The sequence below is a fragment of the Fructilactobacillus sp. X7R9C1 genome (genome assembly GCF_059901005.1).
Genome location: NZ_JBWXVG010000005.1, coordinates 1 through 57671 on the forward strand (window position 1 = coordinate 1; position 57671 = coordinate 57671).

General features: G+C 40.8%; 60 protein-coding genes (1 of these 60 running past the window's edge). 34 read left to right on the forward strand and 26 right to left on the reverse strand.

The window, feature by feature from the left end:
* The first annotated feature begins 85 nt into the window (after positions 1 to 85).
* The gene (gene rny, locus AC6UD0_RS04440; protein WP_500707419.1) at positions 86 to 1678 is read left to right on the forward strand and encodes a ribonuclease Y; all 1593 of its coding nucleotides are present in this window, start codon (positions 86 to 88) and stop codon (positions 1676 to 1678) included.
* Between the two features lie 43 nt (positions 1679 to 1721).
* On the opposite strand, the gene AC6UD0_RS04445 is transcribed toward rny, so the two are convergent.
* On the reverse strand, positions 1722 to 3266 hold the full coding sequence (locus tag AC6UD0_RS04445) for a bifunctional metallophosphatase/5'-nucleotidase (protein ID WP_500707420.1): 1545 nt from the start codon (positions 3264 to 3266) through the stop codon (positions 1722 to 1724).
* Between the two features lie 202 nt (positions 3267 to 3468).
* Between AC6UD0_RS04445 and spx the strand changes: the two genes are divergently transcribed.
* Positions 3469 to 3867: a transcriptional regulator Spx gene (spx, locus tag AC6UD0_RS04450; RefSeq protein WP_010022968.1), complete on the forward strand. Its 399-nt coding sequence runs from the start codon at positions 3469 to 3471 to the stop codon at positions 3865 to 3867.
* Positions 3868 to 3928: 61 nt separating this feature from the next.
* Positions 3929 to 4738: a Cof-type HAD-IIB family hydrolase gene (locus tag AC6UD0_RS04455; protein WP_500708249.1), complete on the forward strand. Its 810-nt coding sequence runs from the start codon at positions 3929 to 3931 to the stop codon at positions 4736 to 4738.
* 64 nt (positions 4739 to 4802) lie between these two features.
* Here AC6UD0_RS04455 and AC6UD0_RS04460 read toward each other — a convergent pair whose 3' ends face one another.
* The gene (locus tag AC6UD0_RS04460; protein WP_500694076.1) at positions 4803 to 5762 is read right to left on the reverse strand and encodes a nucleoside hydrolase; all 960 of its coding nucleotides are present in this window, start codon (positions 5760 to 5762) and stop codon (positions 4803 to 4805) included.
* Positions 5763 to 5912: 150 nt separating this feature from the next.
* Here AC6UD0_RS04460 and AC6UD0_RS04465 point away from each other — a divergent pair, with 150 nt between their 5' ends.
* Positions 5913 to 6902, forward strand: a complete 990-nt coding sequence (locus AC6UD0_RS04465; RefSeq protein WP_500708250.1) for an NAD(P)/FAD-dependent oxidoreductase — start codon at positions 5913 to 5915, stop codon at positions 6900 to 6902.
* Positions 6903 to 6988: 86 nt separating this feature from the next.
* Entirely contained in the window at positions 6989 to 7957 is a 969-nt protein-coding gene (locus AC6UD0_RS04470) for a type I phosphomannose isomerase catalytic subunit (protein ID WP_500708252.1), read from the forward strand.
* 40 nt (positions 7958 to 7997) lie between these two features.
* On the opposite strand, the gene AC6UD0_RS04475 is transcribed toward AC6UD0_RS04470, so the two are convergent.
* Both AC6UD0_RS04475 and AC6UD0_RS04480 read right to left on the reverse strand, forming a co-directional pair.
* Entirely contained in the window at positions 7998 to 8810 is an 813-nt protein-coding gene (locus AC6UD0_RS04475; RefSeq protein WP_500696969.1) for a hypothetical protein, read from the reverse strand.
* Between the two features lie 105 nt (positions 8811 to 8915).
* A complete protein-coding gene (locus AC6UD0_RS04480; protein WP_500694072.1) occupies positions 8916 to 11054 on the reverse strand; it encodes an LTA synthase family protein in 2139 nt (712 codons plus the stop codon).
* Between the two features lie 134 nt (positions 11055 to 11188).
* Here AC6UD0_RS04480 and AC6UD0_RS04485 point away from each other — a divergent pair, with 134 nt between their 5' ends.
* From AC6UD0_RS04485 to AC6UD0_RS04500, 4 genes are all read left to right on the forward strand, one after another.
* Positions 11189 to 11845, forward strand: coding sequence for a histidine phosphatase family protein (locus tag AC6UD0_RS04485; protein ID WP_500695822.1), 657 nt, complete (start codon positions 11189 to 11191; stop codon positions 11843 to 11845).
* A 17-nt stretch (positions 11846 to 11862) separates the two neighbouring features.
* Entirely contained in the window at positions 11863 to 12300 is a 438-nt protein-coding gene (locus AC6UD0_RS04490; RefSeq protein ID WP_500694070.1) for a MerR family transcriptional regulator, read from the forward strand.
* A gap of 533 nt (positions 12301 to 12833) precedes the next feature.
* A complete protein-coding gene (locus AC6UD0_RS04495; RefSeq protein ID WP_500708253.1) occupies positions 12834 to 13604 on the forward strand; it encodes an MFS transporter in 771 nt (256 codons plus the stop codon).
* A 43-nt stretch (positions 13605 to 13647) separates the two neighbouring features.
* Positions 13648 to 13986, forward strand: a complete 339-nt coding sequence (locus AC6UD0_RS04500) for a hypothetical protein (protein ID WP_500708255.1) — start codon at positions 13648 to 13650, stop codon at positions 13984 to 13986.
* 40 nt (positions 13987 to 14026) lie between these two features.
* Here AC6UD0_RS04500 and AC6UD0_RS04505 read toward each other — a convergent pair whose 3' ends face one another.
* Positions 14027 to 16690 carry an MMPL family transporter gene (locus AC6UD0_RS04505; RefSeq protein WP_500707428.1) on the reverse strand — a complete coding sequence of 888 codons (2664 nt, stop codon included), beginning with the start codon at positions 16688 to 16690 and terminating at the stop codon, positions 14027 to 14029.
* 129 nt (positions 16691 to 16819) lie between these two features.
* Positions 16820 to 17743, reverse strand: coding sequence for a magnesium transporter CorA family protein (locus tag AC6UD0_RS04510; protein ID WP_500708257.1), 924 nt, complete (start codon positions 17741 to 17743; stop codon positions 16820 to 16822).
* 187 nt (positions 17744 to 17930) lie between these two features.
* On the opposite strand from AC6UD0_RS04510, the gene AC6UD0_RS04515 reads away from it, so the two are divergent.
* The 4 genes from AC6UD0_RS04515 to apf all read left to right on the forward strand — a co-directional run bounded on the left by AC6UD0_RS04515 (position 17931) and on the right by apf (position 20619).
* Complete coding sequence (locus AC6UD0_RS04515) at positions 17931 to 18578, forward strand: glycoside hydrolase family 73 protein (protein ID WP_500708260.1); 648 nt, start codon at positions 17931 to 17933, stop codon at positions 18576 to 18578.
* Positions 18579 to 18607: 29 nt separating this feature from the next.
* Positions 18608 to 19390, forward strand: coding sequence for a TerC family protein (locus tag AC6UD0_RS04520; RefSeq protein WP_500694064.1), 783 nt, complete (start codon positions 18608 to 18610; stop codon positions 19388 to 19390).
* Positions 19365 to 19685: a thioredoxin gene (gene trxA / locus AC6UD0_RS04525; protein ID WP_500708263.1), complete on the forward strand. Its 321-nt coding sequence runs from the start codon at positions 19365 to 19367 to the stop codon at positions 19683 to 19685. Before AC6UD0_RS04520 ends, trxA begins: the two co-directional genes overlap by 26 nt.
* Before the next feature lie 307 nt (positions 19686 to 19992).
* The gene (gene apf / locus AC6UD0_RS04530) at positions 19993 to 20619 is read left to right on the forward strand and encodes an aggregation-promoting factor (RefSeq protein ID WP_500694062.1); all 627 of its coding nucleotides are present in this window, start codon (positions 19993 to 19995) and stop codon (positions 20617 to 20619) included.
* 127 nt (positions 20620 to 20746) lie between these two features.
* Here apf and tyrS read toward each other — a convergent pair whose 3' ends face one another.
* A complete protein-coding gene (gene tyrS, locus AC6UD0_RS04535) occupies positions 20747 to 22000 on the reverse strand; it encodes a tyrosine--tRNA ligase (RefSeq protein ID WP_500695816.1) in 1254 nt (417 codons plus the stop codon).
* A gap of 250 nt (positions 22001 to 22250) precedes the next feature.
* Positions 22251 to 23054: a tyrosine-protein phosphatase gene (locus AC6UD0_RS04540; protein ID WP_500701256.1), complete on the reverse strand. Its 804-nt coding sequence runs from the start codon at positions 23052 to 23054 to the stop codon at positions 22251 to 22253.
* Between the two features lie 140 nt (positions 23055 to 23194).
* Between AC6UD0_RS04540 and AC6UD0_RS04545 the strand changes: the two genes are divergently transcribed.
* From AC6UD0_RS04545 to rbsU, 3 genes are all read left to right on the forward strand, one after another.
* Positions 23195 to 23446 (forward strand): hypothetical protein, encoded by a 252-nt coding sequence (locus AC6UD0_RS04545; protein WP_010022943.1) that lies wholly within the window; start codon positions 23195 to 23197, stop codon positions 23444 to 23446.
* Between the two features lie 114 nt (positions 23447 to 23560).
* Positions 23561 to 25078: a glycerol kinase GlpK gene (gene glpK / locus AC6UD0_RS04550; RefSeq protein WP_500694059.1), complete on the forward strand. Its 1518-nt coding sequence runs from the start codon at positions 23561 to 23563 to the stop codon at positions 25076 to 25078.
* 122 nt (positions 25079 to 25200) lie between these two features.
* On the forward strand, positions 25201 to 26121 hold the full coding sequence (rbsU, locus tag AC6UD0_RS04555) for a ribose/proton symporter RbsU (RefSeq protein ID WP_500694058.1): 921 nt from the start codon (positions 25201 to 25203) through the stop codon (positions 26119 to 26121).
* 61 nt (positions 26122 to 26182) lie between these two features.
* Here the strand turns inward: rbsU and AC6UD0_RS04560 are convergent, their stop codons facing one another.
* Both AC6UD0_RS04560 and rlmD read right to left on the reverse strand, forming a co-directional pair.
* Positions 26183 to 26596 (reverse strand): hypothetical protein, encoded by a 414-nt coding sequence (locus AC6UD0_RS04560; RefSeq protein WP_500694057.1) that lies wholly within the window; start codon positions 26594 to 26596, stop codon positions 26183 to 26185.
* Between the two features lie 10 nt (positions 26597 to 26606).
* Positions 26607 to 28019, reverse strand: a complete 1413-nt coding sequence (rlmD, locus tag AC6UD0_RS04565) for a 23S rRNA (uracil(1939)-C(5))-methyltransferase RlmD (RefSeq protein ID WP_500695813.1) — start codon at positions 28017 to 28019, stop codon at positions 26607 to 26609.
* 117 nt (positions 28020 to 28136) lie between these two features.
* Here rlmD and AC6UD0_RS04570 point away from each other — a divergent pair, with 117 nt between their 5' ends.
* The 3 genes from AC6UD0_RS04570 (at position 28137) to spxB (ending at position 31417) form a co-directional block, all read left to right on the forward strand.
* A complete protein-coding gene (locus AC6UD0_RS04570) occupies positions 28137 to 28793 on the forward strand; it encodes an ABC transporter ATP-binding protein (RefSeq protein ID WP_500694055.1) in 657 nt (218 codons plus the stop codon).
* Positions 28786 to 29553, forward strand: coding sequence for an ABC transporter permease (locus AC6UD0_RS04575; protein WP_500694054.1), 768 nt, complete (start codon positions 28786 to 28788; stop codon positions 29551 to 29553). The genes AC6UD0_RS04570 and AC6UD0_RS04575 overlap by 8 nt, the downstream gene beginning before the upstream one ends.
* A gap of 118 nt (positions 29554 to 29671) precedes the next feature.
* Positions 29672 to 31417, forward strand: a complete 1746-nt coding sequence (gene spxB / locus AC6UD0_RS04580) for a pyruvate oxidase (protein WP_500696958.1) — start codon at positions 29672 to 29674, stop codon at positions 31415 to 31417.
* A gap of 51 nt (positions 31418 to 31468) precedes the next feature.
* Here the strand turns inward: spxB and AC6UD0_RS04585 are convergent, their stop codons facing one another.
* Together AC6UD0_RS04585 and AC6UD0_RS04590 are read right to left on the reverse strand one after the other, a co-directional pair.
* The gene (locus AC6UD0_RS04585; RefSeq protein ID WP_500695811.1) at positions 31469 to 32281 is read right to left on the reverse strand and encodes a DUF6198 family protein; all 813 of its coding nucleotides are present in this window, start codon (positions 32279 to 32281) and stop codon (positions 31469 to 31471) included.
* A 31-nt stretch (positions 32282 to 32312) separates the two neighbouring features.
* On the reverse strand, positions 32313 to 33326 hold the full coding sequence (locus tag AC6UD0_RS04590; protein ID WP_500694138.1) for a zinc-dependent alcohol dehydrogenase family protein: 1014 nt from the start codon (positions 33324 to 33326) through the stop codon (positions 32313 to 32315).
* 404 nt (positions 33327 to 33730) lie between these two features.
* Between AC6UD0_RS04590 and AC6UD0_RS04595 the strand changes: the two genes are divergently transcribed.
* Together AC6UD0_RS04595 and AC6UD0_RS04600 are read left to right on the forward strand one after the other, a co-directional pair.
* Complete coding sequence (locus AC6UD0_RS04595; protein ID WP_500708265.1) at positions 33731 to 35677, forward strand: ABC transporter ATP-binding protein/permease; 1947 nt, start codon at positions 33731 to 33733, stop codon at positions 35675 to 35677.
* Between the two features lie 140 nt (positions 35678 to 35817).
* Entirely contained in the window at positions 35818 to 36534 is a 717-nt protein-coding gene (locus AC6UD0_RS04600) for a gamma-glutamyl-gamma-aminobutyrate hydrolase family protein (protein WP_500708267.1), read from the forward strand.
* 44 nt (positions 36535 to 36578) lie between these two features.
* Here AC6UD0_RS04600 and phoU read toward each other — a convergent pair whose 3' ends face one another.
* The 7 genes from phoU to AC6UD0_RS04635 form a co-directional block, all read right to left on the reverse strand.
* A complete protein-coding gene (gene phoU, locus AC6UD0_RS04605; RefSeq protein WP_500694048.1) occupies positions 36579 to 37274 on the reverse strand; it encodes a phosphate signaling complex protein PhoU in 696 nt (231 codons plus the stop codon).
* 11 nt (positions 37275 to 37285) lie between these two features.
* Complete coding sequence (gene pstB, locus AC6UD0_RS04610; protein WP_500695808.1) at positions 37286 to 38059, reverse strand: phosphate ABC transporter ATP-binding protein PstB; 774 nt, start codon at positions 38057 to 38059, stop codon at positions 37286 to 37288.
* Between the two features lie 10 nt (positions 38060 to 38069).
* Positions 38070 to 38870 carry a phosphate ABC transporter ATP-binding protein PstB gene (pstB, locus tag AC6UD0_RS04615; protein WP_500708269.1) on the reverse strand — a complete coding sequence of 267 codons (801 nt, stop codon included), beginning with the start codon at positions 38868 to 38870 and terminating at the stop codon, positions 38070 to 38072.
* A gap of 3 nt (positions 38871 to 38873) precedes the next feature.
* Positions 38874 to 39776 carry a phosphate ABC transporter permease PstA gene (pstA, locus tag AC6UD0_RS04620; RefSeq protein ID WP_500694137.1) on the reverse strand — a complete coding sequence of 301 codons (903 nt, stop codon included), beginning with the start codon at positions 39774 to 39776 and terminating at the stop codon, positions 38874 to 38876.
* 2 nt (positions 39777 to 39778) lie between these two features.
* The gene (gene pstC / locus AC6UD0_RS04625; RefSeq protein ID WP_500695807.1) at positions 39779 to 40702 is read right to left on the reverse strand and encodes a phosphate ABC transporter permease subunit PstC; all 924 of its coding nucleotides are present in this window, start codon (positions 40700 to 40702) and stop codon (positions 39779 to 39781) included.
* 19 nt (positions 40703 to 40721) lie between these two features.
* Positions 40722 to 41609 (reverse strand): phosphate ABC transporter substrate-binding protein PstS family protein, encoded by an 888-nt coding sequence (locus tag AC6UD0_RS04630; protein WP_500708270.1) that lies wholly within the window; start codon positions 41607 to 41609, stop codon positions 40722 to 40724.
* 179 nt (positions 41610 to 41788) lie between these two features.
* On the reverse strand, positions 41789 to 42418 hold the full coding sequence (locus tag AC6UD0_RS04635; protein ID WP_500699614.1) for a TetR/AcrR family transcriptional regulator: 630 nt from the start codon (positions 42416 to 42418) through the stop codon (positions 41789 to 41791).
* A 118-nt stretch (positions 42419 to 42536) separates the two neighbouring features.
* On the opposite strand from AC6UD0_RS04635, the gene AC6UD0_RS04640 reads away from it, so the two are divergent.
* Entirely contained in the window at positions 42537 to 43457 is a 921-nt protein-coding gene (locus AC6UD0_RS04640; RefSeq protein ID WP_500708272.1) for a metal ABC transporter solute-binding protein, Zn/Mn family, read from the forward strand.
* 39 nt (positions 43458 to 43496) lie between these two features.
* Here AC6UD0_RS04640 and AC6UD0_RS04645 read toward each other — a convergent pair whose 3' ends face one another.
* Positions 43497 to 44246 carry a winged helix-turn-helix domain-containing protein gene (locus AC6UD0_RS04645; RefSeq protein WP_500708275.1) on the reverse strand — a complete coding sequence of 250 codons (750 nt, stop codon included), beginning with the start codon at positions 44244 to 44246 and terminating at the stop codon, positions 43497 to 43499.
* 72 nt (positions 44247 to 44318) lie between these two features.
* Positions 44319 to 44459, reverse strand: coding sequence for a hypothetical protein (locus AC6UD0_RS04650; protein WP_500708278.1), 141 nt, complete (start codon positions 44457 to 44459; stop codon positions 44319 to 44321).
* Between the two features lie 121 nt (positions 44460 to 44580).
* Here AC6UD0_RS04650 and AC6UD0_RS04655 point away from each other — a divergent pair, with 121 nt between their 5' ends.
* The gene (locus AC6UD0_RS04655; RefSeq protein WP_500694039.1) at positions 44581 to 45120 is read left to right on the forward strand and encodes a GtrA family protein; all 540 of its coding nucleotides are present in this window, start codon (positions 44581 to 44583) and stop codon (positions 45118 to 45120) included.
* Positions 45121 to 45154: 34 nt separating this feature from the next.
* Here AC6UD0_RS04655 and AC6UD0_RS04660 read toward each other — a convergent pair whose 3' ends face one another.
* Together AC6UD0_RS04660 and AC6UD0_RS04665 are read right to left on the reverse strand one after the other, a co-directional pair.
* Positions 45155 to 45820 (reverse strand): type 1 glutamine amidotransferase, encoded by a 666-nt coding sequence (locus AC6UD0_RS04660; RefSeq protein ID WP_500708281.1) that lies wholly within the window; start codon positions 45818 to 45820, stop codon positions 45155 to 45157.
* Between the two features lie 68 nt (positions 45821 to 45888).
* The gene (locus tag AC6UD0_RS04665; RefSeq protein ID WP_500694037.1) at positions 45889 to 46134 is read right to left on the reverse strand and encodes a hypothetical protein; all 246 of its coding nucleotides are present in this window, start codon (positions 46132 to 46134) and stop codon (positions 45889 to 45891) included.
* Between the two features lie 204 nt (positions 46135 to 46338).
* Here AC6UD0_RS04665 and AC6UD0_RS04670 point away from each other — a divergent pair, with 204 nt between their 5' ends.
* Positions 46339 to 46968, forward strand: coding sequence for a YdhK family protein (locus tag AC6UD0_RS04670; RefSeq protein WP_500708282.1), 630 nt, complete (start codon positions 46339 to 46341; stop codon positions 46966 to 46968).
* Between the two features lie 49 nt (positions 46969 to 47017).
* Here the strand turns inward: AC6UD0_RS04670 and AC6UD0_RS04675 are convergent, their stop codons facing one another.
* Positions 47018 to 47245 (reverse strand): hypothetical protein, encoded by a 228-nt coding sequence (locus AC6UD0_RS04675; RefSeq protein ID WP_500694035.1) that lies wholly within the window; start codon positions 47243 to 47245, stop codon positions 47018 to 47020.
* A gap of 125 nt (positions 47246 to 47370) precedes the next feature.
* The gene (locus AC6UD0_RS04680) at positions 47371 to 47628 is read right to left on the reverse strand and encodes a hypothetical protein (RefSeq protein ID WP_500694034.1); all 258 of its coding nucleotides are present in this window, start codon (positions 47626 to 47628) and stop codon (positions 47371 to 47373) included.
* A gap of 253 nt (positions 47629 to 47881) precedes the next feature.
* On the opposite strand from AC6UD0_RS04680, the gene AC6UD0_RS04685 reads away from it, so the two are divergent.
* The 3 genes from AC6UD0_RS04685 to AC6UD0_RS04695 all read left to right on the forward strand — a co-directional run bounded on the left by AC6UD0_RS04685 (position 47882) and on the right by AC6UD0_RS04695 (position 51466).
* Positions 47882 to 48718: a DUF6574 domain-containing protein gene (locus AC6UD0_RS04685; RefSeq protein WP_500708283.1), complete on the forward strand. Its 837-nt coding sequence runs from the start codon at positions 47882 to 47884 to the stop codon at positions 48716 to 48718.
* 11 nt (positions 48719 to 48729) lie between these two features.
* Positions 48730 to 50169 (forward strand): zinc ribbon domain-containing protein, encoded by a 1440-nt coding sequence (locus tag AC6UD0_RS04690; RefSeq protein WP_500708284.1) that lies wholly within the window; start codon positions 48730 to 48732, stop codon positions 50167 to 50169.
* Positions 50170 to 50266: 97 nt separating this feature from the next.
* On the forward strand, positions 50267 to 51466 hold the full coding sequence (locus tag AC6UD0_RS04695; protein ID WP_500708285.1) for a zinc ribbon domain-containing protein: 1200 nt from the start codon (positions 50267 to 50269) through the stop codon (positions 51464 to 51466).
* Positions 51467 to 51491: 25 nt separating this feature from the next.
* On the opposite strand, the gene AC6UD0_RS04700 is transcribed toward AC6UD0_RS04695, so the two are convergent.
* Complete coding sequence (locus AC6UD0_RS04700) at positions 51492 to 52115, reverse strand: SGNH/GDSL hydrolase family protein (protein WP_500708286.1); 624 nt, start codon at positions 52113 to 52115, stop codon at positions 51492 to 51494.
* A 124-nt stretch (positions 52116 to 52239) separates the two neighbouring features.
* Between AC6UD0_RS04700 and AC6UD0_RS04705 the strand changes: the two genes are divergently transcribed.
* From AC6UD0_RS04705 to ychF, 7 genes are all read left to right on the forward strand, one after another.
* Positions 52240 to 53073 carry an alkaline phosphatase family protein gene (locus AC6UD0_RS04705; protein ID WP_500708288.1) on the forward strand — a complete coding sequence of 278 codons (834 nt, stop codon included), beginning with the start codon at positions 52240 to 52242 and terminating at the stop codon, positions 53071 to 53073.
* A 99-nt stretch (positions 53074 to 53172) separates the two neighbouring features.
* Complete coding sequence (gene rihC, locus AC6UD0_RS04710; RefSeq protein ID WP_500708289.1) at positions 53173 to 54090, forward strand: ribonucleoside hydrolase RihC; 918 nt, start codon at positions 53173 to 53175, stop codon at positions 54088 to 54090.
* Between the two features lie 146 nt (positions 54091 to 54236).
* Positions 54237 to 54959 (forward strand): 16S rRNA (guanine(527)-N(7))-methyltransferase RsmG, encoded by a 723-nt coding sequence (gene rsmG / locus AC6UD0_RS04715; protein WP_500694027.1) that lies wholly within the window; start codon positions 54237 to 54239, stop codon positions 54957 to 54959.
* Positions 54960 to 54974: 15 nt separating this feature from the next.
* Entirely contained in the window at positions 54975 to 55748 is a 774-nt protein-coding gene (locus tag AC6UD0_RS04720; RefSeq protein WP_500694026.1) for a ParA family protein, read from the forward strand.
* Entirely contained in the window at positions 55732 to 56616 is an 885-nt protein-coding gene (locus AC6UD0_RS04725; protein ID WP_500708290.1) for a ParB/RepB/Spo0J family partition protein, read from the forward strand. The genes AC6UD0_RS04720 and AC6UD0_RS04725 overlap by 17 nt, the downstream gene beginning before the upstream one ends.
* Positions 56617 to 56629: 13 nt before the next feature.
* Positions 56630 to 56821 (forward strand): DUF951 domain-containing protein, encoded by a 192-nt coding sequence (locus AC6UD0_RS04730; protein WP_500708291.1) that lies wholly within the window; start codon positions 56630 to 56632, stop codon positions 56819 to 56821.
* 14 nt (positions 56822 to 56835) lie between these two features.
* A protein-coding gene (gene ychF / locus AC6UD0_RS04735; RefSeq protein ID WP_500695788.1) for a redox-regulated ATPase YchF crosses the window boundary here: on the forward strand, positions 56836 to 57671 show its 5' portion. Its footprint extends 262 nt past the window's final position; the window shows 836 of its 1098 coding nt (coding positions 1-836); it begins with the start codon at positions 56836 to 56838; its stop codon lies off the right edge, out of view.

Genomic DNA, 57671 nt, shown 5'->3' on the forward strand with positions numbered 1-57671 from the left:
GCACGAGTGACTTATTTTAAAATAAAGATTTAAATGTTATTATTTAAATAGATTAAAATGAATTGAAAAGAAAGGAAGTGTCAAATTGATAGCTTCCATTGCAATTATTATTGCACTCTTACTTGGAGCAGCATGTGGCTACTACGTACGAAAAAACCACGTCGACAAGGGACTGACAGCCGCCAGGACTGCTGCTAGTAAGATTAAAGATAATAACCAAGTTAAGATTAATGATACTAAAAGAAAACTTGAAGATAAAAGTAAAACAGCAGCTGAAAATTATCGTAAAGAAGAAGAAATTGAACTCGATGCCCAAGTTCAAGAAAACGAGAGCCGCAAACTGCGAATTGATCATAGAGAAAAAAGCTTGGAGACTTCCGTTGCCCGCTTGGACAAATCAGAGGACGCTCTAACAACTAAAAAGAACAGTAATCACCTTCTAGTTGAAAACCTCAAAAAGGCTCGTAATGACGTCTTAGAACTTGAGAAGCAAAGAAAACAAATCATCCACGATCGGGGTGAATTAACTGAGGGTCAAGCCAAACAGCTCGTTTTGGCCACTCTTGAAGCTGATTTAAAACGTGACTTTGATACTACCGTTAAGGAAAATAATGACTTAATGGCATTTAATGCTGCCAAACAGGCCCGTAATCTTATGATTGAGGCAGTTCAAGAGGGGCCAGTTGATGTTCCTCGTGACCACATTGAGCGCTCAGTGATTATTCCGGATTCCGGAATGCGCGCCAAGATTGCTGGCAAAGATGACCAACGATTACGATTAATTGAGACCCTTACCGGGGTTGATTTAATTTTTGATCCAGAACACCCGGAAACGTTAATCATTAGTACCAGTGATCCGGTTAGAAGAGAGATTGCGCGCAATTCCATTAACGATCTGTTGGCCATTAAGCAGGTTAATAATGGTGTAATTGAAAATGAAATCAATCAAACCCAACAGGAAGTTCTGGATGAATTAAGAAAGACTGGCGAGATGACCGTGAGTCACTTGCACCTTGGCTGGGTTCATCCAGACCTAATGAAGACGGTGGGACGCTTAAAGTTTCGAACGTCGTATGGTCAAAATGTCTTAGAGCATTCCATTGAAGTTGCCGAACTATCAGCTGTGATGGCTGCTGAACTTGGTTTAGATGTTCGGATGGCTAAACGGACTGGATTATTCCATGACATTGGTAAAGCGATTGACAGAGAAGTTTCCGGAACACACGTTGAACTGGGAGTGAAGTTAGCTGAGGCTTATGGTGAAGATCCAATTGTCATAAACTCGATTGCGTCTCATCATGGCGACGTGGAACCAGATAACCCATACGCTATTTTGGTCGCAGTGGCAGACGGAATGTCAGGAGCTCGACCAGGAGCCAGAAGCGAATCGGTCGAAGAGTACATCAATCGATTAAAGAGTTTGGAAAAAATTGCGAATGAACATCCCGGCGTTAAAGATAGTTACGCCATTCAGGCCGGTCGTGAGATTCGAATCATGGTTGATCCAAAGAAGGTTAACGATACGCAAAGTAGTGAGTTAACCAATGAAGTAAAGGACCAAATTGAAAACGAATTGACCTATCCTGGTAAAATTAAGGTTACCACAATTCGACAGTTGCAAGCCGTTCAGTACGTGGGCGGTAAACCGAAAAACAATAAAAAGAAAAAAGCTGGATAAAAAAAGTTCTTCACCATTGGTATTTACGTGGTGAGGAACTTTTTTATTTAATGACTTTGAAGTTTTGCTGGTTGTTAGCGTCGACTATGGGATGATCTTGAAGGTACTTCGCAATCAAATTACTCATGGTAATGGTGTTATAGGAAATAATTTTACTTTCATCGTACATGGGGTAGTGGCCGCCACCAACGGCGCGGTATGCGTTTAAGACGATCTTCAAGGGCTGATGGTCCAGAACTGGGCGACCGTGATAGGTTAAGTTAACGATTCTGGAACCAATCGGCCGGGAGACGTCAATAGTGTAATCAATGCCCGCGTACATGTCATAGTTATAGTCCCGGTGTTTCGGATAAGTATATACGGGGTTGACAATGATTTTATTATCCTTTAAGGCAAAATAATCAGCCGTTTTTTCAAGGGCAGCTTTTAAGTCCGCTCCAGTAATGTTTAAGACTGCTAACGTGTTTGGATAGACGTAGTTGGTGATGATGTTTCTCATGGTGATTGGATTTTCGAATCCATGGGCTTCGTCGGTAAAGAGCGCGGTTGCCGAAATATCAACTCCCATTGTTTCCATTTGGACCCTTTGAATAAAATTGATAAAGGCCGATCCATGGGTTCGAACTTCGAAGGGATCTTTATATTTGAGATTACCTTTAATCTTTGAGAGTGGTTTTGAGAGCCATTTTTCAACATCTTGGTCGACTGGATCAACGACGTTTTTGGTTGGTTGAAATGGCTTATTTTGAGCCGTTGAGATTAGTTTGGCGTTACTGTTGACCACCGTTTTATCGTTATCATTAATATCAAGGGTAATTTTGCCTACGTAATCACCACGATGTCCGGGTTGAACGTACGGAACGCCAAAGAGATGGTTAGCGAGCTTTCGGTGCTGGTGACCCGTCACTAAAGCGTCAATTCCGGGAACTTCTTTTAAAATTTGATAACTTTCGTTTTCACCAGTGAATTTTTCACTAAGTTTGCCTACTTTGTCTCTTTCAAAGCCCCCATGATACAAAATAACCACCACGTCGGTTTTTTGGCGAAGAATTGGGACGTATTTTTTGGCCGTTTCTAAGCCAGATTTAAACTTAAGCCCTTTAACGTTGGCCTTATTCTCCCACTGGTTAATGGCCTGAGTGGTAAGACCTAATACTCCCACCTTTAGATCCCCAAAGTCTTTAATGGCATAGGCCGACCCAAAGGCTGGCTCATCTTTTTCGTTTAGGATGTTGGCGCAGATAAACTGGCGCTTGGTGTTTTTGATGGTATTTTTTAAGTAGCTTTGTCCGTAGTTAAATTCGTGATTACCGAGTGATCCAAAGTCATAGTCAATCGTATCGTATGCTTTATTAATCGCCTTAGCACTCGGAAGTTTTAAAACTTCGGCCGTGTAGTAGGCAAGAGGAGACCCCTCTAAAAAATCACCATTATCTAAAATTAAGGTGTGGTCGAAGCCTTCCTGTTCGTGCTTAATTGTGGTTGCTGCCTTTTCTAAACCAAAGGGCATGTTTTCATTTGGTTTAACGTAATTTGTTGGCGCTAAATAACCGTGAATATCGCTCGTACATAGTATTTTGAGTTTCATAGTTTGGCCTCTCCCTCTTATATAGTACAAATTATAATATTTATTAAGGAAAGTGTAAATAAAAGCTAGAAATCAGGCTTTATTTAAGTTTAAAATAACGTTGACGAAGTAATAATATATGATACAATTTAGTTGTTTAATAAGTACATTCGTACTAATTTAAACAAGTCATGTTAAATGTTAGACATGAGGAGGTTATTACATGTTGAATTTATATGTTGCACCAAGCAGCGCATCAAGTCGTAAAGCCCGTGCTTGGTTGAAAGACCATAATATTCCATTTAAGGAACGAAACATCAATTCAAACCCACTTAACGCTGACGAAGTAAAACAAATTCTTCGTTTAACCGAAAATGGCAGTGAGGATATTATTTCAACAAGATCAAATGTTTTTAAGAAACTGCACTTGAACTTAGATGACTTATCTTTAACAGAGTTAGTTGACCTATTAGTAAAGTACCCTGACCTAATCAAGCGTCCGATCATTTTTGATGACAAACGTCTTGAAGTTGGCTACAACGAAGAAGAAATTAGACGGTTCTTACCGCGAGATGTTCGTGAAGCAGAATTGAGACAATTAGAGTCGAAGTTAACTTCTTAAGATATGAAAACGCCCGGTATGGGCGTTTTTTTATGAATAATTTAAATGATGAGGAATTAATATGATTAAAATGATCGCACTCGATCTTGACAACACACTGCTTACAGGTGATAAGAAGATCAGTAAAGTAAACGAAGACGAGTTAAAAAAGTTACACCGACAGGGTATCAAAGTGGTGCTCTGTACTGGACGACCAATCAATGCCATTTGGAAGTACATTAAGCAACTAGACCTTGATGAGCCAGATGATTATACCATCACCTTTAATGGTGGGCTCGTGGTTCGAAATGCCGATAAGTATGAATTATTTAAGCGTGGGATGAATCGAGATGCGTTCAAATTACTTTACGAATACGCTCAAAGAAACGGCCTCCCGTTAGATATTCTTGATTTTACCCAGGTCTATCCAATCTCCGATTTAAAACCATCGATTTATCAACAAATGTTGAATGCTGACATGCAGTTTGTACCAACTAAGTTTTCTGAGATGCCAGACGAAAGCTACTCTAAGGCAGTTATCGCAGCCGAACCAGACGTTCTTGATAAAGCTGTTAGTAACATGCCCGAAGATGTGAAAAAGCAGTATCACATTGTTCGTTCACAACCCCAAATCCTAGAATTCTTGGCACCCAATGTTGATAAAGCCTATGGATTAGGAGCATTGCTTAGTCACTATGGTGATGATTTTTCTAATCTAATGGCATTTGGTGATGCTGAAAACGATGCCGGAATGATTAAGAAGGCCAAGGTTGGAGTTGCGATGGCAAATGCGCAGGAACCAATCAAGAAAATTGCGACGGATGTGACTAAATCGAATGATGATGATGGTGTGGCAGTCTTTTTAAAGAAGTGTTTTAAAGCAGATCAATAAATATAAACACAACTAATAAAAAATGAGCTAAACAATTATGTTTAGCTCATTTTTATTTGGTTCTTTACATGGTCTCAAACGCATTATTCATATTTTTCATAAATTCTTTTAGGTAACGTTTGGAGTCTACCGCTACAGCCACCTTAACGTTGGTGTTAGGATCATCTAATCGATTCTTGTCACCAATCGTTCTAGCATAGTATGCGTCGGGTTTGGTGGTAACGATCATATTCATATCAATGAATTTTACGAAACTGGGGTCGACCGCTACACCAACGGCGAGTGGGTCATGAAGTGAACAGCCGCCAAGTTCAGGATACATATCAGCATAGATGTTGATGTAGAAATCCACGATGTCAGCCATTTTCTTTCCAGCCATTGTCCCAGAATCGCGCCACTTTTGGGTTTCTTGCTTGGTCAAAAGGGTTCGTAACGTAACGTCAAGGCCGACCATGTTGATGTGAAGGTTACTGGTAAAAACTTCGTTTGCTGAAATGGCATCTTGGTTGATGTTGGCCTCGGCGACGGGGGTGACATTACCCGGAACTGTTAAAGCACCACCCATTAAAGTCACATTGCCAACCTTCTCCATAGCTTTTGGAGCTTGTTTGATTGCTTGGGCTAAGTTAGTAAGAGGACCAGTTGGCACAATCGTTAGATCATTGCCGTACTTTTTAGCGGATTCAATCATGAAATCGACCCCGTTTTTACTTTGGACCGCACCGCTTGGTTCGGGAAGGTCAACGTCACCAATCCCATTTTCACCGTGAATGTCAGCGCTGACTTGCATTCTGACATAATCTTCGCTTAATGGATGAGTTTCACCAATAAAGACCGGAACGTCTGAAGCACCAAGTAAATCTAAAATTTTAAGGGTATTAACGGCTGCCCGTTCGGCTTCGATGTTGCCAAACGAAGCAATAACCCCGATTAAATCAATCTCAGAATTGCCAACCGCGTAGGTTAGTGCCATTGAGTCATCGATTCCAGTATCAAGGTCCAAAATCATTTTTTTGGTACTCATATAAAGTCCTCCTATATAACTTCAGTTACAGTACAACTTTATAATACTTTAATATGTAGGAAATTGCGATAGATATGAAATTGGTTTTTTTATTTTGTCTTTGCATGGTAAACTTTGGTTAAAGATAAAATTAGATAAAGAGTGATAAAAATGGAAAATATGTACGATATAACAATTATTGGCGGCGGTCCCGTTGGGATGTTTGCGGGGTTTTACGCTGGCCTGCGGGATGCTAAAACGCAGATCATTGAGAGCCTTCCTGAACTTGGGGGCCAGGTCAAAGCGCTTTATCCTGAAAAGACCATTTTGGACGTTGCTGGTTTTGCGGGCGTCACGGGTGACGAGCTGATTGCACGACTGCAAAAGCAACTTGACACCGTTGATGTTGACCAAAAGGTCGAGAGTAAGGTAGTCGATGTGATTAAAAAAGATGACTATTTTGAGATTGAAACCAGTAGGGGAACTACTAAGAGTAAAGCCGTCATCATTGCGACCGGAAACGGTGCCTTTAAGCCACGTGAACTACGGGCTGAAAATGCCGAAGAGCTCACTGGGAAACGTCTTTTTTACAGTATCAATGATTTAAACCAGTTCAAGGGGCGAGACGTCATGGTCGCTGGTGGTGGCGATTCCGCCGTTGACATGGCTTTAATGCTTGAACGGGTTGCAAGTAAGGTATTTTTATTGCACCGGCGGGACGAATTTCGTGGTCTTGAGTATATGGTTGATCGTCTCAAGGAATCATCAGTTGAGGTGGTCACCCCATACTTAATCAAACGACTGGATGAGGTTGATAATCGTTTAAGGGTTACCAGTAAAAAAGTTAAGACTGAAGATGACGAGATGGAAATGATGGTGGATGATCTCGTGGTGAACTACGGGTTTATTTCGAATAATCACCAGTTAAAGGAATGGCAGATCCAACCAGCCCTTGATCATCGCTTACTTGAGGTTGATCAATCTTTTGAGACCAGTGTGCCAGGGGTCTTTGCGATTGGGGATCAGATCACTTATCCCGGCAAACAAGATTTGATCGCAACCGGATTTGGTGAGGCTCCCACCGCCATTAACGTCTTAATGAAAGAAATTTATCCCGACCGCAGAGGACCCGTTCACAGTACTTCGCTTCACCGCAAGTAGGTTCAAGAAAGGATAAATGTTGTGAAACCATTAACATGATGCTATCATGAAACTAGTTGAAATTTCTTAACTGGAGGATGATGTTCATGACAAATGAAGTATTTCCCTTATTTTTAAAGCCCGTTTTACAGAATAAGATGTGGGGTGGAACCGAACTAAAGCGGTATCACTATCAGTTAAATAGTAATCACGTTGGAGAGGCGTGGATTGCTTCGACTTATGGTGATGACTTGTCAGTGGTTTATAACGGACCCTACGATGAAAAGACTTTAAAAGAAGTTTGGAAGAAATATCCAGCACTATTTGGTGGGCATCCGGCTAACGCCTCCTTTCCACTATTGGTTAAAATTTTGGATGCCAAGGAAAACTTGTCAATCCAGGTTCATCCAAGTGATGAGAACGCGCAAAAGTACTTTAATGAAAAGAATGGAAAAACTGAGTGCTGGTACATTTTAGACACCAAACCAGATTCAAAGGTATATTACGGTCATTCCGCCAAAAGTAAGGATGAAATTCGGCAGGCCATTAAAGACCACCAGTTAGACCAGATTTTAGAAACGAAAACGGTTCAACCAGGTGAGATGGTTTATGTACCAGCTGGGACGCTTCATTCTTTGGGAGCAGGCATTGTCGCTCTTGAGGTGGAACAAAATTCTGACAACACGCTCCGGTTTTATGATTTCGACCGGGTGGATCAAAAGACGGGTAAGAAACGACCACTCCAGGTAGAAGATGCCATTAAAGTAACCAATACTCCGAACGTTCTACCAGACCCCGAGCAAACCCAACTGGTTGTCGATTCAAATAATCCAGCCCGGACGCGTCTATTGAAATCAAAGTACTTTAACGTTTATCAAATTGTGGTTCACGGTCAAGCCGAGATTAAAGACATGCAGACTTATTCAGTGAACGTTGTTATTGATGGAACAGGTACACTAATTGTCGATGACAAATCATATTCGCTTGAAAAGGTAAGTACGTATGTCTTGCCAGTTCAAGCCAAAACGTATCAGTTAAAGGGAGACCTCCGAATTATTCAGACAACCGCAAACTAAAATATGACAAAAATACCACTACCTCAATGATAGTGGTATTTTAGTATCCAATGACATCCTCTGCCACCGTTTCTAGCGTCTTGGTTTTGATGTCGGCTACGTTAATCCAATACAGGCAATTTTGGCGTGGATAAAACAAGCCTAACTGCTTAACCATTTCAAAATAAGACTTATTTGCTGAATGGAGCCCCATGATGTAGTACATCAGGATCTGGAGGGTGAATTTATTGGTTGGTTTAGCCTTTGATACCTTGAAATCCCACAGCCCATCCTTGGTCAGGTAGTCACCATCGCCGTTTACGACGGTGTCGGTGTACGCACCGGGAAAATCAAAGTCAATTGTAATGGGACCATCTTCTGATGCTTGCTTCAAGAACTGAACGCCCCGGTTAACCATTTGTTTAATGTGCTCAATGGTAACCTCATTCGCTTGGTACTTGGGACGAGGAACGTAGTAACTAGGTCCCATCCGGTAGGCAATGTCATAATTAACGAGTTGAATGGCGCACTGAATGCTGTCATCATCAAGTCCGGAATTGATTTCACTGGTTAATTGTTTAAAACGGTCCATATTACCATCGTAATGGTGCCCAGTCTTTTCGGCCGCTAGTAGGTCAACGTTATGGGCACCAATTTCAGGAATACTGAATGCTGCCACGACGTCTCCGGTGACTTCAAACCGTGTTAGATAGTCGACGACCAGTCCCATAAAGCTGGGCGTGATGTTTTCACTAGCAATCGGTAGAAATTCGTCTGGCGTAAACTGCTTGATGTGAAGGGATGAGACGGGAATGAAACCACCACGGGGCTGTTTATACTGCTTGGCTCTTTTTGTAACTGTATACTTAGTCATAATTTGTAACCTTCCATCCCTAGAGTTACCCGTATTATAGCACAGCTGAGAAGCGTGTGATCCCCAACAAAAGAACCCACATCAACTGATGTGGATTCTTTATAGTTATTCTTTGTTTGAATCAGGGTTGGTAATCTGAATTCGATTAGAGTTAGTTGAACTATGGTAAAGCTCAGGAGCATCGGTATGGTATAAACTGTTCGTACTCTTATCATGTCGTTCTGAGTAGAGACTGGTTGAGGCTTTTCCAAGCTTCTTTTCAATGTTTTCTTCATGGTCCAATCCGTTAGCATAATTGTACTTCTGCGGGTTAACTGGTTTAAATCCCTTAGGATGATAAAAACGAAGTAGGTTTTGTTCATTCAGCGTATCGGATAACGAGAGTTCTAGATTGACTTTATCCTGCGTCTTTTCTAACTTCTGTTTCAACTTTTTATCCGGATGGATTACTTTTTGGGTCTTGTTATCATAGACCGTCCCATTAACCGAAGTGTACTCAGGAGAAACCCAGTCCCGATTTCTAAAAGCAACGACCTGATCATGATGCTTGGAGAAGAGGTCCGTCCCAAATTGGATGTACTTCTTGGAACTGATTCCAAGAAGGTGCATCAAGGTTGGAAGTACATCAATTTCACCACCATAGGTATGATCCACGTGACCATTCTTGATTCCTTGCATGTTAATCATGAATGGAACTCGTTGCAATTGGGCGTTATCAAAGTCATTCCAGTCGTTAGGGTCTTTTCCAAGTAGCGGTGCTAAGCTGGTGTTTTCAGAGTTCGATAAGCCATAGTGATCCCCGTATAGGACAATCACGGAGTTCTTTAGTAAACCGGCTTTGTCAAGGTACTCATAGAGTTCCTGAACTGATTGGTCGAGATAGTGGGCCGTTACAAAGTAGTTGTTAACGGCTTCATCATTAGTATCAGGGGCCTTGAAATCAGAATCCTTCTGATCCTCAGCGTCTAGTTGATACGGGAAGTGATTGGTAACGGTGATGTATTTAGCATAGAACGGTTGCTGGAGGTGCTGAAGATAGTTGGTTGAATCTTTAAATAAGAGCTTATCCTTCAGTCCGTATCCGGTTGACTTATCACCCGAGGTATCGTAGTAACTGGCGTCAAAGAAGTAGTCATATCCTAGGTTTTTGTAAGTGTTGTTTCGGTTCCAGAAGCTAGCAACGTTTCCGTGAAAGACGGCGGACGTGTATCCCTTTTGACCAAGGATGGCAGGAGCACCCTGGAAGGTGTTGTCACTGCCAAGTTGAGCAAATAAGGATCCCTGTGGGAGACCATAAGTACTAGTCTCGAGCATGTTTTCTGCATCGGACGTTTTACCTTGGCCAACCTGATGGAAGAAGTTATCAAAGGAATAAGTTGACTTACTGTGATACAACTTGTTTAAAAATGGAGTGACTTCCTGGCCATTGATCTTTTTATCAATCACGAACTGTTGGAAGCTTTCTAGATGAATGATAATGACATTTTTACCCTTGGCAATCCCATACATTTTCTTGTTAGGAGCGGCGTAGTGTTCTTTTTTGAATTTAAGAATCCCCGTTAAGTCAGACTTATTGGCATTGGCTCGCATGTTGTTGGTTTGTTGGGACTTTATTCCGTCATAGACGGTAAAAGAATCCAAACCCAGGTATTTAACGATGTAAGTGCGGTCAAAGGTTCTGGTCAATAATTGGGGCCGATCCATGTCGGCCAAAGTAATGTTACCAACTAACATAAGGGCTCCAAGTGAGAAAACCGCAAAACCAACTCGGGCCTGTAGTGGCCGTTTGTCAATCTTAATCACTTTAAACAAAAGTAAGAGGATGACGATCACGATGTCGATCCAGTAAAAAACGTCGTGGGGCGAAGTTAGTGCTAATGAGCTTCCGCTTAGCCCCTGGTTGACCTTGGAATAACCGGTCATGGTCGACACCGTCATAAAGTCGGTGAATTCACGAAAGTAAATTACGTTTAAGTATAAAAGAACCGTGTTTAGAAAATCCAGAAACAGGATTGCTGGATAAAAAAGTTTAGCTGGTTTTAGATAAAGCGCCAAACCTAACATAATAACGGTGGTTGCGATTGGATTAATTAGGAGCAAAAACAGTTGAAAGATACTGTCGACACCCAAATTAAAGTCAGTGAAATATGCGTAAATTGTTTTAGCCCAAAAAAGCACTACTAGTAAGACGAAAAACCCGATTCTAGTATTGCATTTAGACAGAATTTTCTTGATCGTTTTCAAGGTATAAAGTCCCCTTTTTAAGTCCAACCCCTATCTTATCAGATTTATTAAATTTGGGTAGGATTGAGGGAGAATCTTAGAGAAAAGTTAAAGCCCACAAGTGATATACTTAGAGTGTGAATGGAGGAGATACAATGGCAAAATTTACCCTATACGTTGTCCGACACGGACAAACTTATTTCAATATTTTTAACAAATTACAAGGCTGGAGTAATTCACCACTAACCGACAAGGGAATTACTGGTGCCAAAAAGACCGCTAAACGTTTATCTAACATCAAATTTGTTCAAGCTTACTGCAGTGATACTACTCGTGCTGAAGATACCGCCAAGATTATTCTAAACGATAATTTAGTTTCAGATATTAATGAGCCTGTCGTATCTCCCAATTTTCGTGAACAATTTTATGGTTATTTTGAAGGATTAAACATGGATGAAGCGTGGTACGAGGCCGGAGCACCTCATGGAGTACCAACTTTTAAAGACATTGTAAATAAATATGATATCAATACGGCTAAGGACTATATGAAAGAGGCTGATCCTTTCCATATGGCTGAAAATGCAGCTGATTACTGGAAACGACTTGATAAGGGGTTAGATATGATTACTCACGATGCTAAGGTTCAAGACGGCGACAACGTCCTCTTGATTAGTCACGGAAATACCCTGCTTAGTTTAGTAGAACGTTTTTCTGACGGACAGTATGATATGACAAAACGTCCCGAAAATGGCAGTATTACTAAGATGAGTGTTGATGGTAATCAAATCAAGGTCACTGAATACAATAAGTAGTGGAGGCGAGGCGACAAATGCATGAAGCTAATGACAAGATCATCAATTCCTTTAACATGCAGGACTTTATTTTTCGAATTGGTGAAGTTAGTAAGATGACGGGGGTATCACCAAGACAACTCCGATACTGGGAGAAAAAGGGATACGTGAGAAGTACCCGAGTTGAAAAATTAGCGTCACGAGTTTTCAATTTTTCAAATTTTGTACTGATTAAGTTAATGAAAGAATATCTAGATGACGGTTACACCCTGACATCTGCTTATCAAAAGGCGACGCAGTTTAAATCACGAATTGCTTTTTTGTATTCCTTTTTTAAGCGAGTGGATCATGGTTGTGACGAAGTGAATGGAAAACGAATGGCAGACATGGGATACTTTGATGATGCGCACACGAAGCGTTTGTATGGCTACCTTGATGACGACGGGGAAGTTAAGTACCTCGTAAAAGATAACTAAAATTACTCGAAAAGACACCAAAGCTGATAATTAGTTTTGGCGTTTTTTGACGGAATGACTCATGTACGGTAGCATGTTTATTGGCAGTAGAAAAAGTAGAGTGCTAGGAAGGGTCATTTGATAATGGCATTGCTTGAAAAAGTCATTTTGACAATGCTGGGATTGGTATCAATTTTGATACTAGTTGCTGTTTTGTTAGTATTTTAGAATTTAACCCAGTGGGGAATCGGCAGAGGTGCCGATTCCCTTTTTGTTAGGAGCCTTGTTTTTAGGGACTAAAAGTATATACTTTTGAATAATCATTAATTATGTCGGAGGTGTCAACGATGGAAAGCGAATTTCAAGAAATTGGCAGTAAGTTTTCAGCACGTCATGTAACGGTATTTATTCAAAGACAGACTGTTTCCCAAATAGTTGTGAAATGAAGTTGAATCATAATTTCATTCGATTATTTGGGTGAAACATTCATCCTGAATCAATCATTGAATTTCCTCAACTTCATTAGTAATCGTTAAACTGAAATGAGGGAAATTATGAAAAATATCAGGAAAATGTATACGTACGCATTCTTTTCTAACTTAACCTTTGAATTAGTAATTTGGATGCTTTATTTGAAACATATGGGATGGTCAGTTGGCCAAATTGCATTATTACAACTTGTGATTAACGCAACTCAGGTTATTTGTGAACTACCATCCGGAATCATTGCTGACAAAATTGGCTACAAAACCACTTTGATTTTGGGTCAGATAATGTGTGTATTATACGTGGCAACTTTTTTTGTCGCACGTAACCACTTGCTAGTATTTGGTGGGTTCGTTTTGTTTGGAATTGGACTTTCGCTAATTTCGGGAACCGATGAGGCCATCATTTATGAGGCAGATGAAAAACAACACTACCAGAAATTTTGGGGACGTTACAACGCCATCATGATTTGTACGGTTGCTTTCAGTAATATGGTTGGTGGGTATTTGGCAGACATTTCGTGGCCACTGGTCTTTACCGCCTCAATTATGGCCCACGTTCTTTCAATCATGACGGTATTAGTGATCAAACCTCGACCGGTGGTTAATGAGCCCGATGCTCCAAGTGTCTTAAAGCAATTGAGGACTTTCTTGGTCAGTAATAAAAATTACCAGAAGTTAATCCTAGTAGTGGCGATTTCACAGGCTACGGCTTCGATTATGTATCAATACGGGTCGTTGTATCTATCCCACATTACAAGATTTAGCACCGGTAACATTGCGATGATCCTAGCGATTGTTGATATCATTGGAGCTGTTTTTTTCGGCAAACGTCTTTAAAGTAGTTGCTAAATATGGCCGAATGAGGGTGATTTCTTTAAGCATGGCAATTGGCTTATTGATGTCACTGCTCTTAGGGATTTCGAATTTCATCGTTGCTTTAATTGCATTTGTAATTTTTAGTTCACTTTTTGAAGTGTGGGATACGACACTAAACGCTGAACTGCAGGATACAGTGGTAAAACGACTCCGAGTTACGTTGATGTCTTTTTGCAATCTAATTACGGCTCTTTTGATGGCACTTGAGTCATTGTTTATCAGTGCCTTTTCAAAGGTTATTAACATTCAGGTGATTTTTGTATTATTTGGTGTTACGGCAATGTCTGGTTCTTTGGTCATCTTGTTTCTTTACTTTAAATCAATTCGTAAAATGAATGTTTAGGGCATAATAAAAGCCATCAGTTTAACTGATGGCTTTTTGATTATTTATTTTTGGCTCGTTTGTTTTTATAAAGGGGCCAATGATGCAAATCGGAACGAGGTAACGTGATTGCTAGTTTGCCAAGTCCAGTCGTGACAAGTGGCAGGATGACATTAAAAATAATAATCGTGATGATGACGGTCAGTCCGATGAAGTCAAGCGAGTGAAGCAGACTAACGAAAAGACCGAATGTAATGATAATGGTAGCAAACATCACGTAACTAACTGTTTTTGTAAATGCACTTGTCCCACCGGTCAACCATCCTAGTAAGTCTGGATTTTGTTTTCGGTAGGAAATGGCCAAAAAGGTTAATTCAAATATCCCAGTTATGGAAAGGGGAACCAGCATTGAAACGGATGCCTGCCAGTTTAATTGACTGTCACTTGCGGCATAGTACATGATAAGTTGGGTGGCCTTCAGTGCGGAAAAGACACTCATCACGTATGTGACCAACCACCAAAATGGTTGGAGAATGGAACGACTAACGATGATGATGGAGGCGAAAACGATTAAGATGATCATTATCATTCCAATAATAAAGTCGTGGTCAAAGTTAGTTTGAACGTTGGCGTTTTCAATTGGCTGGCCGGTATAAGCGACCTTAGCATTTTCAAGGCTGGTGTTTTGTAACTGGTTTCTAACCGTATTTTGCATGTTGTGAACGTTATTTAAGTTCGTGTTGCCAGTGGGATCATTGTTAAATTCTACTTCGAGCTTAGTGATTTTTTGGTTTTCGCTTGCAAAATTATACTTAGTTTGATAAAAATCGGTGTCATTAATCTGTTGCGGTGAGATGTAGAAGGTATTCCCAGCACTTGACTTCTTGACACCATTTAAGTAACCAGTGACGGGCGTTAACTTATCCTTACTTTCCTTTAAAGTTCGGTTAACGGACGCAATTTCACCACGAACTTTAGACGCTTGTTCGTTGTATTGCTGGACCGCTTCTTGCGCTTCCAGTCCAGAATTTTGGGCGTCAGAGATTTGGTTGCTTAACTGGGTCAAGCTTTGACTGGTGGTACTCAACTGATCAGACACTTGTGAGAGATTTTGGCGAAGTTTTTTGGACTTCTGGGCTTGATTAGATGACTGAGCCGTTTCAAGTGGAGTGAATGTGCTGAAATTGTTGGTGTCAGCTTGTTCACTCGTATCGCTAATCCGATCAAGTTGTCTAATCAGTGAATCGACTGATTTAGTTTGATTCTTAATGTTTTTCTGTTGAAGTGTCTTGTTTGCACCCTTAAGGGTTCTTTGTGAGCCCTTAAGGGAATTACTAATGCCATTAAGCGTTGAAGTGGTCTTATTCAATTGATTTCGTAAATAGTATTTATCAATTTCATCCCCACCTGGTTGAGTCACAGAGTACACCTGCGCAACGTTTTTTTGGGACTGAAGCTTCGTTGTAACCTGGTCAATGGCACTAATGGTGTTGTCATTATTAAAGGGTCGGTTATTTTTGATGTAAATAGTGACTGGAGTTGGTTTTCCCTTATTAAAGTGATTTTGAAGGATGTGTCTACCGACTTCAGCCTGATCATTAGCAATTAAATTGTTGTTAGTAAGGTAGGTTACATTAGGACGATAGAATAAAACTAGTGGGACCGTAATCACTAATGCAATTAGTAGTCCTAGGAGAGGTTTTAAAAACGAGACATGGGCAAGTTTACCCCAGAAGCCCTCGTTTGCGAGTTTTAAAGTCTTCTTCTTTGGCCAGAAAAAGGTTGGTCCAAGGAGTTGCATGAACATTGGGGTCACGGTCATCACGGCGAATAGAGTTATTAGTACGACAATGGCGACGCTACCAATGGCCCGAACCGAACTAAACTTGAGCAGGTAAAGTGATCCAAATGCTAATGACGTAATTATTGCGGTTGCCCCAAGTGGATATGTAAGACTTTTAGTGGCTGTTTTACTGGGGTCAACGCTTTCGTTTTTAAGTGCCAATTCAAAACGTCGATACAAAAAGAAACTAGCAAGGGTACCAAATAAAGTTACTACCAAGCCAGTTACTAAAGGAATGTATGGCGAATACGGGAGACTAAGTTGAGTTGACATTAAAGCTGTTGCACTTAATGAAACCAGGTAAGCGATGATCAGGATGATAAAGGTAAAAACCGGTGCTAATAGTGATCTAAATGCAATGGCAATAAAGACTAAAGAAAGAATGAAAATTGCAATGGTCACAATGTTAGTGACGCTTAAAATCTTCTCATTGTTGTCTTGATTAATTAATTGCGGACCGGTGACGTACGTCTTCAGTCCATTATCAACGTTGAATTGCTTTTGAAGCGTGTTAGCAAAACTTGCACTTGTGGCATTGCTTTTTGGAACATGAATATTCACAATCTCGGTTGATTGATCGTTGGAGATAAACTTTGAGGCACCATTCGGGCTCGTGTGAGCGGTGGTGATCCGACTAATACCGTTGTCCCCGTTACTTTTCTGAATCATACCAACCCGATTGTAAATGTCCTTTTGCTCAGAACTGGTAATTTTACCCTTGTTGGCGTGGTAAACGATGTTCATACTTGTGGTTCCATCTAAGCCTTCGCCCCATTGGTTCTGTAAGTTCTGTGCTTTATACATCTGGGACTTTGAGTTCATTTCCGGGTTGCCAGCCTGCATCACAACCTGACTCAGGTTGGGGAGACTGACAATTGCCATAAAAATGACAACTAGCCAAATAATTAAAGAGAAAATCCTATTTTCGTGTAACGTCCTTATAAAATGTTTCATCGAAGAAAATTCCTTTCATTTTATTTCACTACCCCCTCATGCTCATTTTATATTAAATTAGTTCTTAAAGAAATGGTTTGCACGTAAAAACAGCAACACAATGATGATAAAAATGATCGTGATGATAATGGTTATAATCCACGCTGATGGTTTATCCATAAATGGAAGTTTTACGTTTTCACCATAGAACCCAAATACGATGTTTGGAACACTTAGAATTAACGAAAAAACGGTTAAAAACTTAATCGTGTTGTTCAAGTCACTATCAAGGAGGTTGGAATAAGCGCTTGCTACTTGCTGGGTCGCGGCGTTCGCCATCTCTGCCATTGAAAGTCCCTGTTGAAGTTCGATACTGATATCTTCAACGGCAGCTTTTTGATCCTCAGTGAGGTCCCTTGTAAAACGCCGCTTGAAGTCGTTAATCATATCGTTGTTTGATCCGAGTGACGTTAGGAAATATACTAAGTCGGTCTGTAGATTAAGCAGGTGGTTAATGGCACTTTTATTGGCCTTGCCACGTAAGTTACGTTGAATGTTAGTTCTGACACTGTTGATTTGGTTAATATAATCAAAGTATTGGACGGATAGTTGGTACAACGTTTTATTAATTACGTCAATTGGTTGCAATTCTGCGAGTTGTTTTGAACCGGCTTTCTTTATAATGGTAGAAATGAGTTCGTTAACGAAGTTAGTTTTATCAGCCGTGAACGTAAATAACATGTTGTCATGGGTTATGATTCCAATTGGTTCAGCAGAAACATCCCCGTTAAAACGAGTCGGTTCGGCCACATCAAATATGAAAAGGAGGACTCCTTCTTCATCGTAATATTCAACCCGAGGTCGTTCGTGACGGTCAAGTGCATAATAGAGCATTTCGTTGTTTAAATGGTATTCTGTTTTTAAAATTTCCTTATCAGCTGGACGGCAATCGATGGTTTTAATCCAGTTAATATTTTGGTTGATTTTTTCAATTTTAATCAATGCAAAACTACTCCCGTTACTATATTGTCAGATATCTTCATACTACACTAAATGGCTAAGTTAGTCGATTTTAGTGAGTGTTTCTTCTATTATAATGCGTAATTGGAAATGAGTAAGAAACTTTTTTAAGTAATCATAAATACTCAACAAAAAATGGTTGGCTAAGGTATAATAACCACATAGGGAGATGTTGTCCGTGAAACACAGTAAAAAGAAAAACGTGTGGATTGCAGTTGTGATTGGAGTAGTCGTCGTCTTACTACTTGTATTCGCTGCATTTAAGATTAGACACATGTTGATTAATCATTCATATCAAGTTCGACAAGAGCAAATGAATAACGCAACCAAGAAACGTGATCAAGAGATCGAAACTCAGCACAAAGAGTTTATTCAAAAAATTGGTGACCCAGCCGTTAAGATTTACGAGAAAAAACAACAGGTTTTGCCAAGTATCGTGATCGGACAGGCTATTCTCGAATCGAATTGGGGGCAATCCGAACTTTATAAGAAAGCCAATAATCCGTTTGGAATCAAAGGAACGTACAATGGTCAGTCAATCTCGTACGATACAACCGAGTACGTTAATAAAAAGAAAACGACCGAAGTGGGTCAGTTTAGAAAATACCCCTCGGTTGCTGATGCCATCGAGGATCATAACGAGACTTTAAATACCAAGTTTTTAAAGAAAACGGGCATCACGAGTTTTAGACAAGAAGCCAACTTGTTGCAAAAAAATGGCTACGCTACCGATCCCGACTACGCTAATAAGCTAATTGGTGTCATCGTGAACCATCAATTAATGAAATACGACGTTAAAGCAATTAACAATTACTAATTACAACTAACTAATGGAGGAGTCTTTGATTGTTCGACCTACTCGCTAAATTATATGGTCCTTTTTTTGATCTACATAACTGGGAGACCGTCATAACGTCTGGAAATGACTGGTTGATTATTTTCTCATTGGTAGTGATTGAATGTCTTTTATCCGTTGATAATGCAGTTGTCCTTGCGGCCCAGACTCAAGTTCTTCCTACTAAAAAGTGGCAGGAAGAATCTTTGTTTTACGGAATGTGGGGAGCATACATCTTTCGCTTTTTGATCATCGGAGTCGGAGTGTACCTAATTAGGTTCTGGATCATTAAGGTCTTAGGTGCAGCTTATTTGTTTTATCTTGCGTTTAGTTTCTTCTATAATATGCACAAGAATAAGCACAAAAAGAGCCGAACTCATCAGGTCAAACCAAATAAGAAAAACCACACCCGCAAGTACTTTTGGTGGGTGGTAGTTCAGATTGAATTCATGGACATTATCTTTTCAATTGACTCAGTGCTAGCGTCGTTAGCCATTTCACCTAATCCAGTGATCGTCTTAATTGGTGGGATGATTGGGATTTTAGCGATGCGTGGAGTAGCTGAAGTCATAATGATGTTGATGAAAAAGATTCCTGAACTACAGCCGATGGCGTACTTCTTGATCATTATCATTGCATTGAAACTTTTCTTATCGATTCCAATGATTGACATTGAGATTCCAGCGGGATGGTTTGGGATCTTGGTAATTGTCACACTAGTGGCTACTTTAGTTATCCATGTGATTAACGTGAAGAGGGGGAAAGACTATGGCAGTGGATCTAAATCAGAATAATTTTGACTCAGAAATTACGGGACCAATGACCGTGGTTGACTTCTGGGCCCCATGGTGTGGTCCATGTAAAATGATGGATCCGTTGATTTTAGAATTGGAACGTGAGTACAAAGGTCGAATCAAGTTTTTAAAGCTTAATGTCGATGATAATCAGGAGATTGCCAGAAAATACCGGGTCATGAGTATTCCGACACTAGTATTATTTCGTAACGGGAAGGGCGTTGAGAAGGTCACCGGAGTGTATCCTAAGAGTAAATTAGAGCACTATTTTAATCGAAAATTAGCTGAAAAATGATGAAATTAAGTAAAGTCTTATGCTTTTAATAACTTTTTTTATGGCAGAAGGCTTTTTCTTTTGCTAAAAATTGGTGTTGTGAAATGTTGATCAATCCTTGAAAACGGGCATTATTGCGAGTTTTGTTACATTGACGTTACAACGTGACAAAATAATCGGTTTTTTTAACATTGCTGTTTTTGCCATGTAAATAACAGTATTTAGAATGTGAAATTGTTGTTTGAGTATATTTCAGTTTTAAGAAAACGGAAGTAACAAAAATTTATAGGAGTGATTTATCATTTTATTAAAATCTAGAAACGTAAAGGTGCTTTTAGCATCTATTTTCACAGTAGCCGGTGTGTTAATGACTGCAGGCTTCAACGCCAATGCTGCCACTAACACTAATCAAGTTACCGTTAAGAGCGGTGACACAGTCTCAAAAATCGCAAAGCAACATAACACTAGCATCAGCAGCATTGTTAAGGCTAACCACCTTAAAAATGTCAACCTGATTCATGTCGGAGAAAAGTTAACATTACCTACTAACGCAAGCAACATGACTTACCAAAGTAACAATACTCAAACACAACCATCTGCTCAGGTAAGTAGCAATGCACAATACACTGCTGCACCACAGCAAAACGCACAACCTGCTCAAACACAACAACAAGCAACAACTACAACCACTACTCAACCTGCTGCAAGCAGTAACAATAATGCAAGCAATGCCGGTGATAACTCTGGTTTAGCATCAATTGCACAAGTTGAATCTGGTAACTCATACAGTGCTCGAAACGGTCAGTACATTGGTAAATACCAATTGTCTTCATCATACTTAAATGGTGATTACTCTCCAGCTAACCAAGAACGTGTGGCTCGTCAATACGCAGTTTCACGTTACGGTTCAATCGCTGCCGCTGCTCAATTTCGAGCATCACATAACTACTGGTAAGATTTAATTTCAAGTTAACGATTACTCAAACGAAAAACAAGATGCAAAGGGGACGAAGAATAATTCTTCGCCCCCTTTTTTGGATCCAAAAAAATCCCAGTACCATATTTATGATACCGGGATTTATTTACTTAACTTTAGCTAAGAAGTAACGTTTCTTGCCGCGTCGTATGATGATAAACTTCCCGTCAAATTGAGCTTGGGGGTTAATTTCAGTGTTGACGTCGGTAACCTTTGCTCCATTGATGGTAATAGCGCCATTATTAACGTCTTCTCTAGCCTGACGTTTGGATTTATCAACTCCAGCCGCAATGATTAAATCGACTACGTTTACGGGATCAGAACTAATCGCAGACGTTGGGACACTGTTAAATGCCTGACTAACTTCTTTTACTGATAGGTCTTGAACGTTGCCTTTAAAAAGAATTTTTGAGATATTTTCGGCCTGCTTAACGGCGTCTTCACCGTGCACAAATTTCGTGACCTCACGTGCTAATGTCTTCTGGGCTTCTCGTTTCCAAGGCTCATCTTTAACTTTTTGGGCCAGTTCATCAATTTGATCCTTAGGCAAAAAGGTGAAGTATTTGAGGTATTTGATAACGTCAGCGTCGTTTTGGTTTAGCCAGAACTGGTAAAATTCATACGGTGAGGTCTTTTCCGGATCAAGCCAAACAGCACCACCAGCGGTTTTTCCAAACTTAGTTCCGTCTGATTTAAGCATTAATGGGATGGTTAATCCGTATACCTCGGCGTCTTGACCTTCAACGCGATGAATGAGGTCAATTCCGGCCGTGATGTTTCCCCATTGGTCTCCACCACCAATCTGAAGTTGAACGTCATGGTCACGATAAAGAGTGAGAAAGTCCAATGCTTGTAGGATTTGGTAGGTGAATTCTGTGAAGGAAATGCCCTTTTCCAGGCGACTGGCCACCACTTCTTTTGATAACATGGTGTTGACGTTAAAGAGTTTTCCGTAGTCACGAAGAAAATCAAGCAGTGACACGTTAGACGTCCAGTCGTAGTTATTCACGATGTGAATGTTACTGTCACTGCCAAAGAGGTGCTTCATTTGCTTTGTTAAGGCGTTAACGTTGTGTTTGACCATCTGTTTGGTCTGAAGGGGACGTTCGGTGTTTCTCCCACTTGGATCACCGATGGAACCGGTGGCCCCGCCGATTAGGATGTAAGGGTGAAAACCAGCCCGTGAAAAACGTTCCATGATCATAAACGGAATTAGGTGACCAATGTGCATACTATCACCAGTTGGATCGACCCCACAGTATAGGGCAATCTTTTTCTCGTTGGTTAATTTTTCTAGTCCGTCTTCGTCGGTTGTTTGGTTAATGGCACCTCGCCATTTTAAATCTTCAATGATATTCATTGTTGTTTTCCTCCTGTTGTTGATAAATAAAAAGCGTCCTAGTAGTAATTGACTACTGGGACGCTTGTGCGCGGTACCACCCACGTTCAGATACAAAAGTACCTGCACTTATTTTGATGTGTAATTTTAGGTAGTTCATCTAATATCCTGTGTGGCTTGCACCAACCGCCACTTCTCTTATCACTTAAATATTAGACTACTTTTGATAAACTCATCGTATCATTACCTAGCCGAATTAACAATATGCAAATTATTCAAGGTAAATTTGACGTAACTGATGAATGTCGGCATTGGTCAATCCAATACCTTCATGGAGAAATTGGTTCATTCCGCCGTATAATTGATTGATTTCATCCATTGCGGCATTGAAAAAGTCTAATGAGACACTATAAAGGGATCTTAGACTCTTTAGGGCTGCATCATTATATCCTTCTTCTTTGGCTTGCTCTAATCGAGCATCAATCACTGGTTTTGCCACCTGATTGGTTAACAGGTAATCTTCTTCGATGGTTTTACGATCGACTCCTAGGGCAGAGAGGATCATGGTCGCAGACATTCCGGTTCGGTCTTTTCCAGCTGTACAGTGAAATAGGACGGACTCGTCATCTTGCCTGTTATCGAGTAGAACTTCAAATAATTTTTTAAAAGCCAAACGACAGTGTTTCGTTTTAATCATGCTTTTATAGACGTGTTCCATATGATCATGACCATAATTAGGGTGATTGCACAGGACTTTCTTCATTTCAGCTGGACTTTTCGAATTGTCAGTTGCGTCTTCTTTAAAGATCGGATCAAAAATGTAGTCGACAGCAGAAGTTTCCACTTGATCGGCCAGCATGTCGACTTCAGGTTGACTTCTGAGATCAACGTCAAAGCGAACCCCGTAATGCTCAAGGGTTTTTAGATCATTTTCACTGAGCTCACCTAAGTGTCCCGCACGTAGTAACTTGTGCCACTTAGTGGTTTTACCATCAACAGTTTGGTATCCACCTAACTCACGAAAATTTTCACCAGTTGGAATGGCTAGAACTCTTTTATTTTCCATGTTTTCCATGTAACCCACCTTTCAATGTCAGTGTAATATAATTATATCATGAAGCCCGTGTTCCACATGATTTTTTGAGATATGATTTTACAAATATTAGAAAATAGAATAAGCTTAGCGTATGAAGATTATTAAGGAGAGTATGAATTATGGCAATGACTGAAAGACAAATGATTCAAGAAATCTTAAACACGGTTGACGTTGGTTATGATTTTGAAAACGTTGATGAAGATAACAAGCAGTACACGTTATTGATTAAACGTCAGGATAATGATGTTCGTGATTTAAACGAGATTAATGCTGAAATCAAGGAATACTTTAAAGATGCTGATTTTTCTTATGACGAACAGGTTGAGCCAAAAGATATTGATGCTGACATTCGGGTTGAAGTTAAGCGTTAATTAATGATGCCATAAAAGAGAAAGTAGATTTTATTCTACTTTCTCTTTTATTTTCAAGTAGTGAGATGAATTGAATCGTGCTAATATGAGTATCAAAAATACGATGAAACGGAGATGAACCAGTTGTCTGACAATAAAGATTACGTCCTAGCGATTGATCAAGGATCGACTAGTACGAGAGCGATCATTTATGATCATAGTGGTAGAAAAGTCATTGAAAGTTACAAGGAAGTTCCTCAGATTATCAATAGTGACGGATGGGTTGAACAGGATCCAAACGAGATTTGGAACTCCGTGCTTTCTGCCATTGCGAGTGCCTTGATTGACGCCTCCATTCACCCCGAAAACATTGCCTCAGTGGGGATTACCAATCAGCGTGAGACCACGGTAGTGTGGGACAAAGTGACCGGCAAACCCATTTACAATGCCATTGGTTGGCTTTCAAAACAAACTAATTCAATTGCTGAAGACTTAAAAAACAGAGGGTACGAGGACCTAATTCATAAAAAAACGGGCCTAGTCATTGACTCGTATTTTTCTGCTACCAAGGTCAGGTGGATTTTAGACCACGTTAATGGTTCACAGAAGCGCGCTTCTGATGGTGAATTGTTATTTGGGACCATTGATACGTGGCTCGTCTGGAAATTGTCTGGTGGGAAATATCACATTACTGATTATACGAACGCCAGTCGAACGATGATGTTTAACATTAATGACTTAAAGTGGGACGACGAAATCTTGAAGATTTTAAACATTCCAAAGATCATGCTTCCGACCGTTCATGCTTCTGATGAAGTTTATGGAACGACCGAAAACTACCAATTTTATGGTGTTAGTGTCCCAATTGCTGGAATTGCTGGCGATCAGCAGGCGGCGTTGATCGGACAAATGGGCTTTTCAAAGGGAATGGTTGAAAACACCTATGGTGATGGTGCTTTCATCATGATGAATACGGGACACCAGCCGCAGTACTCAGACGAGAATTTGTTGACGACCATTGCGTATGGAATTAACGGAAAAATTACGTATGCACTTGAGGGTTCAATCTTCGTGGCTGGAAGTGCGTTGACGTGGCTTCGAGACCAAATGAAGATTATCACCAGTGTTCCTGAGTCCAGACAGGCGGCTAAACGATCGACCGACCACAATGAAATATACGTTGTTCCTGCTTTTAATGGATTAGGGGCCCCATATTGGGACCAAAATGTCAGAGGAGCCGTTTTTGGGATTACCCGAGGAACTAACAGTGATGATTTTGTAAAGGCCACGCTTCAGTCAATTGCGTACGGAACTAAGGATATCGTTAACACAATGGAGTCCGATACCGATCTCGATATTCCACAGATTCGAGCTGATGGGGGAGCTAGTCGCAATAGTTACCTAATGCAGTTTCAGTCTGACATTTTGAATATTCCGGTTCAACGAGCCAGCGATGAAGAAACGACCGGATTTGGGGCTGCCATCTTGAGTGGACTAGCAACCGGGTTCTGGAAAGATTTAGATGAAGTTCAGTCCATTTACGAAGAGGGAAAGATTTTCACTCCTTCAATGAAAGCAGCTGAACGAGATAAATTGTATCAGGGATGGAAGCGAGCGGTTAAGGCCACGCAAGCTTTTAAACCCATTAATTAAGACTTGCTTTGGCAAGTTTTTAAATTTTTCTTAATGAAAACGTTTTCTTTTTATTTTTGACGTGTTATAATTAATTTCGTAAATAAGGGTTACAAAAGTATTTTGAAAAGAAGGTATGGGATATGAGTTTTGAAGCAATATTAATTGGATTAATTCCAGTGATTGGTTGGGGGCTATTTCCAACTATTTCATCAAAAATTGGTGGTAAACCAACGAACCAAATCTTTGGTGCCACAGTTGGTACATTGATTTTTGCGATTGTTGTCTTATTATTCACCCAAGCTGGCTTCCCAATGGGCTGGAACTTAGTCTACGGAATCTTGTCTGGTATGGGTTGGGGCTTCGGTCAAATCATGGCCTTTAAAGGTTATTCTTTGATTGGTTCTTCAAGAGTTATGCCAATCACGACCGCATTTCAGTTGATTGTAACTGCTTTGTGGGGTGCATTTGCGTTAAGTAGTTGGCCTGGTATTGGTCATAAGATCATTGGAATCCTTGCTTTGATCGTTATCATTATCGGTGCCACTCTTACCACTTGGAGCCAAAATAAAGAAAACGTTAATAAAGGTGCGCTTGAAAAAGCCGTTATCTTACAGTTAATTGGTGTTATTGGTTACTGGTTATACTCAGCCGCTCCACAGGTTAATAACTTGACTTGGGCTAAGGGAATTTTGCCACAGTCCACTTCAGTAATGACCCCAATGGAAGCATTCTTGCCACAGGCAATGGGAATGGTCTTGATGGCTATTATCTACGGTTTGATGAACATGAAGAGTGAAAATGTGTTTGCTGAGGGTGTTTCATACAAACAGATTATTGCTGGTTTCTTCTTTGCAATTGCCGCATTCTCATACTTGATTGCTGCACAGCCAAACATGTTAGGCCTTTCAACTGGATTCGTTCTATCACAGGTATCAGTAGTTGTTGCTACCTTGACCGGTGTTTACTTCTTACACCAGAAGAAGACTCCAAAGGAAATGGTTGCTACTTTGATCGGTTTAGCTTTGATCATCGTTGCTGCTGCCGTTACCGTTATGCTATAAAATCATTAATCTCAAACAAAAAAACACTTCACATTATGTGAAGTGTTTTTTGTGTTCCTAATTATTTATAATAATGACTTCGTTTTAAAAGTTCAGCTGAACGTTTATTGATTGGAACAAATCCCTTGTTTTGCAAATGCCGGAAAAACATCATATTGTATACAAAACTCCATGCTAATGGCATGATTGCAAAAATCTCATAGGCAGAGGATGCGATGTTTAATCCAGTTAAGACGGTAAGTGCCATTGCTAGGATAAAATCCACCCCTAGCATACAAAGGGTATTATAGAAATCACCACGAAAAATAGAAGGCCAGATTCCAAAAACTAGCGTAGTGAATGAGAAGCCCACCTTTTGGACTTTGACTTCTTGGGTTTCTTTATTTTGCACGACGGCGTAGTTAGGTGGCAAGAACATGTTGTTCATGCCATTATTCCCACTATTATTGCCGTTATCGAATGGATTCATTGACAATTGGACCTTTCTAAGACTTTAAAGTAAATTTGACGACGACTTCGACGTGCGGAGTCTGTGGCATCATATCAACTGGTTGCAGGTAGTCCACGTTATAAGACTTCGTTAGTTGAACTAGGTTCTGAGCTAGCGTTGATGGATTACATGAAACATATACAAATTTTTGTGGTTTAGCGGTTAAAATGGCATCAATTAAGTGTTGGTCAAGGCCAACGCGTGGTGGGTCAACCACCAGTGCCGTGGGTTTAAAACCCTCGGTTATCCACTGCGGCATCAAATCCTCGGCACTGCCAAAGTAGTAGGTGGCGTTATCAATATGATTGATTGCTGCATTATGATTGGCGTCGGTGATGGCTTCCTTAATGGTATCCATTCCTCTAACTTCAGAAACTTGGTTTGCTAATGAAAGACCGATGGTTCCTACCCCAGAATATGCATCAATCAAACGATCATCAGAATCAAGATTGAGGGCTGTTCCAGCTAAATCGTAGAGTTTTGGTGTCATGATGCTGTTGAGTTGGAGGAAAGCTCTTGGTGACAACTCAAATGATAAACCATTAATTTTTTCGGTAATACTATCATTTCCAGCTAAATGAACCGTCTTTTCTCCCCAGATCAAAGGTGAGTCACCAGGATTGATGTTTTGCATGACGGAAGTGACTTCTGGAAGGCGATCGGAAATCATTTCTAAGAGTTGATTTTTCTTAATCAACTTGGGCGTGTTAGTGATGAAAACCACCTGCACGTCGTTGGTATTGAGAGCTGCTCGAACTACCAAGGTTTTTAAAATGCCAGAGTGATTGGATTCAACGAACGTTGGGATGTTTAGTTCCTGAACCATTTCGACTAAAGCGTGCATGACCTTCATGGTAAGCGGATACTGAACGGAGCAGGTCTCCATGTCGACCACTTCGTGAGTTCCTTCTTTATATAATCCGGCGATGACTCTTCCGTTTGCTTCAGTTCGAACTTGAAACTGGGCCTTATTACGGTATTCATAGGGATTATCCATCCCGATCGTTTCCCTGACATCATAATGATCATAAGCCCTCGGATGATATCTTCTAAGCGATTGTTTAACTAAATCACGTTTGAATTCCAGTTGCTTAGGGTATGCGAGGTCTTCGAGTTCAAAACCACCAACTTCTCCAGCATATGGATCACGCGGTTTAACCCGAAAGGGACTTTCCTTATCAATTTGAACTAATTTTCCGCGTAGGTATTTAGGTTTAATCTCGGTTACATCAGCTTGAACTAATTCACCAACTAGCGCACCAGGAATAAAAATTAATTTGCGGTGAAAATAACCAATTCCCTCACCATTAATTCCGAGACGCTTGATGGTGACCGTAACTCGTTGGTGGAGTTCTACCGAAACATTTGACGATCTTTTTGAACCGTTTCTAACTCTTTTATAACTCATTAGAACTCCTTTTTTCTTCATAACAACGTCTACGTCATTATAGCAGACTCATATATGATACAAAAGTGTTGTATAATCATACTGTTAATTTGTTAAAAAGAAAAGAGAGGTATCAAAATGGCAGTACTAGAAACTAAAAACCTATGCTACGACGCTGATGGACGTGAGATTATCAAGGATATCAGCTGGAGCGTTGATGCCGGAGAAATCGTTACGATCACTGGTCCATCAGGGAGTGGGAAGACAACTTTTGTGAGACTTTTGGCGGATCTTTTGACTCCCAGTTCTGGTGAAGTAATTTTTGAAGGCCAAAACGTCGCTGATTTAAATCCAATTGAGTATCGGAGAAAAGTATCATACGCCGTTCAGCAACCCACCTTGTTTGGCAATACGGTCAAGGATAATCTTGAGTTCCCATATCAGATTCGAAATAAACCGTTTGATAAAGAACATGCGTTAAAAGCACTTCAAACCGTCGATCTAGGTGATGGTGATTTGGATCGGACGGTCGATAATCTTTCTGGTGGGGAACGCCAACGGGTCGCATTAATTCGCAACATCATGTTTGTGCCTGATGTGCTTATTTTAGATGAGGTTACCACTGGCCTTGATGAGAACACCAAGGAAAGTGTGCACAAGATGATTAACTACATTAATCAAAAAGATCACACCACGGTCATCATGATTACTCATGATCAAGGTGAGATTGACCATGCCACCGAGTTAGTCACAATTGTTAACGGACGACTAGTTAAAGGAGATAAAGATGCCTAATTTAATTGTTTCAAATCAAGCGCTCGCATTAACTGGACTCCTGGTCTTAATCGCGTTATTTGTCGGATGGAAAGAAAAGTTGGGCATTGATAAGTCAATTATCATTGCCACCATCCGTTGTGTGGTTCAGTTATTTATAGTTGGGTACGTTTTACGATTCGTTTTTCGGATCAATAACGTTTTTTTAACCCTGATTTTAATCTTAATTATTTTGTTTAACGCAGCTTATAACGCCAAAGGACGTAGTGACGGTATGGAACACGCACTCCCCATTTCCATCATTGCATTAGGAAGTAGCACGATTGTCGTACTTGCGGTATTAGTCTTTGCGGGAGCAATTAAGTTTATCCCGTCTCAAGTGGTACCAATTACCGGAATGGTTGCCAGTAACTCAATGGTTGCCTTGGGACTTTGTTATCGAAGTATGAATTCCATGTTTAAAGACCGGAGACAGCAGATTATTGAAAAATTAGCTCTGGGAGCCGACGTGAAGACATCCTGTTCTGACATTGTGCGTGACAGCATTAAGACCGGGATGCAGCCCACGATTGATACTGCGATGACCGTTGGACTGGTTAGTTTACCCGGGATGATGGCTGGTTTAATCTTTGCTGGTGTTGATCCGGTTAAGGCCATTAAGTACCAGATCATGGTAACTTTCATGTTGCTTGGGATTACGGCCGTTAGTTCAATCATCGCATGTTACATGGGTTATCATAGTTTTTACACTAAAAATGACCAGCTTAGAAATATGAATTAATAAGTAAGGGCTCTGACTAGGAGTCTTTTTTATTGCTTCTGATAGGATAAATTGATGGAGTGGTTTATAATTCAATTGGGTCAACAGTTAAATTGGAAAAAACGAAAAGAGGGATTCTATGAGTAAAATGACAGCAAGTAGAGCACTGGTGAAAGTGCTTGAGAGTTGGGATGTCGACCATTTGTATGGCATCACAGCTGGCTCTTTGAATAACTTATTGAATGCGCTAGATGAGGAAAAAAAGAACATTAAATATATTCAGGTTAGACATGAAGAGGTCGGTTCTTTGGCCGCTTCCGCTGACCATAAGTATACCGGTAAGATTGGGGTCGCCTTTGGTTCGGCTGGTCCTGGTGCGACTCACATGTTTAATGGTTTATACGACGCGAAGGAAGACAATACGCCAATGCTAGCCCTCGTTGGACAAGTTCCCCAACCAATGATGAACACGCGGTTCTTTCAGGAAATGGATGAACTGCCAATGTTTGCTGACGTTTCGGTTTACAACCGCCAGGCGTCAACTGCCGATCAGATACCGAAGATTATTGATGAAGCCATCAGGACGGCCTATCAAAAGAAGGGGCCAGCAGTCGTCATCTTACCGAATGATTTACTTGGAACTGAGATTGACTATGAACCAACTAAGACAGCCAACGTTTCAAGTAGCATTAAAACGGTTCACCCTAAACAAGCTGACGTTGATGAAGCCATTAAGATGATTAAGAAAGCCAAACATCCGGTTCTTTGGTACGGAAGAGGTGCTAAGGGTGCCCGAGATGAGATCGTGAAAGTTTCCGATCAGTTTAGCATGCCAGTCTTGTCCACGGCTCCTGCAACTGGGATTATGCCAAACGACAATCTGAGTTACATGGGTGCTCGTGGTAGACTGGGAACGAAACCTGGATTTGAAGTTTCTCAGGCTGCCGATCTGATTATTATGCTTGGAAACGACTTTCCGTTTGCTCGCTTCATGCCTAAAGATAAAAAAATCATTCAAGTTAATAACAATCTGGCTGATTTGGGTCGTCAGTATCAGGCCAACCTCACGATTCACGGTGATGCCAAGGAATTCTTAGAAATGTTAATTGATTCAGATGTAAAGCTTCCTAAGAGTGATTTCTTAAAAGCCGCTCGAATTGATCGCGAGAATTGGTTAAAATGGCTTGATAGCATTGCGACTGACTACGACGAGGGTCTCAGAGCTGAGACTGTTTTGAAAGCAATCGCTGACCATTCTAAGTCGAATGCGGTTTATGGACTTGACGTTGGAAACAACACCATGCATTCCATTCGTCAACTTCCCTTTAATCAGCAGCAGCAGTTTGCCATGTCACCGTGGTTTGGAACAATGGGCTTTGGTCTACCAGCTTCCATTGCTGCTAAACTCTCATATCCTGATCGTCAAGTTTGGTCGATTTCAGGTGATGGGGGATTTGCAATGGTCATGCAGGATGTGATTACGCAGGCCAAGTACAACTTGCCGATTATCAATGTCGTTTTGTCAAACGAACGCTTTGGTTACATTGAACACGAAGACGTTCAATCTGGCATTAGTGATTATGGTGTTGACCTCTATCAAGCGGATTTTGCCCAAGTTGCTGAAGGCATGGGTGCTCATGGCTTTAAAGTTTCAGGTCAAGATGAACTTGATAGTGTCATGGTTGAGATTGACCGAATGCAGGCTGAAGGTAACACGAAGCCGATTGTGATTGACGCTAAGATTAAAGCGTTTGACCCAATTGATACTAGTTTTGTCCCACTTGACCCAGAGAACTTTGACCAAAAAACGATTGATGCGTACAAGAAACGTTATAACGTTTATGGTCAACCAGCATTGAGCGAGATTTTAAAAAGTTTGAAATAGTGGTTTAAATAAAAATAACCGATCTCGGTTGAGATCGGTTATTTCTTTTGCTTATTTTTTCTTCGTCTTTTCGTCTTCGTCAATATCAACGGCAACCGTTGATTCATCACCAACATCTAACGCTTGATGCTTTAGGTGAGGGAAGATGTATTTATCAGCAAGTCCAGTGATTCCACCTTGGAATAGAAACGCAAAGATCGTTCCTACTCCTAAGTTAGTAAATTGACGAGTAATTGCAAAGGCAACCACTGCCATGACAGTCGGTGGGATGTAGGAAGCCCACATGGCTTTCCCAGCAGCACCATTGAAGTACTTAAATCGCAGGATCTGCATCAAATCATCAGCGGGATGCAAGACTAAGTTGACTCGTTGGTAGATTGAGATGGCGGTTGCAATCAATGCTACCCCGAAGAAATTCAAGAGAACATAGAAAGCGACCATCATCCAACCCTTGGCTTCAGGGAATCCAGCAAAAAATGATACTTTTCCAATTACTGGAAGTGAACCATCCATGAAGAAGTCATCAAAGACCTGGATGAGTGCTGAGAACGGAACCATGAAGATGACGTTTCCAATGGCACGTCCCCAATCCCAGTGACCGACTAAAAAGGCGTTCAAAATGGTAATGGCAACTCCCAAGATTAGAAATGCCCAGAATAAGTTCCAGTGAAATGCATTTCCAAGGTTGGTTTCGGCTGCGGTCCAGTAAGCTGAACCTAGAAAAGATGGATGAATCTTAGCAGTTGTTACTAGAGTCAAAACATTTCCAGCAGAGTTAATTATTAATGAAAGGATAAAGAACATAATTGAAGCTGTCATGGAAATGGTACGTTTGGCTTTTCTATTAGCGGTTTTCTTCGCCATAGTTTCCCTCCACGATCAGATTTTGGTTCAATTATTTAAGATTACCATTAACTTTAACAATTGACTTGCCTTGAACCTTGTCAGTACCAGCTAATACACCAGGTACTTGTTCTAAAGTAAGGATGTTGTGTTGGAAAGGTGTAACCTTAACGGAACCATCTGAAAGTAAAGCAATTGAATCTTCGAAACTGTGGGGGTTAATCATTGAACCCTTGATGGTTAATTGCTTCTTGAAGATTTCGTAAGTGTTCATGTTAAATGTTTGACCTGGTGCACCAACACCAAACATCATAACTTGAGCGCCAGGATTAGTTGCTTCAACAGCTTGTTCTTGGGTTTCAGGCTTTCCAACACATTCGATTACCATGTCGTACTTGTCAGTGATTTTTTCCTTAGTCGTGTTGATAACCTTGTTTAAGTTAAGTTCTTTCTTTTCCCAAGCAAGGTTTTCATCATGTCTACCAGTCATGTCAATGTTCTGGATTCCGTAGATTCTAAGTAGTTGAGCAAACAACTTAGCCATGTATCCATCACCAATGATTAAAGCGTGTTGGTAAGGGGTAATGTTTTCGGTGATCTTCATCGTGTGAACGGCACATGAAAGTGGTTCCATTGAGCATGCAGTTTGAAGTGATAGTTCATCAGGAATGTGGTAAACAACCTTTTCTGGGGCAGTGAAGTAGTCTTCAAGACCACCATCTCTAGTTACACCAACGGCCGATAGGTTTTCACACAATTCGTAGCGGCCAGTGTGACAGTAGAAACATTTGTCACAGTAAATGTTAGGGTCAACAACAACACGATCACCCTTCTTGAAGTCCTTAACGTTCTTTCCAACTGCGGAAACAACTCCAGAGTTTTCGTGACCTAATACGATTGGAGGAGTAGCATCAGCTGAACCTGGGAGACCATTGTATAAGGCGTGATCGGTACCACAGATACCAGCGTAGGCAGTTTCAACTAAGACTTCGTCGTCCTTAGGGGTTGGGACATCTCTGTCTTCAATCTCCATGTGTTGCTTAGCTGTCATAACTAAAGCTTTCATTTTTGACATAAGATAACTTCCTTTCGAAAAGTTGATGAATTAATATCGTTACAATCTGAACATAACTGATCGAAAAAAATGGAAAGATTTCTTTCAGGAATATCAGATTTGTTTCCAAGTAATAATGTAAACCGTTTGAAAACTGTTTGCAAGGGCATTCCAGCTTCTGAAATAGATCCAATAAAAATTGAACAAAGAAGAAATTTGATAAGTGAAATAGATAACGGCATTAGAGTGGGAATTAAGCAATTAATTTTAATTATTGTTATGAAAAAATTACGAAAATATTTCACAAAATTATTTTTTTAATTTTCCGTTAAGGCCAGTCTTACTTTCAGGTTAAAATTTACTTTTGGTTAAATTGGTTTAAAATGGACACTACTAAAAAAGAAGGAGAGAACCAAATGGCTTATTTAGAACTAAGAAACATCAAAAAGTCCTATTATGTGGATAATCAGGATTTTCATGTTTTAAACGGGATCAGTCTCAACTTCGATCGTGGGGAATTTGTTTCCATCCTGGGAGAATCTGGTGGTGGAAAGACGACCCTTATGAATATTATCGCTGGACTAGACAGTGATTATTCCGGTGACGTTTTAATTGACGGGAAATCGTTAAAAAAAGATACCAGTAAACAACTTGATGAGTATCGGCGCAACACAATTGGTTTTATCTTTCAAAACTTTAACCTTGTGAATCATCTGACCATTAAAGAGAACGTGATGGTCTCTTTAGAAATGACAACTTTAACGCATAAACAACAAGAAGCACGGGCCACTGAACTTTTAAAAAAGGTTGGTTTGTATGACCACCGTAACAAGTACCCCAATCAACTCTCAGGTGGACAAATGCAGCGGGTTTCAATTGCTCGAGCACTTGCTTCTGACCCAGATATCATCATTGCTGATGAGCCAACTGGTGCCTTGGACGCTCAAAATACTGATGACATCTTGGAACTAATGAACGAAATTGCAGAAGACGGAAAACTGGTAATTGCCGTCACCCACTCTCAGGTGGTTGCCAATTATGGAACGAGGATCGTTCATTTAGCCAACGGGAAGATTGATGAAGATAGGATTTTAAAACCCGCTTACCCGGTTAATAAAACGCAGGCGGACTTTCAGGCGCGTCCGGCCAAACTTGCTTCCATCTTTACGATGGCCTTCGAACACTTTCGTTATAACCTGAAGCGCAACCTGTTAATTATTTTTGGGGCGGCCATCGGCATCTTTTCGGTCATTTTCATGTTAGGTCTCGGCAATGGGGTCAAGGGATACATTAATCATGAAATTTATTCAGAGGTTAATCCCACTACCATTCAGGTTAGTCGAAAACAGAAACAGGGAGAGGAACAAAACCCTAAAAATGAACTTCTGACCAACCAGGATAACCAACAGTTGCAGGACCTAAAGAATGTCAAAAGTTCAACGTTAGGTAAGTTTTTAGCTGGCGGTCAGTTTAAGGCGGCCGATAAAACCGCTTCCGTTCAGTACATTCAAACATACTATCAAGGAGCGGTCTTAAAGAAGAACATTAAATCCGGAGCAGTCCCCACTAAAGATAATCAGGTGTTGATTAATAAGAAGACGGCCCAAAGCTTTAATAAGAAGAAGCCGTACGACATGACGGGCCAAAAAATTAAGTTGTTTGCGAATGCTCCCGATGATAACGGGCAGCCCCACGTCCTATCAAAAGAGGTTACTGTGAGTGGGGTGACTAGTGACGTGAACCCAATGGCACTTGTTAGTTCCAACACGATGAAGTCAATGTTTAGTGAGGCTAAAATGAAGTACGAACCGAACTTTGCCGCGGTGAACATCGCTGGTGGAGTTCCCAACGTTCAACCCGTTCAAGATAAGATTAAGTCGTTGAAGGGACCCAATCAACAAGCCAAGTACCAAATTACTGGTGCGGGTGCGATTGTATCAACACTGAACACTTACATTAACGTCGCTGTTTGGGTTCTAGCAGGAATTGCGGCAATTTCGCTCCTTGTGTCAGCAATTATGATCATCGTGGTGCTCTACATTAGTGTTGCCGAACGAACCAAGGAGATTGGGATTCTAAGGGCACTTGGTTTTACCAAGGGCAACATTCGAAACCTATTCTTCTCCGAAGCCTTTATTCTGGGAGTCTTCTCGTCCATCTTTGCGGTTATCATCGCCTACCTGGCCGAATGGGGAGCGGATACGATTTCTAATGGAGCGATTAAGTATGCAATTGTTCAAATTTCACCGGCCAATTCCATTATTGGGGCACTAGTCTTTGTTATTATTTGTTTACTAGCAGCACTTGCTCCAGCAGCCAAGGCCGCTAAATTAGATCCAATTGTGAGTCTGAGTTCCGAATAAAGATTAAAAAATTAATTAAGCTATTGCAATTATAGGAAAGTTGGACCAAACTAACTTCTAAACCAAATAAGAGCTATCCCGTTAATTCGGGATGGCTCTTATTCATTAGGAATTACTAAATTGTAATGGAGGGGTTCATTTTGAGAATTGGAATTGCGGCAAACGTTAACCGGATTAAGACGTCTAACTATAACCTTGATTACGCCAATTATACTGCTCAAGTTTTTATTGATTTACTGCAAAAACACGGCATTCTGCCTGTTATTATTCCCATGGCTGAGCTTGATATGATTTCCGAATACGTTGACTTAGTTGACGGCCTAATTATTCCTGGTGGTCAAGATGTTCAACCGGAATTATTCCACGAAAAATCAGTCGAACCAGATGATGCGCACTATCGACCCCATGATGAGTGGGAAATGGGACTGATTAAAGAAATGGTGCGCCGGAGAAAACCACTTTTAGGGATCTGTCGGGGGCTTCAAGTATTAAACGTAGCTTTTGGTGGTAGTCTTTATCAAGACATTGCCACTGATTTACCCAAGTCTAACGTTCAACACGTGAAACACGACGATCCGAAGCATAATTTTCATGAGGTGCAAGTGAAAGCCAAAAGCCAGTTGGTCCATTCCATTGGAAACCATCTGGTGGTGAACTCAATTCATCATCAGGCCCTAAAAAGGGTCGGAGAGAGTTTGACCGTCACGGCCAAATCCCCTGATGGCGTCATCGAAGCGGTTGAAAATGAAGATGCTAGTATCATGGGAATCCAGTGGCACCCAGAATTATTGTGGCAAAACGATCCAAAAGAAGAACAGTTGTTTTTGGACTTCTTTGAGCGAACCAGTAACCAATAAATAGCGAAAACCACCTTGATAGAAATATCAGGGTGGTTTCTTTGTTACTTGTTGTTTTCAAAGTATTCTTCATCGTGATTGGTGCTGTGACTGAGTTCGACCATCTTGCCGGTTTGATTGTAAACGAGCCACTCGGCGAGGTTCACGACGTGGTCACCGATCCGTTCGAGCAATCGGATGACCATTAAGTAGCTTAGGGCCGCTTGCGCCGTCTTACTGTTCTTTTTCAGGGATTCAGTTACTAACTTTCTGGTGGAATGGTAATACTTGTCAATTGATTCATCCTGGTCAGCAATTTTCTTGGCTTCCGAGGCATTGCCCTCAAAGAAGGCCTCTAGTACCTGTTCTAACATTGAACGGACTTGTTCAGTCATTTCACTGATGACTTTTTCGACCGCCGGGATTCGTTCATGGCCCTTGGCGTTAATGGTTTCTCTCGCAATCGTATTGGCGTGATCGCCGATTCGTTCAATGTCGGTACTGGCCTTTAAAATACTGATAATTTGACGAAAATCACTGGCAACGGGTTGCTGGAGTGCGATCAGTTGTAAGGACTGTTTCTCTAAATCCATTTCTTCGTTGTTAATCTTGGGGTCCTCTGCAATGATTTTGCGTGCGAGGTCCTTATCATGATCAATGAAAGATTTGGTGGCTTGATAGATTTGTTCACTACTGTCAAATCCCATTTCCATGAAGTGTCCTTTAAGTTTCTTTAATTCATCATCAAATAATGCTCCCATAGTCATTCTCCTTATCCAAATTTTCCGTTGAGATAGTCACTTGTTTCTTGCTTATCAGGATTCATAAACATTTTTTTGGTTTTGCCTACTTCCACTAGTCGACCGTTCAGCATGAACGCCGTTTTGTCTGAGATCCGAGAAGCTTGTGACATGTTATGAGTCACGATGATGATCGTATACTTGTCCTTGATGTTTAGGAGGGTGTCCTCAATCATCTGACTCGAAATAGGGTCGAGCGCGCTCGTTGGTTCATCCAGTAAAATCACGTCTGGTTGAATGGCCAAGAGTCTAGCAATGCAGATTCGTTGTTGTTGTCCTCCAGAAAATGAAAGCGCACTTTTATGAAGTTTGTCCTTAACTTCATCCCAGATAGCCGCCTGCTTTAGAGATTCTTCAACGCGTTCGTCCAATAGTTGCTTATCTTTAACGCCAGCTAATTTTAAGCCAAAGGTGACATTATCGTACACGGAAAAGGGGAAGGGATTGGGTTGCTGGAAAACCATTCCGACTTCTTTTCGGAGTTCCACGATGTCTTCTTTTGGACCATAAATATTGTGACCATTGAGCGTGAAGCTTCCCGTGATGGTAATGTTTGGAATAAGATCATTCATTCGGTTTAAACAACGGAGGTATGTCGACTTTCCGCATCCAGATGGTCCAATTAGGGCGGTAATCTCATTTTGTTTGAAGTTTAAATTAATGTCGTGCAACGCTTTTCGCTTTCCATAGTACAAATTGACGTTTTCAGTTTTGATAATCTCTTTTGGTTCCGTTTTAGTTGTCATTTACTTCTCCTTAACCGAAGTTGCCGGAAATGTAATCCTCAGTGGCTTTGACCTGTGGTCTGGTGAAAATGTCAGCTGTTTTAGCGTACTCCATGACGTGTCCAAGATGGAAGAAGGCGGTATAGTCACTGACTCTGGCGGCTTGTTGCATGTTATGGGTCACGATGATAATCGTATATTTTTTCTTTAACTCTAGAAGCGTTTCTTCAATCTTAGAGGTTGAAATGGGATCAAGAGCACTCGCTGGTTCGTCTAACAACAAGATGTCAGGTTGCATGGCGATTGAACGAGCGATACAGAGCCTTTGAGCCTGTCCACCAGATAATTCAAGGGCGCTTGTATCCAGCTTGTCTTTGACTTCGTCCCATAGTGCAGCGGCTTTTAGACTTTGTTCTACTCGTTGATCAAGTTCCCGTGGATCTTTTACGCCATGTTTTCTAAGCGCAAATTTAATGTTCTCACGAATGGTTTTGGCAAAGGGGTTGGGGTGTTGGAAGACCATGCCAATGTTTTTTCGAAGGACGTAGACGTTTAATTTTTTTTGGTTAATGTCTACGTCTCTGTACATGATTCTACCGGTAACGTTTGCCACACCATCATTCATTCGATTGAGACAGCGAAGGAAGGTTGATTTGCCAGATCCAGATGCTCCAATGAGGGCGGTGATCTTGAACCTTGAGAATGCCAGTGAAGCATCAAATGTAGCTTGCTTTTTACCGTAGAAGACGTTCACGTCCTCGGTCTCAAGGGCCATTTCTCCTGGTGGTGTAATAATTTGATGGTGGTCTAAATCGTAATTTTGTTGAGCCATGTTTTAACCTCGCTTTTTTCTAGAAGTCCCAGTCATCTTGCGGTAAGCCCAGTTACCTAAGAACCGAGACGACAGGTTAAAGACTAAGATAACAATGATAAGAACCGCTGAGGCGCCGCTTGAAACAACGTGTGCGTCTGGAACAATTCCCTCGGTATTTAGTTTCCAGATATGAACTGCAAGGGTCTCAGCTGGACGCATGGGATTTAGGAAACTGCTGGGACTGAAAGGATTCCAGTTGGTGTAACTTACGATTGGCGCACTTTGACCAGCAGTGTAAATCAAGGCGGCGGCTTCCCCGAAGATTCGACCAGAACTAAGGATGACACCGGTGATGATGCCCGGGATCGCGAGGGGTAGCACAACTCCAGTAATGGTTTTAAACTTGGAGAGTCCAAGCGATAACCCGGCTTCTCTTTGTAACTTTGGCACCTCCTCGATGGAATCTTCGACACTTCTGGTAAGGAGTGGCAGGTTGAAGATGGTTAAAGCAATCGCTCCTGACAGAATGGAGTAATCAAGTTGAAACTTGATTACTAGCACCAAGTATCCAAACAGACCAACGACAATGGAAGGCAATGAACTTAGAACCTCAATGGCCGTTTTAACGAGCGTTGTGAGCCAGTTGTCCTTGGCATACTCTGCCAGGTAAATTCCGGCCCCAAGACTGATTGGCAGCGAGATGATGATCGTCAGTATTAGCAGGTAGACGGAATTAAAGAGCTGATCTCTAATTCCACCGCCGGCACTGATCGAACTGGACGTGGTGGTTAAAAACTTCCACGAGATATCGGGTAGACCGGTAATGAGGATGTAACCGAGTAGGAAGATTAAGATCAGAACTACGACTAAGACTAAGGCCCAGATGGTCCCAATGGCGAACTTATTAATTTTTTTGGCATTTATTTTCATTTTTTAAATGCACTCCTCTTTCCAATTAGTTTTACGATGACGTTGAATACTAGTGACATTACTAGTAAAACTAAGGCCAATGTCCATAAGGCGTTGTTAGGCAACGTTCCCATGATGGTATTACCCATTTGGGTCGTCAGTTGACTGGTTAAAGTTGCAGTTGGACTTGTCAAGCTGGTTGGCATGAGGACTGCATTTCCGATGACCATTTGAACGGCTAGTGCTTCACCAAAGGCGCGCGCCATTCCGAAGATCATCGCGGTAAGGATTCCCGGAGTGGCAGCCCGTAAGACCACTTTGTACATCATTTGCCATTTAGTGGCTCCAAGTGATAGGGCAGCACTCCGGTAGTCTCGTGGGACGGCCTTTAAAGCATCAACTGACATTGAGGTGATGGTCGGAAGAACCATGACGAACAAAACGATGGTAGCTGGTAAAATCCCAGAACCGGTTCCCCCAAACACCGTTCTAACGATGGGAATCAAGACCATTAGGCCGATGAAACCATAAACAACGGATGGAATTCCAACGAGTAATTCGATTACTGGTTGCAGAATCTTTTGCCCTCGTTTGGGCGCAATTTCGGTCATGAAAAGGGCCATGGCAATCGCAAATGGGGTGGCAAGAATGGCGGATAGTAGGGTGACCGCAAATGAGGTGACGATCATTGGAAGTGCCCCAACTTCTGGTTTCCCATTTGGTCCCGTTTGACTTGGATTCCAGGTTCCCTTAGTGAAGAAATCGATGATACTGACGTGATCGGAAGTAAAGGTCGCCAGTCCCTTGGTGGTGATGAAGAAGAGGATGGTAATGACGAGGATGCCGATCAGGCCGATACATATGAGACTGATAAAATGACCAACCTTATCTTGATGAGTTTCTTTTGATGGTTTCAGTAATTTTTCTTTAATGTCATTCATATAAAAACCACTTTCATAATTATTTAACCGCTTGAACTTGACCTTCAGCATTCTTTTCAAATTTCATGTTTTTAACTTGAATGTATCCGATCTGCTTGACTAATTTCTGTTGAACATGATCTGAAAGCATGTAATCAATAAATTTTTTGGTGGTTCCAGTGGGCTTGCCCTTGGTATACATGTGTTCATACGACCAGATTTTCCAATTGTTATGTTCCACGTTAGGGTCGGTTGGTTGCACCTTATCGATGGAAATACTTTGCGTTTTATTGTTTAAATATGGAAACGAGAGGTAACTAACCGCACCGGGAGTCGATGAGACAATCTGTTGCACCGTTCCGTTTGAGTCTTGTTGCTGAGCGTTGACGGCTTTTTTGCCCTTTAAAACGGATTGTTCAAAGGTCATCCGGGTTCCACTTCCCTCGACCCGGTTAATCACCACGATCTTGACGTTATTTCCGCCGACCTGCTTCCAATTGGTGACTTTACCAGTGAAGATTTGTTCAAGTTGTTTCATTGAGAGATTTTTCACTCCCACTTTTTTATTGGCAACCGGGGCAATTCCAACAACGGCAACCTTATGATCAACTAAATCGCGAGCAGTAACACCTGGTTGTTGGGAAGCAAAGACATCTGAATTACCAACATTGACGGCTCCCTGTTGGATTTGGCTTAGGCCAGTTCCAGATCCACCACCCTGGACGTTAATGTTAACTTTCGGGTTACTAACCTGATACTCTCGACTCGCTTGCTCGACCAGTGGTTGAAGTGCCGTGGAGCCAACGGCGGTAATCTTATTACCGTTTTTGGCCTTGGTGGAAGAAGATGATCCGCACGCGGCTAGTCCCAGCGCCAGCAGTCCACACGTTAATATCAATGCAACCTTTTTCTTTTTGCCTAATGACATGGACGAAATCTCCTTTGGTTTAAATGGACATTATTTTGTTTACGAACCAAGTATATAAGGTGAATGTAAATGTTAAGTAAATTTTACGGTCTTTTTATGTAAATGTTTGGTAAAGCCAAAAAGAACCCCTTCAAGTGCTATTGAAAGGGTTCTTAAATAACGGTGTTATTAAAAACAAACTAAATGGACAGCCATGCCATCCATCCCGGGTAGAAGAAGTCGTAGAGGTTGTTACACAGCATGATGGCCTCTTGCTCGTTATACCGATGTTTCAAAATGTCACAAAAAGTAGCATAAAACGAGAACACGTGAAAATGCAGTTCCTGGTAGTTAAACTTAAAGCTAACAAGGATGATGTTACGTTCTTGCATGATCCCAATGGCGTTAGCAATTTTTTGGGTAAAGTACTTCGTTAGCATTTCGGCTAGATTGTCGTACTTCGACCCCTCTGATTTAAAAAGAATTAATTCCTTATACTTCGGATTAGCGTAAAGGGTGTGGATGATTGGATTCATATTCAAAATGTTTTGTTTCCACACCGTTTGAACGCTGGCTGGACTGATTTTAGCCATTCCCTGATTAAACTGATTCTCATATTCGTCTTTTAATTGCTTAATAAAGGGATCAAGAATTTCATCTAGAATCGCATCCTTTGATTCAAAGTGTTTGTAAAAGGAACCGGTTGTCCGGTTAGCGTTTCGGCAAATTTCACGAATCTTTGTCTTATCAAACCCGTTTTTTAGAAAGGCCTTAAACCCGGCCTCTAGTAATAGGGAATGGGTTTTATCCTGGTTACGAACGTTTGCCATGAAAATTCCTCCAGTGGATTGATTGCTCAATTTAAGATAACAGTGTTATATTAAGTGAGTATTATTTGTTTAATGATGGTCAACTTAACTTCGGATGATGTTTCAAAGGAGAAAAACAATGATAAAAAAGTTTAAGTTAAGTATAACAGCAATTTTAATCTTATTTTGTGTCATCGTGCTAGTTGGTTGTGGCAAAAAATCAGGAGATGAACGGGCCAACCATAAGCTGAGAGTGGTTACCTCAACTAATTTTTATGGTCAAATTGCGAAAAATGTTTTGGGAAATCAGGGGAGCGTTCAGCCGATTATTAAGGGAAGCGGTGACCCACACGATTTTGATCCTTCAACGAGTGATGCGAATCAAGTTGCAAGAGCAGACGTGGTTGTTGAAAATGGCATTGGATACGACGATTGGATGAAAAAGCTGGTAAAGAATGGAAGTGATCAGACGTCGGTTGTCAACGTTTCAAAGGTGATGAACCGAAAAAATGGGGATAACGAGCACATTTGGTATGATCCTGACACTGTTAATAAGCTCGTCTACCAACTCGCAGACGTCTACAGCAAAAAACAACCGAATCACAAACGTTATTTTCATGATAATGCCAAGCGGTATTTAAAAGAATATGAACCAGTTAAGCAGCAGGCGGAAAAGGCACGAGATAATCTGAACGATTACCAGTTAAATCGCAAGGTCGACGTCAGTGAACCGGTTTTCGATGATGCCCTTAGTTACATGGGATACAAGGTAAATGACCCTGATTTTGCCAATGCGACCGAGAAGGAGATTGACCCGTCACCTAAGAGTATTCAAAACATCAGGGATGATATCACTCACCATCGGATTGCTTTCTTTGTTGATAACACGCAGGCTGACAGTAAAATGGTCAAGAACCTCGTCAAATTAGCTAAGGATCATGATGTGCCGGTTGTAAAATTGACCGAAACGATTCCTGAAGATAAAAACTACTTGGAGTGGATGGATAATGCCTATCAGCAGGTGGTCAAAATTCAAAATAATGAAATGAAAAACAAATAAAATGACATCCAAGCCCGTTAATGGTTTGGATGTCATTTATTATGGTTTATTTAATTTCGCTTCAAATTCATAACCAAAGCCACGGATCGTTTTGATTAAGACGGGGTCTTTGGGATTAGGTTCAATCTTGTCCCTTAAATGGCTGATGTGCATTTCAAGCATGCGGGAAGATTGGTCAATGTAAAGATCGTTCCAAACGCCGTTTAGGATTTGTTCACGACTCAGGATCCGTTTAGGGTGAGTCAGAAAGTACTCTAAAAGCTTGAATTCTTTAGGCGTTAGTCGGAGCGAAGTACCATTTTTGGTAGCAACCTTCTGATCTAAATCAACGTCGATGTCAGAAAAGTGAAATCGTGGTTTGACCTTCTTATTTTTTTCCTGCTTTAGACTATTATTTTCGTCTTGGTAGAAGTGCGCACGATGCTTCATCCGGAGCATGACTTCGTCAGCGTTGTATGGTTGGATGATGTAGTCGTCGATGCCAACTTTAAATAATTGATCAACGATGCCCTCGTCCTTTTTTTCTCCCAGAGCGAGAATTGGAAGTGAGGCCTTTTGGCGGATTTTAGGGATAAGCTCGCTCAACTTTTGAGCTGCCACGGTACTTAGGTCCCAAATAATGGCCTGTTCTTCGTACTTTTGAATGGATGATAGTAAGCTTGAAACATCGTATAAATCGTCGACAAAGTACCCATTGTCATTAAAGGTTTGGTTGAAACTAAGTGCTAATGATAATTTTTCAGTCACTAAAACAATGTGATTCATGGCACCATCCCGATTAAAAATCACGCTTCTCTTTCTTCACTTATTATACAGTTTTATGGCTGATAATCGTAACTTTAACGTTTTCACGTAACTAAGCTACTTGGAATCAGAATGTCGGTTCTCTTTTTCCTGTCGTTTTTTGGCGCGATGAAGACTCACTAAGATGGTAATGATGGTTACCACTACGAAAACGACCACCATCATTATGACGAGCCAGATAAACGTGCTTAAATCCATGACGTCCATTCCCTTCGTTAATGATTGGTTTTATTTTAACACGACCGAAAAGATTAAGTTTTAAGGAAATCACAAATTTATAACTTAATTGATTGTGATAAAATGACTAAGAAGGGGTTTGATGCATATCATGAATGATACAAACGACGCTAATACTACTAACTACTTAGATATCGTAAAAAGATTAGTTTTTGATGAAAAAATTGAATACTTGTTTTGGGGAGCCATGACCACCCTGGTTTACTTTGTCAGTCGATTCGTTTCGATGAAGATTTTTACCAGTGATTTTACCCCGGTCTTAATTGCCCAAGTTCTGTCGATTGCGTTTGCTTTTGTGGTGAACAAATACTTTGTTTTTAACAGTGGAACGCAGTCCAAGACACTTCAGGCTCAGATCGTTAACTTTGTTTCGGGACGATTGTTTGTTTTAGTCCTCGACTTTTTGATGACTTACGTAATGATCGATAAGTTTCCGCAATTTTTCATTAAGATTTTATTTTTAGATCACTTAAACTATTCGGCTTGGTTGTTCCAACTTCCCGTTGTTCACGGGTTGATTGGGAGTCCCACGTTGTTTAACAGTTTTATCTGTGTGGTTGGAACACAAATTATGGCCATTGTGATTAATTACTTTGTTTCTAAGTACTTTGCTTTTAAATAAAATCAAAAAAGCATCCACTTTTTCTAGGTGGGTGCTATTTGTTTGCGATGTAATCCAAAATCTTGAATAAATCGCGATGGTTCTGTTTTGAAATTGGGTGGTTAATGATGGTGTCCTTAGATTGATTTAAAACAGAACCCTTGAGGTAGGAGTAATCGTTAATTGCCATCTCGGTGACATTGTCGTGTTTGGGTTCGAGGTGAAACTGGAGGCCAACGAGGTTATCCTTTACAAATCCCTGATTAACGAGTTGATCACTTGAGTACAATAACGAGGCACCATCTGGAATCTGAAACGTTTCCTCATGCCAGTGGAGCACTTCTAGTTGGTTGGATAATCCGGAGATGAGTTTTGATTTTAAGTAGACAGGAGCAAACCCAACCTCCTTAGTGTGCGAGTCAAAGACGGAAGCTCCTAGAACTTTGGCCATTTGTTGGGCACCAAAGCAGGCGCCAAAGATTGGTTTTCTTTGGCTAATCATCCGTTTGATTAGTTCACGTTCGGATTTGATCCAGTTTGTGTCGTCGTTGACGCTCATTGGGCCGCCTAAGATTACTAACATGTCGGTTGTACCAGCGTCTGGTAGCACCTTAAACTGGGAAGGATGATAAACGAACATCTGGTGATGGTTGTGATGAATCCAGTCGGAGATTGCTCCAGGTCCTTCATCAGAAGTGTGTTGCAAAATACTTACTCTCATTATTGTTGTTCCTCTTGAATTGACCGTGATAATAAAAAAATAATGCCAAGTGGCATTATTTTAGTAAATTACATCATTCCGCCTTGCATACCGATCATGGCTGCAATGGCTGCGACGATCATCTTGAACAATCCCATTACGATGAATGCAACGATGATTCCAAAGGCAATTGTGAATGCCATTTGCATTGATGATTTCCAGGCTGCCTTGTCTCTACCACCGAGGAACTTGTAGAACAACCATGCTAGAGCGATTAGAATGATCAAAATCACAACTAATGCAACAATTGAAATGATTAAACTTTCTGTACCCATTAATTTTCACCTCACAAACATAAGATTATATATATTTAGCATGAACTTTTAGGGTTAAATGTGCAAACATATTACTTAATTTTGAAGGAATCTATAAGAATCTTAAAATATGCTTACGGTAAGTCATTTTAGTAACTTTTTGGTGTCGACGGTGCTATCTTAGCAGTTGAAACATCATAAAAATATCAAGGGAGCTCTTCAAAGATGAAAATGAAGAAAACATTATTTACGTTAGCTGCCGTAGCTAGTGTGGGATTGGTACTTACTGGTTGTGGAGAAAGCAAGAGTAGTTCTAAGTCCAGTTCGTCATCAAATATGTCGAGTAGCAGTAGCGAAAAAACAATGAGTAAAAAAGACATGAAGGAAACCAAGGGCGATAAGTCAATGGACATGAATATGCCAATGAAGCATAAGATGAATCTTCCCACTGACTTAGCTGCCGCTAAAAATCCTAAGTTTAAGGTTGGTTCTGAAGTTAAACTATCAGCTAACCACATGAAAGGGATGAAAGGTGCTAAGGCTAAGGTTACCGGAGCATATGATTCACCACTTTATGTCATCGATTACAAACCAACCGATGGTAAGGCTGAAGTTAAAAATCATGAGTTCGTTGCAAAGGACCAACTTAAGGCTGATAAACAGGGTGCTACCTTGAAAAAGGGCGAAAAAGTCACCGTTGAAGCTGACCACATGCCCGGCATGAAAGGTGCTCAGGGGAAGATTGTTAAAGTTTGTGACGGTCCTGCCTATGCTGTAACATTCAAACCAACTAATGGTGGCAAAGAATACGTTAACCATCAATGGGTTAGCCAAACTGAAATGAAAAAATGCTAATTTAAATTAATTCAAAAATACTAGGACATTGTCCTAGTATTTTTTTATTTTAGATGAAGTTGTAACCGATGGCACCAATTAAACCAATAATCGCGGCAATTAAATACCACGTAGTCTTCTTGTTTTTGCCGAACATGCCCCATAAGAGTTCATCAATAAAAACGATTAAGACCGTGATTAGTAAAATATTGAAGTGGGCGAACATGATGGCAATTACCAGGGCAATGCCACAGATGAGATCGTTAATGTTTCGTAGAACGTTGCGTTTGTTTTTCATTTTTTCTCCATTAATAGTAGTTTGAAGTTTAATCAGTGATACTAATCATATTACTTCAAATGAGTTTTAGATAACATCACCTGAAACCAAAAAAATTCCTTAGCCCATCCAAGCTAAGGAATTTCTTATAGGTACTGTGATTTTTTGAGTGCTTCTTGAAGAGCTTTAGGACAAACGTTAATGGTTTCGGTGACCTTTAAGTGGTTGTTACTAGCGGCCTCCACGATTTTGGCAATGTCATTAACAGCCATTTTACCCTCTAGGGCATAAGCAATGTGGACAGCAAATTCGTAAAAGTTATGAGAATCCTGCATCTCCATTTGCACGGTATTGTATAGTTTTTGATCATTTATAAAAACATCGTTTCCAGTACAATGAATCATAAGCACGCCTCCTTTATTATCTTATAATAATTATAATTAAATAAGTTGAATAATCAAATAATGGGATTATAGTTCATCAAAATTCACGAACACTGAGGGAATTGGTGAACGGGAATTGTTGAGTGACCGATATCCCGTGCCGCAATTAATTGATTTTTTTATTTATGTGCCTTAGCCCTTTGATTGAGCTAATCAGTATGTGATAATGTAAACGTAAGAAAATCTTAATATTTATTTAATTGGAGGAACTAGTATGAATGAATGTCCTAATTGTCATTTTAATAACAAGCCGGGCGCAAAGTTTTGTGTCAAGTGTGGAACTAAGTTGACTGGCAACAGTCAAACAAGCAGTAACAAGGTACATAATGAAGCAAAAAAGCAGCAACATCCCCGTAATTCACAGGCTGACGTTTCTAACGGATTAACCAGCATGTTTAATTATTTCATTGAATCAATTAAACATCCAGTCAAATATGAGGCTGCTAGTGAGAAGTATCTGGGATATATCTCGCTTGGAATCTTCGCCGTTTTGACCTGGCTAGTTTCGTTTATTTTAGCATTGAGAATGAAGAGTGGGCTGGCCTCTGAATCAGTTCCATACTCACTTATTCATAAGATGGAGGGCGTCATTAACACGAGTGTTATGGGACTAGGACTGATTATTGCCGTAATCGGTCTGTTAGCTTGGATTTTAGGCTATGTCGGAGTTCACTTCATTATGAACAACAATATGAGCCTTAGTGATTATACGAATGAGTACGGTAAATTTTTAAACGTTGGAATTATTTTACTGTTAGTGGGTTTGCTTCTATCAGCCGTCATGCCCGCTGGGATTTTATTTTTAATTGGTCTCTACGTGGTCGACTTGGCCATCACCATTTCGGGTTGGGCGTTAATTTATGAAATGCTCTTTTCTAAGAATTTTGGGTCGATTGATAGTTTCTATGTTTTATTGATTGTAACGGTTATCGTGGCAATCATTTCCGCTGTCCTAGTAGCTATTTTGGGTAACAGCTTGGGCTCTCAACTTCAAACGCTGACTCAAGAGATCATTAACAACTTTGCTGCTAACTTTGGGCAAGGATACTAGGAGGGGTCAAAATGAGTGAAGAAGCGTCTTTTTGTCCCAATTGTGGACATCGAATTAATGCAAATGATGAGTTCTGCCCCAATTGTGGGTATAAACTAACTCCTAATGGATCACCAAAAAGTCAAGCAGGACCAAGTCACAAGACATCAGGGAATGAGCCCCTGCGTCAGACAAGTAACGTTAATCTTCCGCGAAAGCCAAAGAAGATGAGACCACTTACTAAAGTGATTTGGGTGATTGTGGTGGTCTTGGTTATGGTACTTATCGGTGGTTACTTCTTTGGAAAGAATTACTATTCAAAAGCTAATCAAGTCGACCGGGTCATCTCAGCAATTAAAAATGATCAGGAAAAGAATTTAGCCAATGTGTCGGAAACAAACGACCCGAACTTTAAGATTAGCGGGAAAGCGATGAAGCCAACCATTAATTATTATGCTAGTAACAAGGACCAGTTATCAAAGCTTAGAAGTCAGTTCATGCGCGATAACGATAATCCGGTGACCGACAACCTGCAGTTTAAGCAGGAAGGTAACACCTGGTTAGTTTTTCCTAAGTATAAACTGATGGTCAAACCCGTTTATTCTAATATTTCCACTAACCTGAATGGGGTCTCTTTGAGTGTGAACGGCAAGCAGATTACCAGCAACATGGGCAGTCAAAAGGCTAAGAAGATTGGACCACTTGCACCGGGTCTTTATAACATCACCACTGCCGGAAAAGTCAATGGCCGTGAATTGCACAATAATGGTCAGTTCGACTGGATTGATGGTGCCAGTTCAGCGTCCTTACCACTGCGAATTATTACCTTTACCGTAAAAGGTCAACCAGGATCAGACGTGTTAATTCAAAATAAGAAAGTTGGAACGATCGGTGACAATGGGAGCTTTAAACTCTCTAACTATCCATTTAGTACAAACATGAACGTTCAGGTTCAGATGAAGGGTAAGTCCGGTAAATTAATTCAAAGTAAACCATATAATTTAAAAGATAGTGATAACAACAACACAATTGAACCGAAGTTTGATGGGATTGCCACAAAGGATCAGGCTGATCAGGTCTTGAATCCGCTCTGGACTCAGGTGAGTGGTGCCGGTAACGACGTTGATATTTCCCATTTCTTTGACGGTGGAAATGGTAGTCCCGCTTGTCAGGATATGCTTAAGATGGTCAAAAGTTATAATGACAACGATAAAATTGAGTCATTTGAAACTAGTGAAAGGACCGAATCGGTAGCACCTTATGATAGTGGGGAGACGCAAGTCACTTATCAGGTTGATTATACTTTCGATAACAATGACGACGATGACAATAGTTCGGTTCGTCATCAGACGTTTGAATACAATGCCATCTTGGTCAAAAATCCTGGAAGTGATGATTCTGATGATCTTCCGTTTATCATCAAGAGTAACCAGTCAGTTAAGAAAGTATCGGATAGTACCGATAACGATTAATAGTAATTTAGAAAAGAAACGAGCATTCTGTGCTACGTTTCTTTTTGTTTGGTGTATGTTATGATTTCCTCAATATTATAAAAGGATGGAAATTAGATTGGCAGAAAAACGTAAATCACATAAATTCTTGGCCTTTTTACTCGTGTTGGAAATTATCATCGTGATTGTGGTCGGAGTTTCCGGGACAAAGTATTATTCAAAAAAAGCCAGTGGTGACCGCTTAGTGAATGCCCTGCGTAATCATGAACAAAAGCAGGTGATTGCTGGAATCAAAATTGACGGGCAAACGGGTGCTCCAAGTGAAGAGACCCTTCAACCCCTTGTTAACGATTTCGATCAAAATTCCGAAGCAGTTAATCGGCTCGAGATGCAGATTAACAGTGAGAAAGTGGCTGAAAACAACTTGGTTTATAAACAAACGGGGAAGAATTTCCTGGTATTTCCACGTTATCAACTGGTTGTTAAACCAATTGATCCTAAAATTAAGACCAATCTTTCAGAAGCCAACGTGACAATTGATGGAAACAAAGCAGGTAAAACGGATGGTAATGGGGAGCTGAACGTGAAGTCACTCATCCCGGGAGTTCATCAGATTGAGGCGACTGCCACGGCTGGTGGTAAACAGCTTAAGACTTCCGGTCAGTTTAGTCTGATGAAGTCATCTGATACGGCGCACCTGACGTTTAACGTGGTTTCGTTTGGGCTTCAAAGTGTCCCAAACGCCATCGTCTACGTTGACAATCATCCGGTTGCTCAAATTGGTGAAAACGGCAAGGCGAAGGTCAATAATTTACCCATTGGTGATGATTCATCAATCTGGGCCACTCTGAGTGTTGACGGCAAACCAATGAAAAGTGATGTTCAGTACCTCGGGATGAAGAATAATCACTCTGAGATCAAACTCCCGTTTAAAAAGCTCGTTGATAAAAAGGCAGCAACTGGTCTGCTTAAAGCCGTGTGGGAGCCACTGAACCATGACGTTTTTGACGAAAAGTCAGCTGATCAAGTTCAGTACGACCAAAACTTTGTTGGAGGAAAAAGTAACCCAGCCTATAATCAGATGATTACGATTGCGAAAAAGGATCATGAACCAGATGTTAAAGATCTTCAAATTAAGGTAAACGTTAAAAGGGTTATAAGTACTGGTGAGGGGAAAGCCACCGTTGACTTTGCGGTTCAAACTGATTCAACTAACGATCAGGGCCAAAAAGCGTCAAAAACGACTAACTATCGGGCTGATGTTAAACAAGATGTTAATAATCAGCTCAAACTTAAGGGTCTGGATGAGGTTAAATAAAAAAGGAAGCCGATTACGGCTCCCTTTAGTTGACGTTTGCTTTAATAAACTTTGCAATGATTTCAGCCATCATTTTGTAAGTAGCGGAATTAGGGTGAAGACGATGGTCATGCAGTCTTGTTCTATAATTATCGTCGTCGACAATGGTCGGTGCCACCTTACGCCAGTTTAGGTATGGAATGTTATTTTGGCGGTAGACGGTGGTTAAGCCGCAAAGGAGCTGCCCAAACGTGTAGTGGGCGAGTCCCTCAATGTTGTAGTTATCGGTGCCACCATCGAAGCGGTTCAATGGAAGGATTCCCAGAATTTGAATGGACGGATTTTCGATCTTGATTTGCTGGATGTTTTCATTTAACATCCTTTTAACGACTTCTAAAGTATCGTAGCGGTGAGCAAAATCGTTGGTACCGTAAAAGATCGTGGCGATGTCGTAGTCACCAAAATTGTTGTGGTTAACCTGATAGGTTAAGTCCAGCTCACAATTTCCGGTAATGGTACCGGCATTCTGGCCCGCGTTTTTGATGAAGTTAAATGGTAAAATTTGACCTAAATAATAGGGCCAATTGTGCACTAAATCTTTTTCTCCGTCAAAACCACGAGTTAACGAGTCACCTAATAATATGATGTTGTCTTCATTAATTGATTTCATTTTTTAAACCTCGGTTGTGAATTGTGATACTATCATTTTACTGCTAAGTCAATTGACATGGGCATTTTATTATTGCATTATAGAATATAATTAAATTTTATTAAGTCGCATGGGAGATGAAAACGTGAGTTATAAAAGGGTAATTGTTGTGGATTTAGCATCACTCGGATTACGCTCGGACAATGAAGCAGAACAACTTAATGCTTCAAGCGATAACATCCTTTCACACGTTTTGAATCAATCCTCAAAGTCAGATTTACCATCGCTTCGGCGGTTGGGCCTTTTTAACATCTTTTTTGATGGGGAGCGTTCTTCATCAGATGAAGTCAATCCCGAGGGCGCTTACGGATTAGTTCGAACTAATTCCGTTGTTAATCGACCCGCGTCCGGACTGCGAGAAATGTTTGATTGTGCCGTTAATTCACGTGTGTCAAGCGTCTTTGAAGAGGTTTATAAAGCGGAAAAGAGTTCCGTGATCATTTCCCGGTTTGTGGAATATCTTCAGGTTCAGGACTTTTCCAGACGGATTCAGGTACCCGATAATACCTCTGCTTTTGTTGAATTAAATCATCAGCTGGAAAAGGTTCGGAGCGGTTTTATTTACGTTCAAGTTCCAGATCTTCAGACCTCTGCTATGGAAGGTGATTTGGATCGATTCTCTTCAGAACTAAGGAAAGTTGATGTCATGTTATCAGAATTGATGGATTCTTTAGAGGATGATGACTTGTTGATTGTTACCTCAAGTCGGGTTGGTGATTCACAAACCCAGGATGGATTATCGACTTACAAGATTTTACCAGTAATGTTGTATGATAACCAATCAACTGATCGCCACATTGAAGATGTTAATAAAGTAAGTGTGATTGGCGGAACGGTTCTAGATGGATTAGGAATCCTTGATCGAGTAAAACGACCATCAATAAGTTTACTTCCATACTTAAAAAAAGAGACAGCTTAGGCCGTCTCTTTTTTGATTGCTTTTAAGCTGAAGCAGCTAATTCAATTATGCGTGTGGTAAACTTGACTAATAACGACGGATTTAAAACGGAGGGATATTATGCAAAAAATTATTATGGACATGGACCCAGGAATTGATGATGCAGCAGCTTTGTCAGTGGCACTCAATGAGCCAAAACTGGATGTGGACTTGGTGACCACCGTCGCTGGAAACGTAACGGTTGATAAAACGACGATTAATGCCCTTAAAATTATTAATTTTTTTCATGATGGTGAGCGGGTCAAAGTCGCTAGTGGGGCCACAAATCCCTTAATAAAGCCGTTTGAAGATGCAGCTCGGATTCATGGTGAATCTGGGATGCGCGGTTATGATTTTACGGGTGAACTGCCAGAGCCATTGAAAATGACCGCGGTGAAAGCCCTTCATGACCACATTATGGACAGTGACGAACCAGTCACGTTGGTCGCAACGGGATCTTATACCAACGTTGCTCTCCTACTGTCTGAATATCCAGAAGTAAAAGCCAAGTTAGTGCGGATTGTTGCCATGGGCGGAGCACTTGGACGTGGTAACATGACCAGTGCCGCTGAGTTTAACGTCTTTACTGACCCTGATGCGGCCAAAATAATGTATCAAAGTGGTGTTTCAATTGTGATGATTGGACTTGATGTGACCAAAAAGGCTCTTCTTACTAACGAAACTTTAGCTGAAATTAAGAAAATGAATCGAGCGGGAGAGATGCTCTCTGCCATTATCACTAGTGATGGGGATCAAAGTAATGCAGGCGTGGCCATGCACGATGTTAATACGATTTTCTACCTGTTACACCCAGAATTACTTACTACTGAAGAGATGTGGATTGATATTCAAACTACTGGACCCGCCAATGGCGCCACCGTTGGTGATATTCGTGGTGCTTATCATCATGGTCAAACCAATGCTAAGGTTGCCGTTGACATTGACGCCCAAGCGTTTAATGACTGGTTTAAGTCTGAAGTTCAAAAGATGCCAGATTAAACGGAACGGGGTAAATTTCTCGGTGACTTTTTTCCTTTTTTTGGTAACGAAATCTTTAAATTTTCGTTATAATGAATAAAGGGTCTAATTTAAATTGGTTTAACTTTAATTAGTTTCCAATTGTTTGTTTTACATAGGAGAAGTAAATGAATCCAGAACAATTTAAAGCGGCATTGTTAAAACACAATGTCTCACTATCGGACTTTCAAGTAGAACAGTTTAAAAAGTACTACGAACTCTTAGTGTCCTATAATCAAAAGGTGAATTTGACGACCATCGTTGAACGTGACGACGTGTATTTAAAGCACTTTTACGATTCACTTACCCCCGTCTTTTACATACCAGAGCTTAAAAAGCCAAGGTCAATTGTAGACGTTGGTGCGGGAGCAGGGTTTCCGTCAATCCCACTTAAGATTATTAACCCCGACTTGGAGGTCACCATTGTGGACTCACTTAATAAGCGGATTGTTTTTTTGAAACAACTAGTTAGTGAACTGGGATTGACTGACGTGCGACTTGTTCATGCTCGTGCCGAGGAATTTGGTGGAAAGCGGTCAAATGATCGCGAACAATTTGATTTTGCAACCGCACGGGCACTGGCGCGGTTGAGTGTGATGTCTGAGTTGTGCCTCCCACTGGTTAAGATCGGCGGCAAGTTAATTGCGTTAAAGGCCGCTAGGGCTCCTGAAGAACTGAAGGGAGCTCAGAAGGCAATTACAACTTTAGGTGGTAAAGTCGAAAGTGACTTTGAGTTTAAATTACCGGAAAACGATGAAGTAAGAAATATAATTGTCATTGATAAAGTCACCAAGACACCAAAGAAGTATCCAAGAAAAGCTGGAACTCCAAATAAGGATCCGATCAAGTAAGAAGGAGGGAACAACATGGGAACCGTTATATCGCTTGCAAATCAAAAGGGTGGCGTTGGTAAGACCACGACTGCTGTTAATCTGGGGGCTGATCTAGCCACAAAGGGCAAGAAAGTCTTGCTGGTTGATGCCGATGCTCAGGGAAATGCCACTAGTGGCGTTGGACTTAGTAAGCAAAAAATTAATAAAGATATTTATGATGTTTTAGTTAATGAAGAGCCGATCGAAGATGTTATTCTACATTCAGCTCATCAAAATCTCGATATTGTTCCTGCTACCATTCAATTATCTGGAGCAGAGATTGAGTTGACCCCCATGATGGCGCGTGAGACTCGATTGAAAACGGCACTTGAGAGTGTCTCTGACAAGTACGATTACATTTTAATTGATTGCCCACCTTCTTTAGGATTAATCACGATTAACGCTTTTACTGCCAGTGATTCGATTTTGATCCCGGTTCAGTCTGAGTATTACGCCTTAGAGGGACTGAGCCAATTACTTAATACCATTGGTTTGGTACAGAAACACTTTAATCCCAACCTCAAGATTGAGGGAGTGTTATTGACTATGTTTGATTCCCGTACTAATCTTGGAGCACAAGTCAATGGTGAGGTTAGAAAGTTTTTTAAGGATAAGGTGTACACCACCGTCATCCCCAGAAACGTTCGTTTATCGGAAGCTCCCAGTCATGGACTGCCGATCATTGACTATGATGCCAAATCAAAAGGCGCCAAAGTATACATGGAATTGACAAAGGAAGTGTTAGCTGCCCATGACCAACAAAAATAGTAAGGGATTAGGACGTGGAATTGAAGCATTGTTTAAAGACAATGACGTTAATAGTAATGACGAAGCAGTTGTTGATCTTGACCTAACCGAAATTTCGCCTAATCCTTATCAACCAAGAAAGAAATTTGATCAGAAGGCTCTTGACGATTTAACCCAGTCCATTAAAGAATCAGGAGTTTTTCAGCCAATTATTGTGCGCCACGATGTCGATAATCATAATTACCAGATTATTGCTGGTGAACGTCGATTTCGGGCATCTAAAGCTGCCGGGAAGACCAAAATTCCGGCAATCATTCGTGATGCTACCGAAGAGCAAATGATGGAAATCGCTGTAATGGAAAACTTACAGCGTGAGGACCTTAATCCACTAGAAGAAGCTCAAGCGTACGATACTTTAATGACGAAACTGAATTTAACGCAAGCACAAGTTTCAGAACGCTTAGGCAAGAGCCGCCCTTACATTGCCAATTATCTTCGTTTGCTGGGGTTGCCACAATCCGTTAAGGATATGCTGCAAAAAAAGCAACTTTCAATGGGGCAGGCCCGGTCCCTTTTATCAGTCAAAGAAAAATCACAACTTTTGAATTTAGCTGCTAAGGCTAAGGATGAAACCCTCACGGTTAGACAGTTAGAAAAGTTAATTGCTAAGGCTAATAAGGCTCACTCAACCAAGAGTAAACGACCAGTGAAAAAGTCCAAGTCTCCCTACATTAAGGAGAGCGAGGACCAGCTTCAAGATAAATTTGGAACTAAAGTTTTGATTAATGAGACCAATTCTAAGCTTGGTAAGGGACAAATCCAGATTGATTACATGTCAAACGAAGATTTGAACCGAATTTTAGACCTATTGGATATTCATCTCGACTAGGGAGGATATTTTTATGTATGGAATGCATGATATCGTTGCAATGAAGAAACAGCATCCCTGTGGCACCAATCGATGGAAAATCATTCGAATGGGAGCTGACATTAAGGTTCAGTGCATGGGATGTGGTCACATTGTGATGATCAGTCGACGACAATTTGAGAAACGTTTGAAGAAAATACTAGAAAAACACGAAGAAATTAATTAAAAGAGGTAAGCAGGATGTCTTTAACAGCGGGAATCGTTGGGTTGCCGAACGTTGGTAAGTCAACACTTTTTAATGCCATTACTAAAGCTGGTGCTGAAATGGCTAACTATCCTTTCGCAACGATTGATCCAAACGTAGGAATGGTAGAAGTGCCAGATAAACGGCTGGACCGGATTCAGGAGTTAATCCCGGCTAAAAAGGTGGTACCAACTACTTTTGAATTTACCGATATTGCGGGGATTGTAAAGGGTGCTAGTAAAGGTGAAGGGCTTGGAAACAAGTTTCTTGAAAACATTCGTCAAGTGGACGCCATTGTCCACGTCGTTCGGGCTTTTGATGATGACAATATCACCTCAGTTACGGGAACCGTTGACCCCATTGGCGATATTGAAACGATCAACGTCGAACTTGGAATTGCTGATTTAGATGCCGTTGATAAACGAATTGGAAAAGTTCAAAGAGCAGCAAAGGGATCAGATGAAGCCAAGGAAGAGCTGGATGTTTTAAACAAGATTAAACCAGTACTTGAAGATGGCGGAGCTGTCCGCGATATTGATTTTGATGAAGACGAGCAGAAAATCGTTAAGGGATTGTTTCTTTTGACTTCTAAACCCGTCTTGTATGTCGCTAACATCAGCGAAGAATCGATGGCGGATCCAGAAAGTGACAAGTACTTTAAAATGGTTAAAGACTATGCTCAAAAACACGGTGCGCAGGCAATTGGAATTGCGGCAGAAACCGAGCAGGAAATCGCTGAACTAGGTGATGATGATAAAGCTGACTTTCTTGAGGCTGAGGGGGTTAGTGAGCCTGGTCTAAATAAGTTGATTCGTGCTTCATACAAATTACT

Bases quoted from the DNA above. Each gene is read 5' to 3' on its own strand.
- rlmD (WP_500695813.1), bottom strand. From the start codon at position 28,019: ATGAGTTATAAAAGAGTTAGAAACGGTTCAAAAAGATCGTCAAATGTT.
- AC6UD0_RS04460 (WP_500694076.1), bottom strand. From the start codon at position 5,762: ATGAGTACCAAAAAAATGATTTTGGACCTTGATACTGGAATCGATGAC.
- AC6UD0_RS04495 (WP_500708253.1), top strand. From the start codon at position 12,834: ATGAAAAATATCAGGAAAATGTATACGTACGCATTCTTTTCTAACTTA.
- AC6UD0_RS04590 (WP_500694138.1), bottom strand. From the start codon at position 33,326: ATGAAAGCTTTAGTTATGACAGCTAAGCAACACATGGAGATTGAAGAC.
- AC6UD0_RS04650 (WP_500708278.1), bottom strand. From the start codon at position 44,459: ATGGATTTAAGCACGTTTATCTGGCTCGTCATAATGATGGTGGTCGTT.
- AC6UD0_RS04720 (WP_500694026.1), top strand. From the start codon at position 54,975: ATGGGAACCGTTATATCGCTTGCAAATCAAAAGGGTGGCGTTGGTAAG.
- AC6UD0_RS04540 (WP_500701256.1), bottom strand. From the start codon at position 23,054: ATGGAAAACATGGAAAATAAAAGAGTTCTAGCCATTCCAACTGGTGAA.
- AC6UD0_RS04670 (WP_500708282.1), top strand. From the start codon at position 46,339: ATGAAAATGAAGAAAACATTATTTACGTTAGCTGCCGTAGCTAGTGTG.
- AC6UD0_RS04660 (WP_500708281.1), bottom strand. From the start codon at position 45,820: ATGAGAGTAAGTATTTTGCAACACACTTCTGATGAAGGACCTGGAGCA.
- phoU (WP_500694048.1), bottom strand. From the start codon at position 37,274: ATGGGAGCATTATTTGATGATGAATTAAAGAAACTTAAAGGACACTTC.
- AC6UD0_RS04680 (WP_500694034.1), bottom strand. From the start codon at position 47,628: ATGATTCATTGTACTGGAAACGATGTTTTTATAAATGATCAAAAACTA.
- AC6UD0_RS04545 (WP_010022943.1), top strand. From the start codon at position 23,195: ATGGCAATGACTGAAAGACAAATGATTCAAGAAATCTTAAACACGGTT.
- AC6UD0_RS04500 (WP_500708255.1), top strand. From the start codon at position 13,648: ATGGCAATTGGCTTATTGATGTCACTGCTCTTAGGGATTTCGAATTTC.
- AC6UD0_RS04485 (WP_500695822.1), top strand. From the start codon at position 11,189: ATGGCAAAATTTACCCTATACGTTGTCCGACACGGACAAACTTATTTC.
- AC6UD0_RS04465 (WP_500708250.1), top strand. From the start codon at position 5,913: ATGGAAAATATGTACGATATAACAATTATTGGCGGCGGTCCCGTTGGG.
- AC6UD0_RS04655 (WP_500694039.1), top strand. From the start codon at position 44,581: ATGCATATCATGAATGATACAAACGACGCTAATACTACTAACTACTTA.
- spxB (WP_500696958.1), top strand. From the start codon at position 29,672: ATGAGTAAAATGACAGCAAGTAGAGCACTGGTGAAAGTGCTTGAGAGT.
- AC6UD0_RS04690 (WP_500708284.1), top strand. From the start codon at position 48,730: ATGAGTGAAGAAGCGTCTTTTTGTCCCAATTGTGGACATCGAATTAAT.
- AC6UD0_RS04640 (WP_500708272.1), top strand. From the start codon at position 42,537: ATGATAAAAAAGTTTAAGTTAAGTATAACAGCAATTTTAATCTTATTT.
- AC6UD0_RS04675 (WP_500694035.1), bottom strand. From the start codon at position 47,245: ATGAAAAACAAACGCAACGTTCTACGAAACATTAACGATCTCATCTGT.
- glpK (WP_500694059.1), top strand. From the start codon at position 23,561: ATGAACCAGTTGTCTGACAATAAAGATTACGTCCTAGCGATTGATCAA.
- AC6UD0_RS04585 (WP_500695811.1), bottom strand. From the start codon at position 32,281: ATGGCGAAGAAAACCGCTAATAGAAAAGCCAAACGTACCATTTCCATG.
- AC6UD0_RS04470 (WP_500708252.1), top strand. From the start codon at position 6,989: ATGACAAATGAAGTATTTCCCTTATTTTTAAAGCCCGTTTTACAGAAT.
- trxA (WP_500708263.1), top strand. From the start codon at position 19,365: ATGGCAGTGGATCTAAATCAGAATAATTTTGACTCAGAAATTACGGGA.
- AC6UD0_RS04490 (WP_500694070.1), top strand. From the start codon at position 11,863: ATGCATGAAGCTAATGACAAGATCATCAATTCCTTTAACATGCAGGAC.
- pstB (WP_500695808.1), bottom strand. From the start codon at position 38,059: ATGACAACTAAAACGGAACCAAAAGAGATTATCAAAACTGAAAACGTC.
- pstB (WP_500708269.1), bottom strand. From the start codon at position 38,870: ATGGCTCAACAAAATTACGATTTAGACCACCATCAAATTATTACACCA.
- rbsU (WP_500694058.1), top strand. From the start codon at position 25,201: ATGAGTTTTGAAGCAATATTAATTGGATTAATTCCAGTGATTGGTTGG.
- AC6UD0_RS04445 (WP_500707420.1), bottom strand. From the start codon at position 3,266: ATGAAACTCAAAATACTATGTACGAGCGATATTCACGGTTATTTAGCG.
- spx (WP_010022968.1), top strand. From the start codon at position 3,469: ATGTTGAATTTATATGTTGCACCAAGCAGCGCATCAAGTCGTAAAGCC.
- AC6UD0_RS04595 (WP_500708265.1), top strand. From the start codon at position 33,731: ATGGCTTATTTAGAACTAAGAAACATCAAAAAGTCCTATTATGTGGAT.
- pstC (WP_500695807.1), bottom strand. From the start codon at position 40,702: ATGAATGACATTAAAGAAAAATTACTGAAACCATCAAAAGAAACTCAT.
- AC6UD0_RS04455 (WP_500708249.1), top strand. From the start codon at position 3,929: ATGATTAAAATGATCGCACTCGATCTTGACAACACACTGCTTACAGGT.
- AC6UD0_RS04570 (WP_500694055.1), top strand. From the start codon at position 28,137: ATGGCAGTACTAGAAACTAAAAACCTATGCTACGACGCTGATGGACGT.
- AC6UD0_RS04730 (WP_500708291.1), top strand. From the start codon at position 56,630: ATGTATGGAATGCATGATATCGTTGCAATGAAGAAACAGCATCCCTGT.
- AC6UD0_RS04725 (WP_500708290.1), top strand. From the start codon at position 55,732: ATGACCAACAAAAATAGTAAGGGATTAGGACGTGGAATTGAAGCATTG.
- AC6UD0_RS04630 (WP_500708270.1), bottom strand. From the start codon at position 41,609: ATGTCATTAGGCAAAAAGAAAAAGGTTGCATTGATATTAACGTGTGGA.
- tyrS (WP_500695816.1), bottom strand. From the start codon at position 22,000: ATGAATATCATTGAAGATTTAAAATGGCGAGGTGCCATTAACCAAACA.
- AC6UD0_RS04665 (WP_500694037.1), bottom strand. From the start codon at position 46,134: ATGGGTACAGAAAGTTTAATCATTTCAATTGTTGCATTAGTTGTGATT.
- AC6UD0_RS04475 (WP_500696969.1), bottom strand. From the start codon at position 8,810: ATGACTAAGTATACAGTTACAAAAAGAGCCAAGCAGTATAAACAGCCC.
- AC6UD0_RS04505 (WP_500707428.1), bottom strand. From the start codon at position 16,690: ATGGCAATTGTCAGTCTCCCCAACCTGAGTCAGGTTGTGATGCAGGCT.
- AC6UD0_RS04635 (WP_500699614.1), bottom strand. From the start codon at position 42,418: ATGGCAAACGTTCGTAACCAGGATAAAACCCATTCCCTATTACTAGAG.
- rsmG (WP_500694027.1), top strand. From the start codon at position 54,237: ATGAATCCAGAACAATTTAAAGCGGCATTGTTAAAACACAATGTCTCA.
- AC6UD0_RS04575 (WP_500694054.1), top strand. From the start codon at position 28,786: ATGCCTAATTTAATTGTTTCAAATCAAGCGCTCGCATTAACTGGACTC.
- AC6UD0_RS04685 (WP_500708283.1), top strand. From the start codon at position 47,882: ATGAATGAATGTCCTAATTGTCATTTTAATAACAAGCCGGGCGCAAAG.
- AC6UD0_RS04700 (WP_500708286.1), bottom strand. From the start codon at position 52,115: ATGAAATCAATTAATGAAGACAACATCATATTATTAGGTGACTCGTTA.
- AC6UD0_RS04515 (WP_500708260.1), top strand. From the start codon at position 17,931: ATGTTGTCCGTGAAACACAGTAAAAAGAAAAACGTGTGGATTGCAGTT.
- rihC (WP_500708289.1), top strand. From the start codon at position 53,173: ATGCAAAAAATTATTATGGACATGGACCCAGGAATTGATGATGCAGCA.